A 57,671-nucleotide genomic window follows, 5' to 3' on the forward strand; every position below is an offset into this window, starting at 1 on the left:
GTCCCGTCGTGGCCGCACTTGATCACCGGCCGGATGCAGTTGACGACCCGTCGCTCCATCTCCGCCGCGGGCCAGGCGTTGAAGAAGTCCCCGTGCATCGTGTAGCCGGGACCGGAGGCCAGCCGGAAGCCGGCCGGGTTGCCGTTGACCGGGTAACGGAGCACCTGGCGCAGCTTCGGCACGTGCACCGGGTGGGTGGAGGGGCAGCCCTGGTTGACCGGGTACGCCATGTGGCTCTTGTGGTCGGGTGAGTCCAGGTCACGGCCGTTCCAACACTGCGGGAAGTCGAGGTACGACTCCATCATGGTGCCGGCCGGACAGTTGACGAAGTCCTTGCCCGGTGGGATGTGCCCGGCGTGCAGGCAGGACCAGCGGGCGATGCTGTCGTCGCCACCGGTGGCGCGGGCGTTGCCGGCGACGATCTTCAGGCCGAGCGGCATCGGCTGGGTCTGCGCGACGACGTCGCTGCGTACGCCCTCACCCAGGTAGTAGAACGTCACCCCGGTCGGCTCCACCGGCACGTTGTTGTTGTACAGCGTCGGCACCCAGTACGACGACAGGTCGATGTGCGGGTTGCAGTTGCTCGACGCGTTGGCCAGGCTCGTGTAGTCCGAATTGGCGTTGGTCGAGGTGTTGCCGAAGAAGCTGTGCATGTGTGACGCGCCGGCCAGGCCGGGGTAGATGATCGGGTCGTCCGGCAGCCGGTGGCTGAACGGGCAGTCGGCGAGGAACTCGGCGACCCGGACGATCGGACCGCCCGGCGGTGGCGGTGGCGGGGCACCGCCGTCGTCGCCGAAGACCTGGAACTCCCAGAGCGACACCCCGTACGCGGTGGCGCGCTTGGTCGCGTGCAGTCGTACGTAGCGGCCGTTACCGGAGACGGTGATGCTCTTGCTGCCGCCGGTCCCGTTCACCGTGGTGTGGATGGTGGTCCAGTTGACGGCGTCGTTCGAGGTCTGGATGCGGAAGTCGCTGGCGTACGCCGCCTCCCAGTTCAGCGCCACCCGGCTGATCGCGCGGGCCGAGCCGAGGTCGACCTGGATCCACTGTGGGTCGCTGAACGCGCTGGACCAGCGGCTGCCGGTGTTGCCGTCGACGGCGGCGGCGGCGGTGAAGCCACCCTCGGCCGACGACGCGGTGGCCGGGCGGCCCTGGGAGAGCGTGATCTCGGCGGCGGCGGCGGGGCCGACGCCGACCGCGAGGTAGGTGCCGAGCAGGGCGACGAGCGCGGTGGTCAGGGTGGCCAGGCGCAGCCGTCGGCGTGGTGGTCGGGTACGGACTGGTGGTGGTGCGACCGGTTGCATGGGGCTCCTTCGAGGCATGGGGCGGAGAGCGGCGGGGGAGTCGCCACCGGTGCAACGTCCGTGGGTGAGGTTCGGTGGCGTCCGGCTCCACGGTGGAGGCGGCGCCGGAACGGGCGCGGGTCGGGCGCACCGGAACCTGTGTCGGGCGGGTTACGGACGGATGTCGAACTGTGCAGGGAGAGCGCTCTCTGGCACCACTTTGACTCTTCTATCGCCCAGAGTCAATGCTTCGGGACGGTTCCGGAACAGCCTCTTTTCGCGGACGAATCTCCTCGATCGTGATCGATGCCCGCGCGTTCTGCTCGACTGCGTACCCGAGGATGATCGACTGCGGTACGTGAGCTCAGTAGCTTTTCGAGATCATGCGAAGCTGGTGCGATGGACCGGCCGCTCCTGTTCCTCGACGTCGATGGGCCGCTTCTCCCGTTCGGGGCGATCACGCCGGTGTCGGAGGCCGGTGCCCGGTCAACGCGTACGGCCACCAACCCGCTGCTCGCCCGGCTGAATCGAGATCACGGGCGACGGTTGTGGACGCTCCCCTGCGACCTGGTCTGGGCGACGACCTGGATGGGCGACGCGAACGACACGATCGCACCGCTGCTCGGCCTTCCCGACCTGCCGGTGGTCGAGTGGCCGGACTCGGACGAGGAGGACGACAGCCTTCACTGGAAGACCCGGGGTTTGGTCCAGTGGGCGGCTGGGCGTCCGTTCGTCTGGGTCGACGACGAGATCACCAACGCGGATCGCGAATGGGTGTACGCGAACTATGATGGGAAGGCTCTCCTGCATCGCGTCGACCCGCACTGTGGCCTCACCGACCAGGACCTCACTCTTGTCGAACGATGGTTTGCGCGGCTGTGACTGCCCTGGTCGGCACCACGCTTATAAATACTCATCTCTATGTGTGTAGATGGCGTAACCCACCTGGATGGCACCAATGAGGATCCCGGCCAGGGAGCCCGCAGCAGCCATCGTCACCGCCACATCGACACCCCCACCCAGGACGAGCCCCCCGACAGCACCCAGAAGCGCCCACGCGCACGCTCCCACCACGGCGAACAAGACCGAGCGTCGGAGCCGCGCCTTCCGCACCGCACGGTCCCAGGCGTCGATCTGCTCGCCGACCAGCCGGCCCCGCCCGTCGCGTTCCTCGTCCACCGTCACGCCCCTCCCGACGCGCCGCCCTCGGCGAGGAAACGGCGGATGACCCAACCTCAGGAACAGGATCCATCCGCACGGCCGCAGACACCACCCCTGCCGCCACCGCATCTCCTGACCAAGGATGACGGCTCGCTACCGGCTGTCCGGTCTTCCTCTGGTCGTGCCGGACGCCGACCACCGGACGCCGACCGGTTGCCGCGCACCCGACTGGCCGGCAATGAGCCCCAGGATCAGGGGAGATGCCGTCAGTCGGACTCGAAGGCAGCTCGGACCGCTGCGGTGGCCTCGTCCACGGTCGCGCCGAGCCGTCGTACGTTCTCCGCGTACTCGTGGGCGCGTTTGATCAGTGGTTCGGCGCTCATCCGGCGGTGGTGGCGGTCATGCGCCTGGTCGTCTTGCCGGGCCGCGTCGGGAACAGCAGCAGCGCCGCGTAGTAGACGATCGCGGTCACCGCGATCACCCCGGCCGTGGCCAGCCACCCCATGGCCGAAGTGCCGAGGGAATCGAGGCACCCGAGCGCCTCGCCGAGAGCCGAGTGGGAGGCGTACGCGGCACCGGCCAGCGGGACGGCGACGACCAGACCTGTCGCCGCCGTGACTGTTGTCGCCGAACGTCGCCGGTAGTCCTCGGCGGCGGCGGTGGTGGTGTCGACGAGTGGACGCGTCACGATCCGACGCATGACCGCCAGCGCCACCACGACCGCTACCGCGACCGTGGCCAGGATCGGGATGCCGTAGTACCAGCCCGGCCACGGCCCGGCCTGGAGCAGCCCGTCCGCCCCGACACAACTGATGTGTCGGCCGTCGTCGGGTCCGCTGGACATCGTGTCAGGGTTGATCGGGCGGGAGCCGGGCGTGGAGGCTTCGTTCGTGGCTACGAGCATGACCACCAGGGCGCAGAGGAGCCCGAACACGCCGGCTGCCGGCCACGGTGGGACGTAGTCCCGGACCCGGCGGCGTACAAGACTCGCGGTCCGTACACCGTCGGCCAGCGGTAGCGGTGTGGTCCGCTCGCCGAGCAGGATTCCGGTCAGCAGGATCAGGCCGAACGCGAGTGTGGCGATCAGGCGCCCCACCTCGGACGTCCAGGCCAGGGCCGCCGCTACGACGAGCCCCACGATCAGACCGGCGAGATGTGGGAGCCTCGTGCGGAGCATCGCGCCCTCCTCGCTTGTATCAACGCCTACGGTGTCTTCTTCGCCATGATCATCATGGTGGGGGCCCCGCCGGTCGTCGGCGCGTTACGCCGAAGGGATCGGCCGGGGACAGTGGTGATATCCGAACCCGCGCCGAATCCCATCATCCACACCACCACCCGGCTGGCGATCATGGCGACACTGGCCGCCGTCGAGGAGATGGACTTCAGCACCGTCAGGGATGCCGCCGAGGTCAGTGACTCCGTCCTGTCGAAGCAGGCCGCCGCGCTGGAGTCGGCGGGCTACCTCAGCATCAGGAAGGGCCACGTCGGTCGCCGTCCGCGTACCTGGCTGTCGCTCACGCCCGGCGGCCGCACCGCCCTCCGATCACATACAGCCGCTCTCCAACGCATCCTCAGCAGGGCCGAACGCCCGGACGAATGACGCCCCGAAGCACCTGCGAAGATCCGGAATCTTGGAAGCAGAACGTCGCTCCTACGTCGGTGGATTTCCAAGATCTCGAATTCTTGGCCCGCTTGTTGACCGGGGCGGGGTGCCGTGCCACCGCACGAGACACGGCACCCCCTTTCCGAACCCGCGGGCACCCCTCCCGCGGGGGTCCTCAGCCGGACCGGCCGATCCGCTCCGCCGCCGCCCGCCAGGCCGCCTCGGCGCCCGGTGTCGGACGGTACGTCCGCAGCGCCCCGTCGCGGCGGGTCAGCGCCCGCAGCTCGGTCAACCCACCATCCAGTACGCCCAACGCCCGCGCCTGCACCAGTGCGTTGCCGATCGCGGTCGCCTCGACCGGTCCGGCCACCACCGGCAGCCCACAGGCATCGGCGGTGAGTTGGCAGAGCAGTTCGTTGCGGGCACCCCCGCCGACGATGTGCACCACCTCGACATCGCGTCCGGCCAGTTCCCGCGCCTGCCGTACCGCGGCCCGGTGGGCGAGCGCCAGACTGTCCACGATGCACCGCACCAGCGCCGCCGGGTCGGCCGGCGCCGGCTGTCCCAACCGTACGCAGGCCTTCGCCAGCCGGGTCGGCATGTCACCCGGCGGCAGGAACTCGGGGTCGTCGGGGTCGACCACGGCGGCCAGCCCCGGCCGGCGGGCGGCCTCGGCCAGCAGTTCGGGCAACTCCAGCGTCAATCCACCGGCCCGCCAGGTACGCAGCGACTCCTGCAACAGCCAGAGTCCCATCACGTTACGCAGGTAGCGGATCGTGCCGTCGACCCCGGCCTCGTTGCTGAAATTGGCCGCCCGGCTGGCGGGGGAAAGGACCGGTGCGGTCAGCTCCAGCCCGACCAGCGACCAGGTACCGCAGGAGATGAAGGCGAACCGGTCGTGTGCGGCCGGCACCGCGACCACCGCCGAGGCGGTGTCGTGCGATCCGACGGCGGTCACCGGCACCGGCCAGGTCGCGCCGATCGCCGTACCGATCTCCGGCAGCAGGTCCCCGGCGGCGTCGCCGGGGCGGCGCAGCGGGCCGAAGATCCGTGCCGGCAGCCCGGCCTGTGCGATCAGCTCGGTCGACCACTCCCGGGTGCGTACGTCGAGCAGTTGGGTGGTGGAGGCGTTGGTGACCTCGCTGCCCGCCACCCCCGTCAGCCAGTACGAGAGCAGGTCCGGGACGAGCAGCATCCGCTGCGCCGCCGCCAGCGCGGATGTGCCGAGCGCGGCGGTGAGCTGGAACAACGTGTTGAACGGCAGCAGTTGCAGCCCGGTCGTCTGGTAGAGCCGCTGCGCGCCGAGCGCCCCGACCACCCGTTCCGGGACACCGTCGGTGCGCGGGTCGCGGTAGTGCACCGGGTTGCCGAGCAGTGCACCGCCCGCGTCGAGCAGGCCGTAGTCGACCGCCCAGGAGTCGATTCCGATGCTCGCCAGGTCGGGGCGGCGGGCCACCGCGGCCCGCAGCCCCGCCAGCGTCTCGGTGTGCAGCCGCAACGCGTCCCAGTAGAGCGCGTCGGGCAGCCGTACCGGGCCGTTGTCGAACCGGTGCGCCTCGGTCAGGGTGAGCCGTTCCCGGTCCACCTCGGCGAGCATCACCCGTCCGCTGGACGCGCCGAGGTCGACGGCGGCGACCGCCGCCGACCTCGGAGCACTGCCGTTCATCGTGGACAGCCTGTCATCTGACCCATGTCGTCGACTCAGCGCAGGAAGGCCGCGGCCACGCCGGCGTCGACGGGCACGTGCAGTCCGGTGGTGTGCGACAGGTCCCCGCCGGTGAGCGCGAAGACCGCGTTCGCCACGTGCTCCGGCAGCACCTCCCGCTTGAGCAGGGTGCGCTGGGCGTAGTAGGCACCCAACTCCTCCTCGGGTACGCCGTACACGGCCGCCCGCTTGGCACCCCAACCGCCGGCGAAGATGCCCGAACCCCGGACCACGCCGTCCGGGTTGACCCCGTTGACCCGGATCCCGTACGGGCCCAGTTCGGCGGCGAGCAGCCGGACCTGGTGCGCCTGGTCCGCCTTGGCCGAGCCGTACGCGACGTTGTTCGGGCCGGCGAAGACGGCGTTCTTGCTGACGATGTAGACGATGTCGCCGCCGGTGCCCTGGTCGATCAGCAGCTTCGCGGCGGCCCGGGAGACCAGGAACGACCCCTTCGCCATCACGTCGTGCTGCAGGTCCCAGTCGGCCTCGGTGGTTTCCAGCAGCGACTTCGACACCGACAGCCCGGCGTTGTTGACGATCAGGTCGACCCCGCCGAAGGCGAGCGCGGCCTCGGCGAACGCGGCATCGATCGCGGCGGAGTCGGTGACGTCCACGGTCACCGGCACCGCCCGGTCCGCGTTGCCGATCTCGGCCGCGACCGTGGCCGCGGCGGTGGCGTCCCGGTCGGCGACGACCACTGCCGCGCCCTCGGCGCCGAGCCGGCGGGCGATCGCCGCCCCGATCCCGGAACCGCCGCCGGTGACCAGCGCGACCCGGCCGGCGAGCGGCTTCGGTGCCGGCAGCCGGCGCAGCTTCGCCTCTTCGAGCAGCCAGTACTCGATCCGGAACTTCTCCGACTCGTCGATCGGGGCGTACGTCGACACCGCTTCGGCGCCGCGCATCACGTTGACCGCGTTGAGGTAGTACTCGGCGGCGACCCGGGCGGTCTGCTTGTCCTTGCCGAAGCTGAACATGCCGACCCCGGGGACCAGCACGATCGCCGGGTCGGCGCCCCGGATGGCGGGGGAGTCGGCGGTCGCGTACCGGTCGTAGTAGGCCTGGTAGTCCCTGCGGTACGCGTCGTGCAGCTCGCGTAGCCGGGCCACCGCCTCGTCGACCGGTGCGTCCGCCGGCAGGTCCAGCACCAGCGGCCGGACCTTGGTGCGCAGGAAGTGGTCCGGGCAGGAGGTGCCGAGCGCGGCGAGCCGGGGGTGTTCGGCGCGGGCCAGGAAGTCCAGCACCGCCTCGTCGTCGCTGAAGTGCCCGACCTGTCGGACGTCGGTGCTGGCCAGGCCCCGGATCACCGAGGCCAGCGCGGCGGCCTTGGCCCGTCGCCGGTCGGCCGGCAGCGCCTCGTACCCGGGCAGCACCGGGCCGAACGGCTCGGGCCGACCGTGTTCGGCCAGGAACCGCTCGGCGGTCGCGATGATCTCCAGCGAGCGGGCCTCGCACTCCTCGCTGGTGGCGCCCCAGGCGGTGATGCCGTGGCCGCCGAGGATGACGCCGATCGCCTGCGGGTTCTCCTTGGCCAGGGTGGCGATGTCCAGGCCGAGTTGGAAACCGGGGCGGCGCCACGGCACCCAGAGCACGCGGTCGCCGAAGCAGCGGCGGGTGAGTTCCTCCCCGTCGGCGGCGGTGGCGAGCGCGATCCCGGCGTCGGGGTGCAGGTGGTCGACGTGGGCGACGTCGACCAGGCCGTGCATGGCGGTGTCGATCGAGGGTGCGGCCCCGCCCTTGCCGTGCAGGCAGAAGTCGAACGCGGCGACCATCTCGTCCTCGCGTTCGACGCCGGGGTAGACGTCGACGAGGGCCCGGAGCCGGTCCAGCCGCAGCACCGCCAACCCGGCCTCGGTGAGGGTGCCGATGTCGCCACCGGAGCCCTTCACCCACATCAGCTCGACGGGTTTGCCGGTGACCGGGTCGTCGCCGCTGGCCTTGACCGAGACGTTGCCGCCGCCGAAGTTGGTGTTGCGCCGGTCGGCGCCGATCCGGTGACTGCGCCCGAGCAGCGCGGTCACCTCCGGATGCGTACCCATGGCTCTGTTTGGTTTCCCCTCGTGTGTGACGTTGACTGCCATCGTGCCCACTGTGCTCAGGCGCCCCAGCCGGCCTGCTGACCGCCGACCCGAGCGGTGGCGATCTTCTCGGCGTAACCGGAGCGGGCGTACGCGGCCATCGGGTCCGGGTCGAGCCCCTGTTCGGCGCGGATCTCCCGCAGCAGCGGCCGGACATCGGTGTTGTACGCGTCCATAAGCACCGCGTTCGCGCCGAGTACGTCACCGGCGGCCTGCGCGGCGGCGAGCGCCCCGGCGTCGACCAGCAGCGCCTTCGCGGTCGCCTCCTGGACGTTGAGCACGGAGCGGATCTGGCCGGGGATCTTCGGCTCGATGTTGTGGCACTGGTCGAGCATGAAGTTCACGCCGGATTCCACCCGCAGCGCGTCCGCCCGGACGATCTCGTGCATGATCCGGAACAGCTGGAACGGGTCGGCCGCCCCGACCATCAGGTCGTCGTCGGCGTAGAAGCGGGAGTTGAAGTCGAACGCGCCGAGCCGTCCCTCGCGCAGCAGGAAGGCCACGATGAACTCGATGTTCGTGCCGGGGGCGTGGTGCCCAGTGTCGATCACCACCTGGGCCCGTTCGCCGAGCTTCAGGCAGTGCGCGTACGCGGTGCCCCAGTCCGGTACGTCGGTGACGTAGAACGCCGGCTCGAAGAGCTTGTACTCCAGCAGGATCCGCTGGTGCTCGCCGATCCGCTGGTAGGTGGCGGCGAGTGCCTCGGCGAGCCGGTCCTGCCGGGCCCGGATGTCGTCCTGTCCGGGGTAGTTGGTGCCGTCGGAGAACCAGAGCTTGAGGTCGCGGGAACCGGTCGCGTCCATGATGTCCACGCACTCGAGCAGGTGGTCGAGGGCCTTGCGCCGGATCCGGGGGTCGGGGTTGGTGACACTGCCGAGCCGGTAGTCGTCGTCCTGGAAGACGTTCGCGTTGATCGCGCCGATCCGTACCCCGAGGTCGGCGGCGTACGCGGCGAGCTTGGCGTAGTCCTCGACCCGGTCCCACGGGATGTGCAGCGAGACGATCGGCGCGATCCCGGTGTACGCGTGCACCTGCGCCGCGTCGGCGATCTTCTCCTCGGGCGTACGCGGCACGCCGGGCTGGGCGAAGACCTTGAACCGGGTGCCCGAGTTGCCGTACGCCCAGGAGGGCACCTCGATCTGCTGGCCGCGTAGGGCGGCCCGAACCTCCGGCGAGGCTGCGGTGGCGGTCACGATAGCTCCTGTGTGGATGCGGAAGCGCGTTCGGTGGAGTCGAGTGCGTCGAGTTGCGCGTCGAGGTCGAAGATCTCCTCGAGGACGGTGAATCCCTCGTCCGGGCGGCGCCCGTCGAGCCCTTCGAAGAACGGGGCCATCTCCGCCTGCCACCGGGCGTTGACCTCGGTACGTTCCATCGCGGCGAGCGACGCGGCCAGGTCCTCGGTCCGGAAGTGCCCGACGAGCAGCCCGTCGGTGTGCAGGTGGAGCGAGTAGTCGTGCCAACCGGCGGCTCGGAGCGCGGCCAGCATGTCCGGCCAGACGGCGGCGTGCCGCGCGCGGTACTCGGTCAGCCGATCGGGTCTCACCCGTAGGACGAAACAGACTCTCCGCACCGGGCCCCCTTAGTTGTGAACCGTTTCAAAAAACCCGCTCTCAAACTACGAGCGACGGCGCGGGGATGTCAAGGAATGATGCCGGCGGTCAGCTCTGCCGGCGGGTGTACCGGCTCGACTCGCGGACCACCAGCTCCGGCTCGAAGATCACCTGCTGGTGCTGGTGCACGGTCGGGTCGTTCGACTCCTCCAGCATCAGCGCGGCGGCGGTACGCCCCAGACGCTGACGGGGCTGGCGGACCGAGGAGAGTGGCACCGCCGCGGCGGCGGCGAACTCGATGTCGTCGTACCCGACCAGGGCGATCTCCTCGGGCACCCGGACCTGTTGCCGGGTCAGCTCCTGCAGCACCCCGAGGGCGAGCAGGTCGTTGGCGCAGAAGACCGCGGTGGCGCGGGCCGAACGGGGCTGGCCGAGGATCCGGGCGGCGGCGTCCCGACCGGCGGCGACGGTCGGACTGGGGGTGTCGAAGCGGCGCAACTGGTCCTCGTCGAGCCCCGCCTCGCGCAGCGCGCCCAGTGCGCCCGCGTACCGGTCCCGGACCTGTTCCAAGCGCCACGGTCCACCGACAAAAGCGATCTGCCGGTGTCCGGTCTCGACCAGGTGCCGGGCCGCCAGCTCGCCGCCGAGCCGGTCGTCGACCGAGACCGAGCAGACGTCCGGACGGGTCGAGCGCCGGTCCAGCAGGACCACCAGCACGCCCCGGTCCCGGAGCCGGACCAGCCGCTCGTTGGCGTCGTCCACCGGCGTGATCAGCACACCCTGGACCCGTTGCTCCTCCAGCAGGTCCAGGTAGGCGCTCTCGCGTACCGGGTCGCCGTCGCTGTTGCAGAAGATGACCGCCATCCCGGCCGCGCCGGTGGCCTCCTCGACCCCCTTGGCGACGTCGGTGAAGAACGGGTTCGCCACGTCGAGCACGACCAGGCCGAGCGTGCGTCCCCGGCCCCGGCGCAGTTGGCGGGCCGCGTCGTTGGGCACGAAGCCGAGCTCGCTGATCGCGGCGAGCACGCGGGTCCGGGTCGACGTCGCGACGATGTCGGGCCGATTGAGCACGTTGGAAACCGTGCCGACCGACACACCCGCGTGGGTGGCCACGTCGCGGATGCTCACGGCTGGTCCCGCCACCGTCGCCTCCTTCTGTCGTCGCCGCTGCCGCGCGGCGACTGAAACGTGTCAAGAATAGCGGTGCCCGGTCCGGGTCCCCGGGGCCCGCCGGTCGCGCGTCGTCGAGCCGTCCCGGGCCCGCCGGTCCCGCGTGGTCGAATCACCTCGCGCGCACCGTTGCGCGTCGTGGCGCCGACCCTACCGGCAGCAGCGGCCAGACCGCGCCGGGTAGGGTGACGCCGATCGGGGGAAGCGCTTTCCAATTCGTACCGGGTGATCGAACCGAACCAGGTCGATCGACCACGAGAGGCGGACCGATGAGCCACGAAACCACCGCGACCCGGCTGCGCGTACGCGGCGAGACCGTCGCCGAGTACGTACCCGAGCCGGACCTCGACCCGCGCCTGTCTCCCCGGCCGTACCTGCACCCGGTACGCACCCTCGCCGGAGTCACCGTCACCGACATCCTGCCCGAGGACCATCCGCACCACCTCGGCGTCTCGGTCGCGGTGCAGGACGTCAACCGCTTCAACCTCTGGGGCGGCCGCACCTACGTCCGCGACCAGGGCTACACCTGGCTCGAGGACCACGGCCGGATCGTGCCGGAGAGCTGGGGCAGGCAGGCCGACAACGGCTTCGGGCAGCGACTGCGCTGGCTCGACCCGTCCGGGCAGACCCTGGCCACCGAGGACCGGACCGTCTCCGCCGGTGCCATCGCCGGCCGTGACGACGCCTGGCTGCTCGACTTCGCGTACACCGTGACCGCTCCGGCGGACCGGGACGTGACGTTGGGCAGCCCGGCCACCAACGGCCGACCGGACGGCGCCGGCTACGGCGGCTTCTTCTGGCGGGCGGCACCGGGCAACACCCGGGTGCTCACCGCCAGCGCCGAAGGCGAGGAGCAGGTCAACGGGAGCGTCGAGCCGTGGCTGGCGATGGTCGGTCAGCGCACCGACGGTGCCCCGTACACCCTGGTCTTCTCCGGGCTCGGCGAGGGCGACCAGTGGTTCACCCGGGCCGGTGAGTACCCGGGGGTCTGCATCGCGCTGGCCTACCAGCGCACCCTGACCATCCCGGCCGGCGGTCGGATCAGCCGCCGGCACCGGGTCGCCGTCGTGGACGGCGCCCTCACCCGTGACCAGTTGGCCGGACTGAGCTGAGTCGAGCCCGACCCGGCCGGAGCGCGCCCGCACCGAGGAGGCGGGTGGTTCCGGCCGGGTCAGGTTCACGCCGCCGGTACGACGATGGACCGGCGGGAGCGGTCAGCGCTCGTACGCGGGGGAGCGCCCGGCCTCGACGGCACCCGCGGCTGCGCGCCGGTCGGCGGAGCCGGTGGCGGTTCGACGCCGGTCGACGGCGACCGCCGCGAGCGCCGGCAACCCGGGCAGCAGCGGCCAGAGCACCGGCCCCATCGACGCGGTCAGTCCCACCGCGACGAGCGCGAGCAGCAGCAGCCCGGTGCCGGCCGGGTCGGACCGGGTCCGGGCCACCGCCCGGGTGGCCGCGACCGGCCAGCCGGTCCCCGGCCGCCAGGCCACGCAGGCGCGCAGCGCCACCGTGACCAGCAACCCGGTGGCGAGCAGCAGCGCCGGCCCGACCACCCCGGCGCCGGGCAGGCCGGCACCGACCGCCACCGCGTCGAGCGTGAGCACGGCGGTCACCGCGACCGGCACCAGGTACGGCCACCAGCCGCTGCCCGCCGCCGCGCGCCAGGCCCGCAGGTAACCCGGTACGGTGACGCCGGTCCCGTCGTCGGCGCGTTGGCGCAGCACGGTGACCGCCGCCGTGACCGACACGTAGGCGGTCACCAGTGGCAGCGCCGTGACCAGCGTGAGTACGCCGGTTACCAGCACCTCGGAGAGCCAGGCGAGTCCGGCGGCGAACCCGCCACCGGTGGAGGGTCGGCGGCCGGTGCCGTCCGCGGGGTCCGACGATCCGGTGCCGCCCGCTTTCTCGTCCATGGCGGTCATCGGTTCAGCCCTTCAACCCGGAGGTGGCGATCCCCTCGACCAGGTAACGCTGGAAGGCCAGGAAGAAGAGGACGACCGGCACGATGCTCAGCACCGACATGGCGAACATCGGGCCGAACGCCGACTCGCTGGTCTGGTCGATGAAGAGCCGCAACGCCAGCGGCAGTGTGTACGTCTCCGGATCGTTCAGGTAGACCAGTTGGCTGAAGAAGTCGTTCCAGGTCCAGATGAACGTGAAGATCGTCGTGGTGACCAGGGCCGGCTTCAGCAGCGGCAGGATGACGTACCGGAAGGTCAGCACCGGTCCGCAACCGTCGATCTCGGCGGCGTCGTCCAGTTCCCGGGGCAGCCCCCGGATGAACTGCACCATCAGGAAGATGAAGAACGCGTCGGTGGCGAGCAGCTTCGGCAGGATCAGCGGGACGAAGGTGCCGACCAGGTCGAGCTTCTGGAAGATCGTGTACTGCGGGATCAGCACCACGTGGTACGGCAGCATGATGGTGAGCAGGGTGAACGCGAACAGCGGCCCGCGCAGCCTGAACCGCAGCCGGGCGAAGGCGTACGCGGCCAGCGAGCAGGAGATCAGGTTTCCCAGCACCGCGCCGACCGCGACGATCACCGAGTTGCCGAAGAACCGCCACACGCTGATGCCGGCAACCCCGTCCAGTGCCGTGCTGTAGTTCTCCGGCACGAACCGGGTCGGCAGCAGGTCGAGACTGGACAGGATCTCGTCGGTCGGTTTCACCGAGGCGGTGAGCAGCCACGCGATCGGGTAGAGCAGCAGCAGCAGCATAGCGATGATCAGCACGTGCCAGCCCAGGCCGCGCAGCCGGCGGCCGGTGCTGACGGTTGCCGTGTGAGTGGTCATTTGTTCTCCCCGGCGTAGAAGACCCAACGGCGGGAGGTGCCGAAGAAGAGCGCGGTGATCGCGGCGACGGTGAGCAGCAGGATCCAGGCCATCGCCGAGGCGTAGCCCATCCGGAACTGGGAGAAGCCGCGCTCGTAGAGATAGAGCGTGTAGAAGAGGGTGGAGTTGCTCGGTCCGCCCCGACCACCGCTGACGATGAAGGCGGGGGTGAACGCCTGGAACGCGTGGATGGTCTCCAGCACCAGGTTGAACAGGATGATCGGGGAGAGCATCGGCAGGGTCACCGAGCGGAAGGTGCGCCAGCGACCGGAGCCGTCGACCGCCGCGGCGTCGTACAGCTCCTGCGGGACCTGCTTCAGTCCGGCCAGGAAGATCACCATCGGGGCGCCGAACTGCCAGATCGCCAGGATGATCAGCACGTAGATCGCGTAGTCGGGCTCGTTGATCCAGCCGCCGGTGTCCCAGCCGACCTGGCCGGTGAGCGAGTCGACGACGCCGTCGTCGGTGAACAGCGCCCGCCAGGCCAGCGCGATCGCCACCCCGGTGCCGAGCAGCGAGGGGGCGTAGAAGGCCGACCGGTAGAAACCCTGTCCGCGTCGGGCGTTGTTGAGCAGCATCGCCACCGCGAGGGCGGCGGCCAGCTTCAACGGTACGGAGATCAGCACGTACGTCGCGGTCACCTTGGCCGAGGCGAGGAACCGGGGGTCGTCGGTGAAGAGCTTCCGGTAGTTCTCCAGCCCGACCCAGTTCGGGGTGGTGAACAGGTCGTAGTCGGTGAACGAGAGGTAGAGCGAGGCGAGCATCGGGCCCAGGGTGAGCAGCAGCGCACCGAGGACCCAGGGAGAGAGGAAGAGGTACGCGATCCCCGGCCGGTGACGGCGGTAGCGGGGTCGGTTCCGGCCTGATCCGGCCGGGTCGGCGGATCCCGGGGGTGGCCGGCGAAGTGTCTCAGTCGTCATGGCGTGGCTATCCGATCGGCTCGTGACGCCTGCGCCGCCGGGGCGGCGCACTCCCGTGCTGGCGCGCGTGAAACCATTCAATGACGGCGAACGTACCGGCGGTCGGTGGTCCTGTCAACGAAATGGACACGGCCGTGAAACATTTACCGGCCCCTGTGGATCGGCGGAACGGGCTTGTGAAACGTTTCATTTAATGGTACGCGGAGAGCCGCACCAGGTAGGTCCGCCTCAGTCGCCCGGAGCCCAGTCCGGGTCCCGCCCGAACGCGGCCACCAACCGGTCCTGCTCACTGGCATTCTCCGGTACGTGCACCGCCGGCGAGACCAGCCCGCCCTGCCGGTACATCCCCGACCGCTCGGTGAACCACCGGATACACTCGCGGACCGCCTCGGGGTCCAGTTTCGGCTCCACCCCGATCGCCACCGCCAGGTCCCAGCCGTGCACCAGATGCTCGGCGAGCAACTGGCGCAGGTACTCGCTGGCCGGCGTCAGCCCGAACGACAGGTGCACCGTCCGGTCCAGCGCGCCGGCCTCGCTCGCCGCCTGCTCGGCCGCTGCCGCGGCGTCCTGCGCGGCACCGGCCGGATCCGCCCCCAGCAGGTCGCCGGCGAACCGGTCGCCGACCTGTTCGACGGTGGCACCGGAGAGCAGCGGTACGGTCCAGCGGTCCTCGCCGACCACGTGGTTGACCAGTGTCCGTACGTCCCAGTTCGCGCACGGCGTGGGCGTGGGCCACTGGTCGTACCCGACCTGGGCGACCCGGTCGGTGAACTCGCTCAGGCTGCGCCGGTACGTCTGCAGCAGGTCCATGCGCCCGATTCTGCTCTGGTTCGCCCCCGCTGGCCGGGCTTTCCGCCCACCTGCTGTTGGCAGGGCTCCCGGTCACCCGGCGGGCGCCGGTGGCTAGCCCTCCAGTTGCTCGGGGGCCAGGCCGAGTTCGCGGGCGGTGGCGAGCCGCACCCAGTCGGAGAGCTGCCGTCGGGTGATCACCCGATCGTGGACCGCGGACTGCACGGCGAGCCCGTCGATCAGCGCGTTGATCCGCCAGGCGGCACCGGCCGGATCGTCGCAGACGAATACCCCGTCCTCGACACCGGCCGCGATGATGTCGGTGAGGTCTTCCTTCCAGCGCAGGTCGAGCCGGCGGGAGACCTTCTCCAACTCCGGCGTCCGCAGTGACTCGGACCAGCCGTCGATCCACATCCCCCACGACTTCGCCCGACCGCTCGGTGCGTAGAGCTTGAGAATCTTCCGGAGCTTCTCCAACGGTCGGGCCGACGAGCGCATCACCGCGTCGAGTCGGGCCAGATCCTGCTCGGCGGCGTACGCGAACGCCTGTGCGAGCAGCCGTTCCTTCGTGGAGAAGTGGTAGAAGACCAGCGCCTGACTCACCCCGGCGGCCTGGGCCACATCGGCGGTACGGGTGTTGGCCAACCCGCGCTCCTTGATCACCGCACAGGCGGTACGCAGCAGCGCATCTAGGCGGACCTCGGCCGCGCGTCTTGTCACGCGGCTACGTTAACCTATCGATGTGAATACGGTAAGTCACCGACACTGACGGTCTTCGCGCCGTGACCCGGCGTTCGATCGGCAGTCCAGGGACGTACTGGGCCGCAAACATTGATCTACATTGTGCAAAGGTATCGGTGTTCATCGGTGGCTCGTAGTAGGGTCCGGCACATGCCCGAGGGTCAGGCCCCTGTTCCACCAACGGCCAAGGCCGAGCGGGACGATTCCACCCGACCGTCGACGGTGGAGCAAACCACCGGCACCGGGACGGACGAACGTCACCGACCGGTGCGACCGGACAGGCTCGACGCGCCGGCCCTACCCGGCGAACCGACCGACCTCCCGGCGGTCGGCTACGACGACGAGGAACGGCCTGCCCGCGTACTGACCGGACCAGCCGCCACCGTGGTCGCCACAGTGGCGTTCGTCGTCGCACTGCTCGTCCTCGCGCAGGTGTTCCGGCCACTGGCCCAGGGCAGCCAGTTCTATCTGATCATCTTCCTCGCGGGCGTACTCCCGCTGGTCTTCCTCGCCTACCGGTCCGGCCTGCGGTGGCCGGCGCGGCTGCGCCCGCGCGGTGCCGCGCCCACCGACCCGGACCAGCCGGACCAGCCGGACCAGCCGGACCAGCCGGACCAGCCCGCGCCCACCCGGCACGACCGGCCCACCGTCGGCGACTGGCTGCTCGCCGGGCTCGCCCTGCTGGTCTGCCTCTACCCGGTGCTGCCGATCCCGATCGCCGGCGCCGGCGGCGGCTACGACGCCTTCCTCGACCGGCAGGGCCTGCTCGCCCCGACCGACGTGCTGCTCGGCGCGGTGCTGCTGGTCCTGCTGATCGAGGCCTGCCGCCGGACCACCGGCTGGGTGCTGCCCGTCGTCTGCCTGCTCTTCCTCGGCTACGGCTACTACGGCGGCCTGCTGCCGCAGCACTGGGCGGTCGCCCACGCCGGGCTCGACTTCGCCCAGATCGTCGACGCGCTCTACAACTCCGGCAGCGGCTTCTACGGCACCCCGCTCGACGTCGCCGCCACCTACATCGTGCTCTTCACCATCTACGGCGCGGTCCTCGACCTCTCCGGGGCCGGCCGCTTCTTCGTCGACCTCTCGGTCGCCGCGTTCCGCCGCTCCCGCAGCGCCGCCGGCCGCACCGCCGTCGCCGCCGGCTTCCTCCTCGGCACCGTCTCCGGCTCCGGCACCGCCACCGCGGTCAGCGTCGGCGCGGTCAGCTGGCCGATCCTGCGTCGCGCCGGCTACCCGGCCGAACAGGCCGGCGGCATGCTCGCCGCGGCCGGTGTCGGCGCCATCCTCTCCCCGCCCACCCTCGGCGCCGCCGCGTTCATCGTCGCCGAATACCTCGGCGTCTCCTACCTGACCGTGCTCGGCTGGGCGATGATCCCGACCCTGCTCTACTACCTCGGTATCCTGCTCGCGGTCGAGATCGACGCCCGCCGCTTCGGGGTTCGCGCGGTCGAGGTCGTCGCCGGTTCACCGGGCCGGCTGCTGCTCCGCTTCGGCTACCACTTCTCCTCACTGATCATGATCGTGGTGCTGCTCGCGGTCGGGGTCAGCGCCACCCGTTCGGTCGTCTACGCCACCGCGCTCGCGTTCGCGCTCTCCTTCCTCGACCGCCGAGGCTGGCTCACCCCCGGCCGTCTCTTCACCGCGCTGGTCAACGGCGTACGCGGTGTCCTCCCGGTCGCCGCCGTCTGCGGCGCCGCCGGCATCATCACCGCCACCACCACCAAGACCGGTCTCGGCGCCCAGTTCGCCGGACTCCTGGTCCGCGCCGCCGAGACGCTCGCCGACCGGCCCGCGGTCGTGCTCGCGCTCACCGTCGTCTTCGCCGCCGTCGCACTCGCGCTGCTCGGGCTCGCCGTACCGGTGACCGCCTCGTTCATCATCGGCTGGGTCATCATCGGACCGGCGCTGCTCGCGCTCGGCGTACCGGCCCCGGCCGCGGCGATGTTCGTCTTCTACTACTCGGTCCTCTCCGAGGTCACCCCGCCGACCGCGCTCGCCGCCGTCGGAGCCGCCGCGATCACCGGAGGACGGACCGTCGCCACCATGTGGCAGGCGCTGAAGTACGCGTTACCGGCCTTCCTCGCCCCGATCGCCTTCGTGCTCACCGGGCCGGGGGAGTACCTGCTCGGTCGGGGACCGGCGCTCGGTGTGCTCTGGACCGGTCTGGTCGCCTGCGCCGGCATCGCGGCACTCGCCACCGCGACCGGCGGCTGGGTGCTCGGCGTCGGACCGGTGAGCCGGCCGGGGCGGATCCTCGCCGTCCTCGCCGGCCTGCTCCTGCTCTACCTGCACCCGATCTCGATTCTGGCGGGCGGCGGGCTGCTCGCGGTGACCGTCGTCCTGGCCCTCGCCCGCCGCCGCGCCGACCACCAGGCGGCCGACGGCGGAGCGGTCAGGTCAACGGCCCGGTCGACCCTGAGGTCGGACCGGTCACCCCGGAAGAAGGAGAGCTCATGAACCGTGCCACCAAGGCCGTCGCGACCCTCGCGGCGGTCGGTCTCGGCCTGGCCGGCCTGGTCGGTTGCGGCGGCCGGCAGGACGGGGCCAGCACCGACGCTGGCGGCGACGTCAGCTGCGAGGTCGGGGCGGACACCCGGATCGGCATCGCCACCGGCAATGCCACCGGCGTCTACTTCGCGCTCGGCAACGCCTACGCCGAGCAGGTCACCACCGCGACCGACGGCAAGGTCAAGGCGAGCGCGGCGGAGACCGGCGCCTCGGTCCAGAACATCCAGCAGTTGGTCGCCGGGAGCTACGCGGTCGCGTTCTCGCTCGCCGACACGGCGGCCGACGCGGTAGCGGGCAAGGGCAGCTTCGAGGGGCAGGCTCAGCCGGTGCAGGCGCTCTCCCGGATCTACACCAACTACACCCAGGTGGTGGTCCGTACCGGCGCCGGCATCACCTCGGTCGCCGGGATGAAGGGCAAGCGGATCTCCACCGGTTCCCCGAAGTCGGGCACCGAAGTGATCGCCCACCGGCTGCTACAGGCCGCCGGTCTCGACCCGGCATCGGACATCCAGGCCCAGCGGCTCGACCTGACCAAGACCGTCGACGGCATGAAGGACGGCTCGATCGACGCTTTCTTCTGGTCCGGCGGCCTCCCCACCCCCGGCATCACCGACCTGCTCACCACCAGCCGCGACCAGGTCGCCTTTCTCGACATCACCCCGCTGCTGCCCGAGATGAAGAAGGTCAACCCGGTGTACGAGGCGGGCACCATCCCGGCCACGACCTACGGCACCCCCGCCGAGGTACGGACCATCGTGGTGCCGAACCTGCTGCTGGTGAAGAACGACCTCGACGCGAATCTGGTCTGCGTACTGACCAGGGCGCTCTTCGACCGGAAGCCGCAGTTGGAGCAGGCCAACGCGGCGGCCAGGGAGATCAGCCTGGAGACCGCCCGCAACACCGACCCGGTTCCGCTGCACCGGGGCGCGAGCAAGGCGCTGGACGACCTCACCGAGGCGAAGTAGCGACCCCGGGCGGAGTGCGCCGGTACCCGCCCCGGCGCCGGTGCACTCCGTCGCGAGCGAGCGGTGGCGGGAACGCAGACATATCCGGATCGGTCAATGTCCTAGTAGGCTCTTGCTCACCATTCGGGCCGACCGTCGCCGCGCCCAGGAGCCCGGCCGTGGTCGCCGGGTTTGAGGGAGGCCGGAAGATGACCGCCGTACCCGCCCGCCGACGCTGGCTGACCGCCGTCAGCACCGTCGCCATCACCGTTGTCGTCACCGCCGGAACCGGCGCACCGTCGACCGCCGCGCCCCAGCCCGGCGGGGAGATCCACCGGGCCGGCGGCGCGACCGCCGTACCGGACAGCTACATCGTGCTACTGCGTGACCCGGCAGCGTCCGGTCGCATCGCGTTGCGCGCCGACGCCGGCACCGAGGCCACCCGCCTCGCCCGCCGCTACGGCGGCACCCTCGACCGGGTCTACCGCGCCGCGGTGCGCGGCTTCGAGGTACGGCTACCAGCGCCGGCCGCCCACCGCCTCGCCGCTGACCCGGCCGTCGCGCACGTCGAACAGAACCATCTGGTCCCGCTCGCCGCCGGGGTGCAACTCAACCCGCCCTCGTGGGGGCTGGACCGGATCGACCAGCGTCAACTGCCACTGGACCAGCGGTACGCCTACCCGAACACGGCGCCGAACGTGCACGCGTACGTCATCGACACCGGCATCCGGGCCACCCATGTCGACTTCGGCGGCTCCGTCTCCGGCGGGTACGACGCCGTCGACGGGGCGCTGCCGGCAGACGACTGCAACGGTCACGGCACCCACCTCGCCGGCACCGTCGGCGGCCAGTCGTACGGTGTCGCCAAGGACGTACGACTGGTCCCGGTACGGGTGCTCGGCTGCACCGGCAGCGGCAGTTTCGCCCAGGTCATCGCCGGCATCGACTGGACCACCGCGAACGCGGTCAAGCCGGCGGTCGCGAACCTCGCCATCGGCGGCAGCGCCAGCGCGGCGCTCGACGCGGCCGTGACGAACTCGATCAACTCGGGCATCACCTACGCCGTACCGTCGGGTGGCTCGGCCACGAACGCGTGCGCTTTCTCACCCGCCCGGGTGCCGGCGGCCCTGACCGTCGCCGGCACCACGCCGGCCGACGCCCGGGTCAGCTCCGCCAACTACGGCGCCTGCGTGGACATTTTCGCCCCCGGCCAGGGGATCACCTCCACCTGGCACACCGGCAACACCGCCACCGCGACGATCAGCGGCAGCTCGGCCTCCGCGCATGTCGCGGGCTGTGCCGCACTGGTCCTCTCGGCCCACCCCACCTGGACCGCCGCCCAGGTGGCCGCTCACCTGATCACCCAGGCGACACCGGGGATCGTCGCCAACCCCGGTGCCGGCTCGCCCAACCGTCTTCTCTACTGCGGTCCCTGACCCGCTCGGACCACGATCAACGGCCGTCCCTCCCGTCCGGCCGTCCCTCCCACCCGGGCCGGAGGGACGGCCGGACGCGACGATGCTCCTCCGAACGGACCAAACCACATCCACCGTACGTCCGTCCCCCCTGAAACCCAGGTTCCTAGGATGCTTAGCGGGTGTGGCTCCCGTCCGGCCGTCATGGCTGCCGCTATGCCCGCTCACCTGGGACAATCGGAGTACGGAGCTGCGCCGACCCGCCACGGTCACCCCCGATTTGGCACATGTTCGCGGGCTCGGCTAAAGTTCTCATCCGTCACCAGGAAACACCGGAGACAAGCGGACGTAGCGCAGTTGGTAGCGCATCACCTTGCCAAGGTGAGGGTCGCGGGTTCGAGTCCCGTCGTCCGCTCGGAGATGCCGCCACGCACGTCGGGGGCAACCTCGGTGGAGTGGCCGAGAGGCGAGGCAACGGCCTGCAAAGCCGTGTACACGGGTTCAAATCCCGTCTCCACCTCGGCAGTAATGGCGAGGGCGATTGGCGCAGTGGGAGCGCGCTTCCTTGACACGGAAGAGGTCACTGGTTCAAACCCAGTATCGCCCACCAGTAGTACGAGCAGGTCAGCGGCTCGTTACCGGACGTCCGGTAACGAGCCGTTCCCGTTGTGCCCCTTACATTGGGAGCAAACTGGGAGTATATGGTCGTTTTCCTTCGAGGGCCTCCCGTGGCGCTTGTAGCAATTGCCCGCTTCGGCGCTGCCACGGACCCGAGGCGGCCACCGTAGGGGTCAGATGCGGTGCCGGAGCCAGGATGCGACGCGCCTGAGTAGTTCGACGTGGCCAGGCGACTCGTACGACCTGAGGTCGTGACCGAGACCGTCGTAGACCACCCGGCTGGCCCCGACGGTGCGCGCCCAGACGAGCGGGTGGGTGGCGCCGCTCTCCTCGTGGACGTAGAGCGGCTCACTGCCACGGTCGACCAGATCCAGGTTGGTGAAGCGCTCGTCGTAGACCTCGAAGTCGCCGAGTCCATCGACGATCGGATGTTCGAGGCCGCTACGCCGAATTAGGGTCTGGCCGATCGGCGGGTGGAAGGTCCTGTCGTAGTCCCAGACGGCGCCGATCGTGGACCGCCAGATTGGCAGGCGCGGGAAGGCGATTGTCGCACTGTGGGTGGCGAGAAGGTTGCCGCCACGGGCGAGGAAGGCGTCAAGGATGCGAGCAAAGTCGTCATCCTCGGCAATCGGTGTGGAGCGGTTGGCGCTTGCGTTGACTACCAGCAGGCCGACACCGTCGAGGGCGGCGTCGAGTTGACTGACAGACGTCACGGTCGCCACGGAGTTTGCGTCGCCGACGATCTCGGCGATCTTCGCGCTGGTGTCAGCCAGAGGGTGCCACGGGTCGGCGTACGGGCCTTCGCCGGTGAAGATGATGGTTTCGATGGGCTGCGTCATGATCCTCCGATCCTGCTCGGTTGATGCCAAGGTGACTGGCGTGCTGGGGTGCGCGAGCGGACACCCGGGGACCCTCGACCGCTGCGAGCGGGGTCGAGGGGGGTTGGCTCAGGGCCGAGCGGGCTATGATTTCGATGGTTCCCGAAGACCCGAAATGAACGCTAGCATGGTGTCCATGAGAGCCCTGCATCATCCCGACCTCGCCGCAGTCGACCTGGCCACGCTGTTCAGCGCGCTCGCCGACCCGGTCCGCTTGAGCGTCGTACGGCAGTTGGCGCAGTCGGGTGGTGTCGTGTGCGGGAAATTCGAGGCGCTGTCGGAGGTGAGCATGTCAACCCTCTCGCACCATCTGAAGGTCCTGCGTGAGGCCGGTATCCTCCGAGTCACGCCCAACGGGAGTTTCCGCCGTCACGAATTGCGTGCCGACGAGATCAATGACCGGTTCCCCGGGCTGCTTCCTGCGGTCACCGCCAACCTCGGCATCTCCCAGACCGCGGGAGCACTGGCATGACCGACTCCGGACCAGCACCCCAGAGTCCGCACGGCGCGCTTGGTCTGTTCGCCGACGAGGTTCTCACCACGACCCGTGCCGTACGTAAGCGCCTCGACCTGCGGCGCCCCGTGCCGCGCGATGTGGTCGAGGATTGCCTCCGCATCGCCTTGCAGGCGCCTAGTGGTCGGAACAGACAACGTTGGGACTTCGTCTTTGTCGAAGACCCGCAGACCCGGGCATCCGTCGCCGATCTGTGGCGGCGCGGCCTGATGGCCCCGCCACCGGCCTCCGGAGCGGCCCGCCCTGCCTTCAGCCGCATGGACTTCTCCTCGACCCAGTGGAGTCGCATCGCGGGCAGCCTGCAACATCTCGCCGAACATCTTCATGAGGTTCCGTTGCTGCTCATCCCGTGTCTGCGCGTCGAGTCTCGCGCCGAACTCGATAGCGTTCGCGGGCAGGCCGGTGCATGGGGTTCGGTCATACCGGCGTTCTGGAGTTTCATGCTGGCCGCGCGTGAACGCGGGCTCGGCACCGCGTGGACGACGAGCCATCTCAGCTATGAGCGGGAGATGGGGGACCTACTCGGGATCCCTTACGACACCGTCGTGCAGGTAGCCCTCACACCGGTGGCCTACACCCTGGGAACGGACTTCAAGCCCGGTTCCCGTGCCGAACCGGCGGCGTTCGCCCACTGGGACCGTTGGTAGGACGCCGCGTTTGTCGAGCCCGCCTGCTCGAAGGCACGTACGACGTCGTTTTGGCGTCCTGGGTGTAGTGCCCCCAGCCGTCCTGGTGCAGTGGCACTACTGCTCGGACCCTGAGTAGGGCCGCCGCTCGTGCCGCCATTTCTGCGTTCAGGGTGAGCAGCCCGTTGCCGAGGCATGACGATCTTCCGGCCGACGTGCCCGACGGTTTCCCCGAGCTGAAGTGATTCATCGGGTGGCGGCAGACCCGCTCGGCCGGTTCCGATGGTCGACTTTCTTCATTGCCCGGGCCACTCTGCTGCGTTGGCACCGCGCTCTGTTCGCCCAGAAGTTGCTTTATTTGAAACGATGGCCAGGGTGTCCGCGAGTGCGGGCAAAGATTTGTGCCTTGGTGTTGCGCCTAGCCGGGCACAATTCGACCTGGGGCATCACCGAGTGCAGGGCGAACTCCCGGGCTCGGTTACGGGGGCGCGCCCAGGAAGGTCGGCGTGACGATTCATGTCTTCGTATCCGTTCGGGCAGCGGGCGGGCGAGGGCGGACCGGATCGCGCGGTGCGGCCGAGACAGTCGCGGCCGGCTCCGGGCCTGTCGGTGGCGCAGCGCAGCCGCATGCCGCAGCGCGAGGACCAGCAACGCTGCGGTCGCCGGGATCGACACCCTGCTTCGTTGAACAGATGGGTCATGGCCAGGTAGAGCAACGCCGACCGTACGGGTGATCGTCAGCCCGAGCCGAGAATTCCCAGCTCACAGCCTGTGCGACGGGTCTTCGTGCGGTACGGGGCTCTGATGGGTACCCAACACCCGCGATCCCGCCCGGCACGATGAACCCACGCGAGCCCCACGCCGGCCCACCGGTCGCGGCGCCGAGGCACCTCCGGCAACCCGGGGCCCGTCGGCCTTCCCGGTCCGCCGGCAGCATCTACGCAGGTCAACCTCCACTGTGTCCGACGCGACGGGGATGGCCGGACGAAGGGGATATCAAACTTGACCAAGGTAGTGATACTTTGTGTCAGCGCCGGGCATACTCACGGCTAGCAGGGAGGGGTGTAATCCCGTCACTGACGCCGTGAGCTCGGCTTGCCGTGGAATATCCGGGCTTTGTCCACGGCAATGATGTCACCGATCAGAAAACCGGCCCGGTGGCTTCCTTCGGTGCCCATGCCGGCCCAGCATAGGACAAAGGAAATCCTACAATCATGACCGGAAATATCCGGCCGCATTCCGATGCGCCGACGTTGTCCTTACTGATGACGCTGGCAATCTGCTCGGCGCTCCTCGTGGAGGGCATGAGTTCGTCGAGCATCAACGTGCAGGTCGGCGCCATTCGCGACGACATGGGGCTCACCGGCACACAGCTCCAACTCGTCGCCGGTTCGTTCCTGGTCGCCTACGCCGCGTTCCTGCCGGTGGCCGGGCGCCTGGTCGACATCCGTGACAAGCGCCGCGTGTTCCAGGCCGGGATTCTGCTGTTCAGCCTCGGCTGCGTCGTGTGCGCCGCCGCGGCCGGCAGCTGGACGCTCGTCCTCGGCCGGGTGATCCAGGGCGCGGGAGCGGCGCTGAGCACTCCGGCGGCCCTCGCGCTGATCACCACCGGCCTGTCGCCCGGGCCGAAGCGGAACCGGGCGATCGGCATCTTCAGCGCGATGGGTTCGGTCGGTTTCTCGTTGGGCCTGGTGGTGCCCGGCCTGGTCGTCGCGGACCTCGGCTGGCGTCTCAGCTTCCTGCTCTACCTCCCGCTCACCATCGTGGTGCTGCTGGTGACCCTGCGGCTGGCGCCGGCCGACGTCGACGCCGAGGGCAAGGCCGACATCGCCGGCGCGTTCTCCCTCACCGTCGCGCTGATGCTGCTGGTGAGCGCGGTGGGTGGCGTCGGCACCACCGCTCCGATGTGGATCGCGCTCCAGCTTGCCGGTGCCACCGCCTGCGCCCTCTTCTACCGGCACCGCACCACCCGCACCGGTCGCCTCATCCCGGTCGACGTGCTCCGTTCCCGCCGGGTGATCGCCTACTGCCTGGCGCTGGCCGCGGTCTTCGCTGGCATCGTCACCTCGATGTACCTGATCAGCCTGTCCCTGCAGACCGACCGGGGCTACGACGCGTTCGACGCCGGGCTGGCGCTGGTGCCACAGAGCATCGCCAACGCGGCTGCCGCGGCCCTCGGCGCCCGCCTGGTCACCCGGATCGGCGCGGCACGGGTGCTGTTGGCCGGCATGGTCTTGATCACCGGTGGCCTCGCCTACCTCGGGTTGGTCGGAATGGACCGTTCCTACGCCACCGGCATCCTCACGGCGATCGTGGTAATCGGCGTTGGCGTCGCCATGTGCTACCCCGCCGCCTCGATCGGCGCGGTGGACGACGTCGCTGCCGTTCATCGCGGCGTGGCCTCCGGTCTTCTTGTCATGTGCCAGAACATCGGTGGCGCGCTTGGGCTCGCCCTGGCCACCGCCACCGAGGTAGTACCCGCACCAGGACAGGCGACCGACACTGCGTTGGGCATGTTCGTCTCCGCAGCCTTCCTGGTGATCGGCGGCCTGGCGGCGTTCGTCGTCAGCCGCCGCCGCCCTGCTCCATCTCGCCCGTCCCCTCGTCCCCACAGCGGTGACGCGGAGCTAGCACGTCTCACGGAGGACCCAAGATGACCTACGACTCGCCGGCCCCTCAGCTCGTCATGTTCACCGGAGGGCGGGACAGCACTCTCGCGGCGTCCAGCCTGATGCTCCAGGGCATCCCGGTGCACCTGTTCACTGCCAACAGCGGCTGCTCGCTGCGCCGTGAGGCGCTGGGCCTGCGTGTTCAGGAACTGCGGGCCCGCTTCGGCGACCTGGTGGTGACGCACGTGGTGCAGGACATCAGCGGGGCGTTCCGTTCGATCGCCATCGAGTCGATCGAGGAGGACATTCTCAAGTACGAGAAGAACCTGGTCCTGCTCGGCGAGAAGATCGCCATCCACGCGCACGTCATCGATTACTGTCTGCGCAACGGCATCACGCTGGTGAACGACGGCATCGCCGCCTACCAGCAGGAGTTCCCAGAGCAGCGGATGGTCGCCCGGGCGTACTTCGACAAGTTCATCGCCGAGTACGGCCTGGAGTACCGCAGCCCGATCTACGAGTTCGCCACCTCGGAGCACGACGTCAAGTACCGGTTGCTCCAGCTCGGCCTCTCCACCAAGTCGTTGGAGGGAGTCTCGATCTTCGCGGACAGCTTCACCACCCCGTCGGACGAGACGATCCTGGCGTACCTGATGGCCAAGGAGGAGCTCTCGCGCGACATCATCGGTTTCCTGACCGGACGCAGCCTCCTCATGCCCGGCGCGGACGAGCGCGAGCCGGTGGCCGCGTGAGCAACACCATCGTGAAGGTCGCCGCGGTCGTTCTCCGCGGTGGCCTTCTCCTGGTGGTTCGCAAACGCGGCACCCCGATTTTCATCTCGCCGGGCGGCAAACCGGAGCCGGGCGAGACCGATGCGGAGGCCCTCGCTCGCGAACTGCGTGAGGAGACCGGGCTCACTCTGCGCGCCGCCGAGCCGTGGGGCGAGTACACCGCCGGCTCGGCGCTGGAGACCGCGACGGACGTGCGTATTCGGGTCTATCTTGCTGAGGCCGATGGCACCGCCCGGCCTGCGGAGGAGATCGACGAGGTCGCCTGGATCGACGCCGATTACGCTGCGGACGGCGTACGTCTCGGATCGGTCTTCGGTGAGCAGGTGGTGCCGCGACTGCTCGCCGAGGGGCTGCTGCGGTCGCGTCACCGGCCGGAACCGGCCGGTGACCTTGTTCTGGTCGCCGATCTCGACGGCACCCTGGCCTTCGAGAACCGGCCGCCCGGCCCAGCGGTGTCCGCGGCGCTGAACGAGATCGCGGCGCGCGACGACATCCGGCTCGTGCTCGCCACCTCGCGGGCACCGCGCGGGGTCCGCGCACTGGTCGGTCCACTTGCCGACCGCGCGGAGCTGCTCTGCTGCAACGGCGGGGTCCATGTCGCCGGCGGCACCGTGCAGCGGCGGATCCAGCTGCCCGCCGACCGGCTCCGCGCGCTCGTGGCCCACCTCGACCGCGCGGGCATCGGTTACTGGGTGGATTTCGGCGACCGGTTCCAGGTCCGCGGGGGCGGGTTCCCGTGGATGAGCTACCCGGACCGGATCGACCTGACGGCCGGTGAGGAGCCCGAATGGCACGGAGCGATCAAGCTGGCCGTCGACAGCGCCGGTAACGAGACGCTGCTGAACGGGTTGCGTGATCTGGCCGGTCCCGGGCTGGAGTTGTTCCCGCACGCCGGCGGGGTCCTCGACGTGACGTCGACCGGCGCCACCAAGGAACTTGCGCTGTCGGTGATCCTGCCGGCTGTGCACGGGCCGGTGGTTGCCTTCGGTAACGACGCGAACGATCAGATCCTGCTCGCCGAGGCGGATCGGGGCGTCGTAGTGGGTGACGGCCTGCCCGGCCTGGAGTACGCCGGTCACATCAGCCGGGTGGCCGCCGAGGACACGAGCGTCGCCGCCATGTTGCTTGCGGCGGTCGCCCGGGCACGGGTTCCGGTAGGCCCGTCATGAGCACGCTGGATGCCGCCGCGCTGCATCCAGCGCTCCAGGAGAAGGACGGCGACCGGCACTACTTCGCGGCGGCGGCCCGGCTGCGCCGTACGGCGACGGAGACGCTTGTCCGGGATCTCGGCGCCGACCGGTTCATCGGGTACCTCACCCACAACACCACCGCAGGCCTGCTCGCCGTGTGGTGGGCCGCCACCCGGGCGGGACACCGGATCGGCAGCCGGGGCCTCCGGTCGCAGCACTACGCGCCGTACGCCGCCGTCCTGCCAGCCGACGATCCGGAGGCGACGTGGGAGTTCCGTACCCATGTGTCGCCGGTGACGGGCGCGGTCGACCCGCTGGGTGGCGGCGCCGGCCGGACCGTCCTCGTCGACGCCGCCCAGTCACTCGGCACCTGCCTGACCTCATCCCTGCTGGTCGCGGCGGATGTTGTCGTGGCGCCGACGCACAAGCACCTCGGCCTGTGCGTCGGCGCCGGCATCGTGCTCGTGCGACGGGAGGTTCCCCGGCTGGAACCGGTCCATGCCGCCCTCGCCGTCGCGGAGAGCGGAGCGCAGTCGCTCGACCAACTGCGCCGGCTGACAGCCGCGCTCACCGCCGCGGACGGGCGGGTGTTCAATCGCGTCCGGTTCGAGATGGACGACGGCCTGCGCTCGTGGTGCGCCGGGCACGGCCTGCGTCCGCTCGGCACTGCCGGGGGTGTGCCGTTCGTCTGCGTGACCACGATCGACGGCAGCCCGCTTACCGAACGGATGTCACTGCGCGGCTGGCGGCACATGGCCGACGCGAACGCGGCCCGGTTCTCCCATCACGTCCCTGGGCGGGCGGGCGACGCTCCGGTGGATCACACCGCTGCGTTCCGCCGAGCAGTCGAGCAGGCTCTGCTCTGACGGCAGTGGCGAGAGCCTATCATGCGTAATTTATGCATGTCAATCTGTTTTAGTGGTAGTCGGGTATCCGTCGATTCGATCCCGGGAGCTATTTCAATCGCACTCATGCCGCATTGCGCAGCTTCCCATACGGGATCCGTTGCCGGTTTGCAATGATCTATGTCGCTCATCACATAGGCAAATTCCTGTCAATGTCAGTAAGCTCCGGATGCGCGGATAAGTCCTGCTCAATGCCTTGTTGACACTCCCTCTGGTCGACCCCATACTAGGCACCAGTGAATCCACTCCACGGTGGATTCGACGATTCATGGCAGGAGGTGAAAACAATGAAGGTCAAGGTTGCCGAGAAGCAGGAGACCGTCCGCACCACCACTCCGTACGTTGCCAGCTAAGGCAAATTGAATGGGGGGCCCGCGATGCGTGGTCCCCCATTCTAGCCTGGGAAAAGGTTCCCGAATATCAGGAGATCCGACATGACCTTTACTCATTCCCGCGTGCGCCGCAGTTTCTTCGCGGCATTGAACGAGGCTCATGGCCACCTGGATTCGGAGAATCCCGGTGGCGCGCTGTTCCTCGCGGTCACCTCCCCGGACGGCAGCGGCAAGCTCGACACGGTGCGCGCCTGGCGCGACTCGGAGCCGGACCGCCGGCCCGGACACCTGATCCTGACCGCGGACGGCAACCGGCTGACGCACGGATATCTGGCCGGCCTGCAACCACTGGTCGATCACGCGATCGCCACCGCCGAGACGAACCACCCCGACCTGGTGTCCGCCGCCGAGCAGTCGCTCAAGCGCATCTTCCCGCACCGGCAGTCACCGGCGTTCCGGATGCCCAAGGACCTCACCGGCGTGGCGAGCCGGGACGAGCGGACCCGCTTCTACTACCACGATTACCAGGGCAAGCTGCTCAACGGCGTCTACGAATTCCTCGACAGCTATCTGGCCACCACTGGGCAGACCTGCACGCTGATCATCGACAACGCCGACCAGCTGTCACCGACCGTGACGCAATTCCTGGACATCATGGCCCAGCGCCGTACCCTGGGCCGGCATCTGAAAATCGTGCTGCTGGTCAACGGCGATCTCGACGTCGGCTTGGCCGAGCACAGCGTTCAGGTCTCGCTTCCGGCGCTCTCACGTCCCGAGGCGCGCGAACTCATCGAGTCCTGGGGATTCGAGTCGCCCGCGCCGAAGCAGCTCGACAACCTGTGGCGGCTGTCGCAGGGCCGTCCGGCTCGCCTGTCGGCGCTGCTGCGCTGCGCCGAGGTCAAGGTGTCGCTGCCCGGCTACCTGACCTTCGAGACCCACATCGACCTGTACCTGAGCGTGCTCGGCGAACGCCGCCGGTACGACCTGCTCCAGGAGTACGTCCGGGGCCACTGCGCCGACGACGACTCGATCGCGCGGCGCAACTACGAGACCTACGACGAGGGTGCCCGCGAGCGGATGCACCGGGAGGTCATCGCCGAGCTGGCCGACCAGCAGCAGGAGGTCCTGCACCCGGTCCACCACCTCAGCCTGCGGGACGCCTCTGACCAGGTGGTCGCCCTCGCACCGCTGTCGATCTCGTTGCAGGAGATCGGCCTCTACAACACCTGGTTCGATCTGTTCTCCCGGTTCTGGGCGAACTCGCAGCTGCGCACATTGCCCGGCGGGGGACAGACGCACAACCTGGTCTATCTCCGCATGGCGTTCGTGCTGTACTCACTCGGCCTGGCGCATGTGTCGATCTCCTACCTGGACACGTTCTACCAGCACTTCCCGCACAGCCTGTACACCCCGACCGTGCTCTATTCACAGAGCATGGCGCATGGCCGGTACCAGTCGCCCCCGGATCTCGTCACGGCCGAGCGTTTCGCTCTGCTGAACCTCGAGAAGATCAGTACCGAATTCCGCGACCACCCGAAGTACGAGTACATCAAGGTGTTCGCGGAGAACGCACTGGCGTACATTCGGGCGCGGCAGAAGCGCATGGACGAGGCACTCAAACTGTGCACCGACGGCATGGACCGGATGCACGAGATCTACGGCGACGACCGGTTCGCGCTGCACCAGTCGATCCTGGTCTACAACACCGCCCAGATCCACGAGATGCTCAAGGACTACACCAAGGCGTACGAGGTGTATCAGCAGACCATCGCGCTCGACCCAAACTACGGGGAATACGCGAACGATCTCGCCAACATGCTCCAGCGCACCGACCGGTTCGATGAGGCCCTCGAGTACTACGAGCGGGCCATCGCCCTGTGCCCGCCGTACTACGAGGCACACCTCAACCGCGCGCAGATGTACGTGCGCATGGGTGACTCGGCCGCTGCGGAGGCCGATTTCCGGCGGGTCGTGGAGCTGAATCCCGGCGAGGCGCGCGCCCATCTGGGACTTGGCATCCTCCAGCTGAAGCAGGGCCGGTTCGCCGAAGCCCAGCAGAGCCTGGACGCGGCCGTCTACCACGACCCCCGCAACGCTCTCGCCTGGACCAACCGTGGCCTGACCCTGCTGGAGCTCGGGCGTGCCCAGGAGGCGGAGGAAAGCCTGCGCACGGCGCTCACCCACAACGGCAAGCTCACCGAGGCATGGAACAACCTGGCACACGTGCTGCACACCGGTGGGCGAAAAGCGGAGTCTCTCGAGTGCCTCGACGCCGCCGTGCGTCTCTCCGACGACCCGGACTACGTCTACAACCGGGCGTTGCTGCGCCACGAACTCGGTGACACGGCCGGCGCTCTGGCCGACGTCGAACTCGCCGCGCAACGCGGCGCGGACGCCGCCGAGGTCGCCGACCTGCGCGAGCAGGTGGCCAAGACGCCGGGCACCGCGGCGATCTGATGCACGCCGAGGTCCTGCCCACCGCGCCGGGGAGAGTACGCCCGCTTCGGATGTTGTTGTCGGCATACGCGGTCAGCCAGTTCGGCAACTGGCTGTTCCGCACCGGAGTGGTCTACTTCGCCTACAACCAGAGCCACGGTTCCGCGGCGCTACTCACCACCGCGATCGCTCTGGTGTATCTGCCGGTCCTCGTGGGTTCGCGGATACTGGCCCCGCTCGCCGACCGGTGGGACACCCGGCGCACGCTGATCGGGCTGGACGTCCTGCGCGCCCTGTCGCTGTGCATCCTGCTCGCCACCACCCTCGCCGGGGGCACCATTACCACCGGGGCGACCATCACCGCGATGGCCGTGCTGAGCCTGCTGACGCCGCTGTTCACCGCATCGCAGACGGCCTACCTGCGGCAGACCCTGCCGACCGACGGGATGCCCGCAGCGCTCGCCGCGGTGTCCCGGATCGACTGGATCATGTTCATCCTGGGCACCGCTTCGGCGCCCTTGATGTTGCAGATCAGCAACCTGCCGACACTGATCACGCTGGACATCGTGACCTTCGTGGTGTCCGCGCTACTGCTCGTACGGCTGCCGCCGGCGCCGGTCCACCCGGCCGGCGCCGGCTCGCCGGACGACGCGACCACGGGCACGGGTCGCGCCCGGCTCGCCACCAGCAGCAGGTGGCTGCTGGCTGCCGTCTTCGCGCTCAACGCCGGGGCGGGGGTCATCAACCTCTATCCGAACGTGGTCGCGCGGAACTACCTCGGCGGCGGCGCCACCTGGCTCAGCGTGATCAACCTGGCGAACGGCGTCGGGGCGGTGATCGGCGCCACGCTCGCCGGGCGGGTGAGCCGCAGTCACGGGCTGCGCCCGGGAATCCTCGCCGCGGTGGCCGTGGCGGTGTCGCTGGTGGGCATGACCTTCGTGACGACCGCCTGGATCGCGGTGCTCGCGAGCTCCACCATGCTGCTCGCGGGCCAGGTGTTCGCGGTGGTGTTCCAGGCGAGGATCCTGGCCGACGAACCGGTCGAACGGGCGGGCCGGGCGTCCGGCCTGTTCACCCTGGGCACCTTCGCCGGCGTGACGGTAAGCGTGCTGCTGTTCCTGGGCCTCACCGCGGTCGGCCCGCCGCACCGCTCGTTCACCGTGCTCCTGCTGCTGGGCGCCGGCACGGCCCTGATCTCGGCACTGATCGGCCAGGTCGCGTCCCGCCGGTTCGGCACAGGGGTGCCGGTGACCACGGCCGTCCCCGCACGGCCTGAACCGGCGCCGGCCGGCAGCGACGCGGAGGCGGAGGCGGAACCGCGGGCCGGGCTGGTCCGGGCCGCCGGGCGCACCTTCGCCACCGGAGTCACCGTCGTCTCCACCGTCAAAAGCCTGGTCCCGCACGCCGCCACGGTGAACTCGTTCGTCACCGTCTCCCTCGACCCGGCGCTCGTGTCGATCTGCGTCGACCGCACCGCGCGGCTGCACACGTTCCTCGAGGCCGACTCGCCGTTGGGCATCACCATCCTGTCGGCCGCGCAGCGGAACACCGCGGTGCACTTCGCAGACCGGAACCGTGCGTTGGGGCAGGCCCAGTTCGACGGGCATGCCTGGCGGCAGGGCAAGGAGACCGGCGCGCCGCTGCTGGAGGAGGGGCATGCCTGGCTCGAGTGCCGGGTCGAGCGGCTCATCACCGCCGGTGACCACTCCATTGTGCTGGCCCGGGTGCTCTCCTTCGCCATCGCCGAGCCGGACGACGGGCACGGTCCGCTGGTCTTCGCCGGAGGCCGCTTCCGGTCGCTGCCCGATCACCGGTCCGAACCAGGCGGAACGACGTGACCGGGTGTCACCACTACCGGCGAATTCCCCAGGAGTGAGTGTTGACCAGGAAATACCCCCCGGCCCACCGGGATGACCGGATCGATCTGCTGCATGGGTACAAGGTGGCGGATCCGTACCGCTGGCTGGAGGACGCCCAGAGCGAGCAGAGCCGTTCCTGGCTGGTTGCCCAGGATCAGCTCTGCGAGGAGGTGCTGAGCCGGCTACCGGGACGGGCGGCGGTGCGCCGCCGAATCACCACGCTGCTGGGAACCGGTACGGTCAGCGCTCCGGTCTGGCGGGGAGAGCACCGGTTCTTCATCCGCCGGATGCCCGATGCCGAACGCCCCGTGCTGCTGACCGTGGATCCGTCCGGGGCGGAGCGGGTGCTCCTCGATCCGTTGCTCCTCGATCCGTCCGGCCTCACCGTCCTCGAATCGTGGTACGTGGCCCCATTGGGTGACCGGCTCGCGTACAAGACCTCCCGGGGCGGCGACGAGGAATCGTTCCTGTACGTGGTGGACGTCGCCACCGGCACGGCTCTGGAAGGCCCGATCGGCGGGGTACGGCACGGCGCCCTCGCCTGGCTGCCGGACGGCACCGCCTACTACTACGTCCGCCGGCGGCCCGGGGACACGTCCCGCCGGGTGCACCTGCACCGGGTGGGCACGGATCCGGACCGGGACGACGTCGTGGTGTTCGGCGACGGAATGCCCGACACCACCGATTACGGGATCCTGGTCAGCGTCGACGGCCACTGGCTGAGCCTCGGCGCGTCACAGGGCACCGAGAACCGCAGCGACGTGTGGCTGGGTGACCTCACCGTGGCCGGCCCGGAGGCACCACAGCTGCGTCCCGTTCAGGTGGGTGTCGACGCGGACACCGGGGTGTACATGTGGCGCGACGGCCGGGCGTACCTGTTCACCGACCGGGACGCACCCCGCTCGCGGCTCTGTGTCGCCTCCCCGGCGGACCTGCGCTACGAGGCGTGGCGAGACCTGGTGTCCGAAGATCCCGAGGCGGTGCTCACCGACTTCGCCATCCTGGACGGTCCGGAACTCGACCGGCCGCTGCTCGTGGTGGGCTGGACGCGGCACGCCGTCAACGAGATCACCGTGCACGATCTGGAAACCGGTGAGCGGCTGGGCACCGTCCCGACGCCCGGCACCGGATCGATCGGCGGCCTCTTCGAACGGCCTGAGGGTGGCCACGAGGTGTGGTTCTCGTACACCGACGGCACCTCACCGGGCGCGATCCTGCGGTACGACGCCCGCGATGGCAGCACCGGCCTGTGGGCGACCGCCCCCGGTGCGGTGCCCGTGCCGCGGGTACTCAGCTCGCAAGTGAGCTACCGATCAGCCGACGGCACGACGGTCCGCATGCTGATCGTCGAGCCGCTGGACCGTACCGGCCCCCGGCCGACCGTGCTGTTCGGCTACGGCGGCTTCGGCTCGTCGCAGGTTCCGGCGTACGACCCGTCGATCCTGGCCTGGGTGGAGGCTGGCGGCGTCTACGTCGTGACGAACCTCCGGGGCGGTGGGGAAGAGGGGGAGGACTGGCACCGGGCCGGAATGCGCGAGAACAAGCAGCGGGTGTTCGACGATTTCCACGCCGCCGCGCAGGCCCTGATCGACGGTGGCTGGACCACCCCGGCCCAGCTCGGGGCGTACGGCGGGTCCAACGGCGGGCTGCTCGTCGGGGGCGCGCTGGTGCAGCGGCCGGACCTGTACCGCGCGGTGGTGTGTGAGGCGCCGTTGCTCGACATGGTCCGGTACGAGACGGTGGGGATGGGCGGCCTCTGGGTATCCGAGTACGGTTCCGCTCAACACCCCGAGGAACTGGGCTGGCTGCTCGGTTACTCCCCGTACCACCAGGTCCGTGAGGGCACTCCGTATCCCGCCGTGCTGTTCACCGTCTCCGCCAACGATGTTCGCGTCGACCCGATGCACGCCCGCAAGATGTGCGCCGCGCTGCAGTTCGCCACCGCCGGCGAGGGGCTGATCCTGTTGCGCAGTGAACCAGAAGCGGGCCACAAGGGCCGTTCGACGACGCGGATGGCCGCGCTCGCCGCGGACACACTCGCCTTCCTCGCCTGGCACACCGGATTGGAGCTACATTGACCAGCGACATCGTGGTGATAGTCGACGCCTACTCGAGCGCCCGCGACCTTGCCCCGATCTTCCGGGAGCGTGGTTTCCGCTGCGTGCACGTCCGCAGCGTTGCGAATCCGCATCCGGTCTACGGGCGCAGTTTCCAGGCGGGTGACTTCATCGCCGACATCGTGCACGACGGTGACGTTGCCGCCACTGCCGCGGCCGTGGAGCGGCACGCGCCCGCCTGCCTGATCCCGGGCACCGAGAGCGGTGTCGAGCTCGCCGACATCCTCAGTGAGCGGCTCGGGCTGCGCAGCAACGGCACCGCGCTGGGCAGCGCCCGCCGCGACAAGTACCGCATGCTCGAGACGGTTCGGGCGGCCGGTGTGCCCACCGCCGGGCAGATGCTGGTTTCCGACCTGGACACGCTCCTCGACTGGTACGCCGGATTCGGTGGCCGAGTGGTGCTGAAGCCGGTTCGCAGTGCGGGCAACGACGGCATCCATTTCTGTGCCGACGCTGACGACCTCAAGTCCGCCTTCAGCGCGCTACTCGGCACCGACAGCGCGCTGGGAGCCCGCAACAACGCGGTCCTGGCCCAGGAGTACCTGGTCGGGGGCGAGTACATCGTCAACACGGTCAGTCTCGACGGCAACCATCGCGTCACCGACATCTGGAAAATGCACCACATCACCGCCAACGGTGTGCGCGATCTGGGTGGCAGCGCCCAGTTGCTGCCCCGGCACGGGCTCGAGCAGGACCCGCTGGCCGACTACACGTTCCGGGTGCTCGACGCGCTCGGGCTGCGCCACGGGCCGGCGCACACCGAGCTGAAGCTGACCCCCCAGGGGCCACGGCTGATCGAGACGGCCGCGCGTGCCTGCGGGGCGGACCTGCACATCCCGGTGAAGGCCGCGATCGGCGTGAGCCAACTGGACTGGACCGTTGACGTGTACACCGGCGCCGTCGACCTCCACTCGGCGGCCACCAGCGAGTATTCGCTGATCCGGCATGCCGGGCTGGTCAACATGGTGGCGCCGGCGTCGGGCACCCTTCTCGATTACCCAAAAATGGAGCAGTTGCGCGGGCTGGACAGTTTCCACACGTTGGCGTTGAACGTCCAGCCCGGTGGGCAGATCCATCGTTCCGTGGACGACTGGACCTACCCGATGCGCGTCTACCTGGTGCACGAGCAGGAGAGCACGGTCATGCACGACATCCTGACCGCCCGGTACCTCGACGGTGACGGCTTCTACCAGGTGGAGCCGTCAGAGCCGGCAGTCTGACACGGTCGCGGGCCGGGACAGGACCAGCGCCAGCCCTCCCGAAACGTCTCGCGACAGTCCGCATCGGACGCAGGGGGCGAGGCACGCGTACCCGTATCACAGCGAGGCGAGCCCGGGAGCATCGTCGTCGTTGAATCTGGAACAGGGCCCGGGAAAACTGCCGCGTACGCCCATCGGGCTCCTGGGTTTCTTGCTGGCGCCCGGATTCGTGCCGGTGCTCGTTGACGCCCGAGGCTCCCGGGACCGGCCGTGCGGGCCCGCAGCCCTCATAGCGCCTGTTCCGTCGCCTCACCCCTCTGTCAGTCCATTGTGGATGTAGGGGCGGCGGCGGTCCGCGTGTCGCGTCGCCTACCCGGCCTCGAATGCGGCACGTCGATCCGGGCGCCGGAGGGCGGCTGCGGGGGGCGTGCAGGACGTCGCGGCAATCGCCCGGTTCGCCCGCTTTATCGTGGCTCATGTTTTCGCCAACGTGACCATGAACCCTCCGCCCACTGGCACGCCACGACGTGCTGCCGCAACAATCCGCTGGAGACCGGCCGGGCAGACCTGTCGACAGTGGACAGGGATGTGGCCGCCAGTTGCGGAGGAGGTGATCCCATGAAGAAGTACGTCAAGCCGACCGCCAAGAAGGTGAACTTCGGCACCATCCTGTCGGTTACGCCGTAACGCAAGCCTCGGTCGGGGCGCCGCCGCGCACGTGCGGCGGCGCCCCGGCCGAGACCGTCAACTAGCACACCGAGCATGTGAGGTACTGATGTGCGGCCTGGCCGGTATCGCCAAGACTGACGGCACTCCGCTGACCGAGGACGCGGACGATCTTCTGCACCGGATGGCGCACGCTGTCGCGCACCGCGGCCCTGACGAGCAGGAGCTGCTTCGTACCGGACCGGTGGGGCTGGCGTTCACTCGGTTGTCCCTCGTCGACCCGGTTGCCGGGAGCCAGCCGCTGTGGAGCCCGGACGAGCAGGTCGTTCTCATCGCCAACGGCGAGATCTACAACCACCGTGAGCTTGCCGCCGGGCTGCCCGGCGTCCGTTTCAAGACTGGCTCCGACTGCGAGGTGCTTGTCCATCTCTACCAGCGGGACGGGCTGCGGTTCCTCGACAACGTCCGTGGCATGTTCGCGATCGTTCTATGGGACCGGGCTCGGGACCTGCTGATCTTCGCTCGCGACCGGTTCGGCGTGAAGCCGCTGTTCTATCACCGCAACCGTGAACGTGTCGTCTTCGGTTCCGAGATGAAGGCACTGTTCCAGGACCGTACGTGCCCACGTGAACTGGACTGGGCGGGAGCCCTCGCCGACCCGGCGCTGCACGGCGCACCGTTCTTCGTGGACGGGCCGCCCAACACCTGGTTCCGCGGCATCGAACTCGTCCCCGCCGGCAGCATCGTCAGCATCAGCTTGCGCGACGGAACGAGCAGCAGCCACCAGTACTGGACGTTCCCTTCGTTCACCGAGAACACGGACATGTCCGAAGCCGAGTTCATCGCGGCCTACCGGGAAGTGTTCACCGCCTCGGTGCGGGAGACCGAGGTCTCGGACGTCGAGCTCGGACTCTTCCTCAGCGGCGGCATCGACTCGGTCGCGGTCGCAGCGCTCAGCACAGTGCGCCCGCGCACGTTCACGGCGATGAACGGCAGCACGATCGCCAACGGTGACGCCGAGTACGGGCACCGGGCGGCCGCAGCGTTGGGGCTGGAGAACCACCAGGTCGTCTTCGCCACCGATGAGGTGCCCACCGCAGAGCAGTGGAAGCAGCTGGTGTGGCTGCTCGAAACGCCGCAGTGCGGCCCCGAGATCTACTACAAGCGCGAGCTCTACCGCTACGTGAAGGGCACGTTCCCGGAAATCAAAGGAATGCTGCTGGGTGGGGGCAGCGACGAGTTCAACGGCGGATACTCCGTCTCCATGGCCGGTGAGGGCTCCTGGGAGGACTTCCAGGCCAACCTGCGCCACATCTCGCTGCGGTCCTACGGTGCCGGACGACCGGGGCTGAGCGCATGGTGGGAACAGTCCGACCTGTCGCTGGTGCGCGGTGACGTCCTACTGGACGGCGCGACGGCCGTCGACCCGTACGAGCACTTCTTTCGTTGGAAGTACCGTGACGTCCAGCAGTACAACTGCTGGCACGAGGATCGGACGGCTGCCGGCAGCGGCATCGAGTCCCGGGTCCCGTTCCTCGACCACCGGCTCATAGAGCTGGTCGCACACGTCCCCCGTGCGATGCGGGAACGTCTCACCTGGAACAAGCGCATCCTGCGCGAAGCGATGCGCCCGGTTGTCCCGGCGGAGTTCGTCGAGCGTCCCAAGGTCGCCTTCTTCTACGGCGACGGGGTGCGCCACACCCAGCTGGCGTTCACACGCATGCTGGCCGGCGGCGGCGACGCGCTCCTGGAGGAAGCACTCAGCGGTCCCGGGGCGCGGATGTTCGTCGACATCGACAACGCTCGAGCCACACTGCGCCGACTCGAGGCCGACCCCGGCAACGGGCATGTGGAGTTCCTCCTTCGCGTGGTGAACCTCGGGTTGCTGGAGCAGATGGCCGCCTGCCCGCCCAGCGCACCCGTCGACGCGGCGGCGGCCGCGATCCCTGTCCGGCTCCCCGTTACCGACTGGGCGGCGGACACGCCGAGGATCGACGCTGAGGTGCTGCGCCGGGTGGACATCGATCTCACCACGGTGCTGGCCGTCGCAGACCCGGTACTGCTGCTGACGTCGCCGCACGACCCCCAGACGTGCTTCGTCACCGTCAACGGATCAATCGAGTACGTTGTCGATGCGGAGGACGCCCCCGACTGGTGCCGGCTGCTGCTGGCGGTCGACGGAACACGCACCGTGGCATCGCTGCTCGACGAGATCGGCTGCGGAGTGGACGCGGTGCGCGACCCCCTCACCGAGGCGTTGGAGCTGGGTGTCCTCACCGTCGTCAAGGAGCCGACCAGCAACCGCGACGCGGCTTCATCCGCGGCGGCGAGCTGAACGTGGCCGGGGCGGTCGACACCGACGAGCAGCGCTTCCGGGGCCCGTTCCCGCGAACCTTCGACTGGGCACGCTGGCCGCTGTCTCCTCGGCGGCTTGCGGCCGCGATTTGCATGTTGGCATTCGCCAGCGCGCTGTTCCGGCAGGGTGGCGCCGCAGTCGCGACGGCCACCCTGGTGATCGTCGAGACGGGGTTGCTCAGCCTGCCGTGGCGACTGCCTCGGCTCGACCGGTCGGCCAGGAGCTTCTGGGCCGAGACGTTGTGCGGGCTGATCGCGCCCGGCGGGGCGTTGATCGTACTCATGCTCACGAATCACGACCTGGCCACCCGGTTGCCGGACTGGTGGTGGTTCGGGGTCGCGGTCGTCGTGGGGGCGGCCTTGTTGGCGGTCAGTGGCATCAACGTGCTCGCGATCCGCTCGGGGCTCCTGGCTTTCCTGATGGGCCCGACACCGAAGGCGCAGGGCCGGGCGCGCGCGTTCTACACGGCCGTGGGACCCCTGGGCGAGGAGGCGTTGTTCCGGGGGGTCGCGCTGACTGCGGCGCCCGTGGCGGTGACTCCGATCGGCCTGCTCGCCGCGGTGGCGTTTGTCGCCCGGCACCATGTCCCACCGGGTGACAACGGCCGGGGCACCGCCCGATCCACGATCACTGAGATTACGGCCGCGGTACTTCTGCTGGCCCTCACTGTCCTGTCCCAGTCCCTGTTACCGGCGCTGCTCGCCCACGTCATCAACAACGTGCCCGGCGTGATCATCGAGCTGCAGCGAGAAGATACCGGAGATCCACACACCGTATGAGCGACCTCTCTACGAACCTTGGTGAACTCACCGCGCGCGGCCTCGTTCCGGCGGACTGCCGGGCTGCCTTCGTCGTGGGTTCCTTTGCCCGTGGCTGGGCCAACGCGTCCAGTGACGTGGATATGTACCTGGTCTGCGACCAGGCCTGGCGCAGTGCGACCAACGGCGTCGAGTACCTGCCGCTCGAGCCTGCCGAGGTTGCCACGGAGGTCGTGCACGTCGGCGGCCAACGGTGGGAGCTGAAGTACTGGCTCGAGGCGCAGGTCGACCAGATGATCGACAAGGTGTCCTGGGCAAGCTTCGAGACCGGGTTGCCCACGGGGCAGATCCTGACCACCTGGGAGGAGGAGTTCGTCGAGCGGATGCTGACCTGTCGTCCCCTCACCGGGGAGGATTGGGTGCTGCGACAGCGCGCCAAGATCACCTCTTCGGCGTTCCGTGCGTTTGTCGTCGCCGACTGCCTCTCCAACGCCGACGACTGCCTCGAAGATGTCATGGGTCAGCTCGCCAGCGGTGACGTCGAGAGCGCACTCCTCTCGGTACGACTGGGGTTCGGGCACGCCGTCGACGCACTGCTCGCCTCGCAAGGTGAGTACGGGCGCGCCCCCAAGTGGCGGGCGCGCCGGGTCCGCGAGGTCAACCCGCCGTTGCTGCCCTTCGAGCGGTACTGGGCGGTCGAGACCATGCGGGCGTTCGACCCGGCAGAGCCGCGCCAGTGGATACAGGAGATCGCCGACCTGTGCAAGTCCCTCTCGATGGAAGTGGAGATCTGAGATGACGCCCGACACCGTCCCCAGCCTCAAGCTGGACACGCGTTGGCGAAGCTTCCGTGGCAAGGTCTTCATCGCTCGGGGCGATCAAGCATTCGAGCTCTCCGAGGTGGCGGCGTTCGTTTACAAGCGCATCGACGGCAACCGCTCGATTCGCCAGATCGGGGAGGAGCTTGCGGGCGAGTACGACATCCCGGTGGACGAGGCGGTGTCCGACATCGTCGAACTGCTCACCGACCTGGCGTCAGCCGGTGTGATCGACGTGAAGAGCGCCTGAACGATGCTCACCGCAACTGCCACCTTCTATCGTTTGTGGACCGTGACCAGGCGCGCGTACCCCTGGACGTACTTCACGTCGACGGTGCTGTCAGGCTCGCTGATCGTCGCCCTGGCGTATCTGGCGTTCCGCGCCGTGGGGCCGGAGGGCGTGAGTTCGCGGTTCACTAGTTTGGCCCGATCCGTCGACTACGTGGGTTACGTGGCGGTGGGCGCGGTGACGTACACCTTCGCTGTTCGGATGATCCTGTGGACCGCCAAGGCGCTGATCACGGAAGAGCGCGAAGGGACGTTTGTGGCACTGGTGGTCACACCGGCCCGGCGGATGCCGTACCTGCTGGGTTTTGTCATGTTCGCCGTCCTCAGCACGCTTGCCGAGGCCGGCGCCATTGCGGGGGTGGCAGCCCTGCTCGGTGTGCAGCTCGTGGCGCCGGACCCGTTGGGCCTCACGCTGGGGCTCACCACGTTCATCGTGGCCCTGTTCGCGATATCGATGCTGCTGGGAGCGGTGATGCTCGTCGTGGCCGAGGCGCACATCTCGCAGAACACGGTGTTCCTCACGATGGGGCTGGTGTGTGGGTTCACGTTCCCCCGGGAGTACCTGCCCACTGCGGCCCAGTGGTTCGCCGAGGCGGTGCCGGTCACCGCAGCCCTGGACGTGCTCAGGGCGGCTCTCTCGGGCGGGTTTGAGATGTCCCAGGCAGGCCCCCGGTTGCTCGCGACGCTGTGCGTCAGCGCCGCGTACCTCGTCGCCGGCCTGTGGCTGCTACCCCGTGCGGAGCGGCGCACGGTTGAGAGGACATTCTGAGATGGAACACGGGATCATCGCTCGCGACCTGGGCAAGACGTTCACCGTTCGCACCGGGCTGTTCGGGCGGCGCGTGGAAAAGACAGCCGTGCACGGGCTGTCACTGGAGGTTCCGCCCGGCCGGGTCACCGGCCTGCTCGGCCTGAACGGCGCCGGCAAGACGACCACGATCAAGATGATGTCTACGTTGCTGCGGCCGACCTCGGGCACCGTCCGGGTGGACGGGCTCGACACCGTGGCCGACGCGCGCGCGGTAAGGCGCCGGATCAACCTCATCGCCGGTGGCGAACGTATGGTCTACGCGCAGATGACCGGCCGCGAGAACCTCCACTACTTCGCCCGTCTCTACGGCCTGCCCGGTGCTCTCCGGCGCCGCCGCGCCCAGGAGCTGCTGGATGTCGTCGGGCTCTCCGAGGCCGGGGACACCCTGGTCGAGCGGTACTCCCGTGGCATGGCCCAGCGGTTGTCGATCGCGCGTGGCCTGGTGAACGACCCCGACTACCTGCTACTGGACGAGCCCACGCTGGGGCTGGACGCACCCATCGCGCGCGAGCTGCGCCAGCTCGTCGCGAACCTGGTACGGGGTGGGAAGGGCGTGCTGCTGACGTCGCACTACCTCGCTGAGGTGGAAGAGCTGTGCGAGCACGTCTACGTAATCTCAGCGGGGCGCCACCTGACCGAGGGCAGCCCGGCCGAACTGACGGCAACAGCCGGCTGTCACCGGACGGTGCGGGTCACCGTGCGGGACGCCTCGGCGGCGGTGGCGGCGACCGTCGCGGAGTTCGCGGGGCGGCTCGGCACCCGAGCGGAGGAGACGGTCGATGCGGACGGGGCGCTCGTCGTGTCGATGGCGCATCCCGACGAGATCGCCGGCCCGCTGGTCACCGCCATCGTGGCGGCCGGCGGGACGATCACCGACCTCACCGTCACGAACCCGTCGCTGGAGGATGCGATCGTCACGCTGACGGACGGGGCTCCTCGACCGGAGGTGGCCGTATCGTGAGGGATGCGCTGCAGATCTTCGCGGCCGAGACGCTCAAACAGCGCCGTCGGATGAGTGGCAGCAAGGTCATCTTCTTTTCGATGCTCTTGTGGCCGTTGCTGGAGCTACTGACGCTCTACTACACGGTCCTGCCCGTGGTCGGTGGCGGGGCCATCGCACGACGGTGGCCGGCCGCGGCGGACCCACAGAGCATGTTGGCATTCCTGGCGACAGGCTCCGTAGGGTTTTCCTTCTACTTCGCCCTCGTCCAGTCAGCGTGGCACTTCTCGTTCGAACGGCAGGCCGGCACCTTGGAACTGCTGTTCCTGTCACCGGCACGCCGACTGTCCCTCGTAGTGGCCAACGGGGTGGGGGGACTCATCCAGAACGTGTGGCTGTTCGTCTGCCTCAGCGTCGCGGTGCTGGCGCTCACCGACGCCGTGCACGTCGCCCATCCCGCCATGTTCCTGGTGGCCTTCCTGGCGTTGTTCGTCCCGTCGTTGGGCTGGGGCGCGCTCCTCAACGGCCTCCTGATCTTCTCGCGGGACTCCGCGTTCCTGTTCACGATCCTCGGTGAACCAATGGCGTTCAGCGGCGGCGCCCGGCTGCCGCTGTGGATGCTGCCCGGGTGGATCGCCACGGTGGGCACGGTCCTTCCCCTGAGTGGCAGCCTGGTGGTGGTACGCGGGGCGATCCTGGACGGCAAGCCGTTCGACGACCTGGCCTGGCCACTCGTCGGCCTCGGGGTGAGCACCGTCGTGATGCTGCTCCTCGCCTCTCTGGTGCTGCACCTCGGTGAACGCCGGGCGCAGCGCACCGGCCAGCTGAGGCTCTTCTGATCCCGGTGCTAACGATGGGAACACCAGCATGTGTGGAATAGCCGGCCTGTTCGTCGGGTGCACGGCAATGGCACTGTGCCCGAGGGCGCTTCTCGGGCAGCCCGCGCTGAACCAGGACTCCGAATTGACCGGCCCCTCGAACGACGACTATCGCAGTCCTTTCCGGAACTGGGACGAGCGCTCTGCGGTGCGGGCCCGCCCACGCCGTACGCTCAGCCCGGACGACGACAGCTCGCTCTACTTCTCACCCGATCTGGTACCGGTCGCGGCCCACGACCTCGTTCGTCACCTCCGGCCGGAGTTGTTCGAGCAGGTACTCACCCAGCACCTCTACCGTTACCTGGCCTTCACGGAGAAGCTGGAGACCCTCGTCGTCAACGGAACCGTACTGGCCATCGCCAGCGGGTCAGTCGGTGTGCCGCTCCCCGACGAAATGCGGTTGGACGCCTACCGGATCTACTGCGACGAGGCCTACCACGCGCTGTTCTCCGTCGATCTGATGCGCCAGGTCGTCGCACGTACCGGCACCCAGCCCGTGCTCCCCGATCAGCCGTACTTCCTGCGCCGACTGCAAGAGATCCAGGCGGCGTTGCCCAGTCCGATGCGTCCGCTCGCCGAACTGCTGTTCGTCACCATCTCCGAGACGCTGATCTCCGCGACAATGGGCGAGGTGCCCATGGACCCCACCGTCGCTCCGGCAGTCCGGGACGCCATCCGCGACCATGCCGTGGACGAAGGCCGCCACCACGCCTACTTCGCAATTTTCTTACGCCACCTGTGGGGGGCACTCGACTCGGCGGGGCGGCGGGAGGCGGCGCTCCTCGCCCCCCGGCTCATCGACGCCTTCCTCAGGCCGGACCAGCCGGCGATCCGCTCCGAGCTCCAGTCCTACGGGCTGACTCGGGACGACGCCGAGCAGGTCGTCTCGGAGGTGTACGGCGAGAACACCGTCCGCACCCAGGTCGCCGCGATGGCGCAGCGCACAGTGCAGTACTTCGCCGCCCTGGAGGTGTTCGCGGCGCCCGAGGTGGCCGACGAGTTCCACCGATACGGCCTACAGCCGGCCGCCCAGTGAGCCCTCGGGCGGCGCGGGTTGGGCGACCCTGGTCAGCTCGCGAGAGAGCAGGAAGCCCGCGTGCAGCCGGCTGCGAGCACCGAGATCCTTCATGAGGTCGGCAATGTGCCGCTGACAGGACCGCAGCGACAGCCCCACCCGCTCGGCGATCCGCTTGTCACTCTCGCCCTCCACAAGAAGCATCACGATGGCTCGCCGCACTTCCGAGCTCACTGCCGTCACCTGGCCGCTGTCGTACCTCAACGGGAACTCATCGGCGGCCGCCCATGTGCGGACAAAGGATTCGACGGCGAACTCCACGACACTCGGCTCGTGCACCAGCACAATTCCCGGTTGCCGGTCGCTTCGCGGAAACACGGCCGTCGACGCGTCCGCCACGAGCATGCGTGCGCATCCAACCGGCGTCGTACGCACGCGTACCCCCAGCGCGGCCGCCTCCTCCACGGCCGCGATCACCCCCTGGTTGAACTGGCTGGTGTGTTGCAGGAGCACCCGAATCCGAACCCGTCGGCGCACCAACTCCCGGGCGTGGGACATTGCCGCGACGACAACGTCTCCGCCGAAGTTGCGGCCCGGCTGCGAGACGAGCACGTCCTCCTGTGCGTTTGCCACCAGCTCGGCGATGACCGTCCGGGTCACCTCCGGATCGACGAGCTGCTCGATGTCATGCCGCCCACCGGCGCGGCCGACGCCTTCCTCGTACGCCGGAACCAGCGCGTCCAGGTCCGCCTGGATCTGCTCGATGCGCTGCTGGGCCGCCTGCATCTCCCTCAGCATCGGACCGAGCACCTGCAACTTGGCGGACTTGGGCGGCACGGCCACCAGTTGACGGGTGTCGTCGGAGCCGGCGCGGAGCAGCCCGAGCCGCTTGAGGAGACGAAGCGCCTTATCCGTGTCTTCGTTGTCGAGTCCGAGTTCGTGGTGCGTGCGCTCGGGCGAGATCGAGCGCTGGGCCACCGCCCAGGCGTAAGCGCGGCTCGCCGCCTCGGTGAGCCGCGGGATGTCGTCGGCGTCTGCGGTGTCGACCATGCTTTCTTCTGTCCCCCCGTGTTTGCGAGCGAGGCGATACGTCGCAGCATGAACCGGACAGCGCACAGCTGCCCGACAGGCGTGCTGCAGCCACCGACCAGGACAGGCTCTCGAACTGGTTTGGGCCCGGAAACGCCAGCGGTGAGGGCGCGAGGCTTCCACTCCCCGAGCGACTGATCCGCTCGGTCGTCCTCGAGCGCATGCCGTACCGGAGCGGCCGTAGGCCAGCCGTTTCGACGTGCCGCGCGACAATGATCGCGTCACGGCACCACATGCTGGACCTGGTCCCCACGCATCAGGGTCCCCCCGCCGCGTCGAGGGCCTGGCCGAAACCGCTGTCTGGAAGGTAGCGGCTGATGGCCATCTGTCGCCCCGGCGCCGGTACGGCCAGATGGAGTCGGCGCGACGGGGGAGAGCTCTCCGTCCACAATGGGCTGCGGGTCGAAAGTCCCGGTGCCCCGGGCGGCCGCGTCATGCATTCGCCCAGACTGTCGGCGGCCATGCCCAGATCCGGCGCGGTGGCGGAACCGGAGTCGAAGAGGACGGCGAGTGTGGGGCGCATGAGGGTACTTTCCTGGGTGTGGGGCCACGACCGGGTTCGCCGCGTCGGCGCGTCCGGTGTCCCGGATAGTAATATCACGATGTGACGGTGCGTGGGGGCTTGTGCCCTGATCGGCGCCGACCGTCGAGTTGGTTGATGCCACTCAGCCCTTCGGTACCGAAACCTTGACCACAACCGCGGGTGTCGGGCGCGTTGACCGGGGAGAGGACGGCGACCAGCGGCAACGGTCGGGATCCACGTACAGCAGCTTCGCGGTCGTGTGCCCAGGGTTTGAAGGCTCTGTGGCAGGTGTGTTGGTACGTAGCTGACCGGCACGGCGTGACCCCGCCGACGACAAGCCGCGCTGGCCGACTAGGTTGAATGGCCGTACATCGGGGGTGGCGATGATCGATGGCGTGGGACTGCCCGTCGGCTTCTTCCCTCCGCACGGGGAGGTTCCATGGTAGACACCGTTGAGGTCGCTGTAGTGGGGGCCGGCATGTTCGGCTCTGCGGCCGCGAAGTATCTGAGCAGGGCGGGCTTCGAGGTTCTCGTGATCGGTCCGGCGGAGCCGGCGCCCGGCGCAGCGTCGGACAGGTACGCGTTCGGTGCCCACTTCGACGCGGCCCGGATCACCCGGCGCCTGGGCTGGGACGAGGTCTGGGGGGCCACGGATTCGCGGTCGCAGGAACGCTTCCGGTCCATTGAGGACGAGTCCGGTGTTCCGTTTTTCCACGACTGCGGATCGCTGATCCTGATGGCGAAGTCGATCGGGCACCGGACGGACGCAATAGTCCATCAGAGTGCGGCCAAGCACATCAACGTGGACCGTCTGACCGCCGACGAGCTACGTGATCACCTGCCCGACCTGGGGTTACCCCCGCTTGAGGGAGGTGTCGAGGGGCTGTTGGAACGGCGCGACGCGGGTTATCTCAACCCGCGCCGCTTGGTGCAGGCGCAGTTGACGCTGGCGGCGCGGGCCGGGGGCCGGCTTCGGCGGGCGGCCGTCGTAGGGATGCGCAAGGACACGGCCACAGGAATGTGGCATCTCGACGTGCGGGGGGACGGCGGACCCGGCGTGGTGAGAGCGAGGAAGGTCGTCGTGGCGACGGGTGCGTTCACCAATCACAACGGCGCCCTTCCTCCCGGGCGACGCCTCGCCCTGCGCGCCTTCAGTGAGCCGAACCTGTTGTTCGAGGTGACAGGCGAGCTGCTGGAGCGGCTTCGGCGGCTGCCCACCATCGTCACCGTCGATCCGGTTGACAACGGTGACGCGAACCTGACGCTGTATCTCCTGCCGCCGGTGCGCTACCCCGACGGCCGGTGGTACCTGCGGGTAGGACCGGGAATGCAGCCGATGGTCCATGAGCTGCACACCGTGGAGGACATGGTCGCCTGGTACGCAGGACAGCGCGTCACGTCCGAGCAGCACAAGATCCTGTCCGCCATGATGCACATGCTCGTCCCGAGCCTGGAGCCGGTCTCGGTGCGCCAAGCGTGTTGCATCATCGAGAAAACACCATCGCGGTACCCGTACATCGGGCACCTTGACGGTGACGAGAGCATCACGGTAGCTGTCGGCGGCAACGGCCATGGTGCCCGGGGATCGGACGAGATCGGTCGGCTGGCGGCCAATCTGGTGATCGGCAAGCCCTGGGACTTCCCTATTCCGCAGGACGTTTTCAAGCCCCTCTTGGAGCACCCCCACGAAGGAGAAGGGCGCCCCGACTTTCTCAGACCGCCCTTCGGGCTCTGCTGACCACACCCGCGAGGTGGCCGGCGTGACGGCCTTTCGCGGAAGGTCGGTGGCGGCGGGCAGAATCTGTCGCTTCCCATACATCCGGGTGGGGGTGCCGTAGCGGCGAGATCGCCGTGACACGAACCGCTACGGCGCCAGCAACTGGCCCTCGCCGGCCACCCAGCCGACGCCGCCGTCGAAGTGGAGCGTCCGGTCCACCCCGGTGAGGTCGTACTCCACGTACTCGCTGGCCACGAGAAGCGCGTCCCAGCTCGTCGGTTCCACACCGATGGCTGACAGGTCGGCGCTGAACTGCGACCACGGAAGGAACCGCTCGCGCCGCTGCCAGGCTGGCAGACTGTCCCTCAGCCGGGCGGCCGCCGTGGCCACTGCCCGGTCGCGACTATCCACGGGGATACGGGCGAGCAGCCGCTCCATTGCGTGTCCGACGTCGATGTCGTGGCGTGGCGCGCGTCGGTACAAGGCGCTGACCTGTTCCTCGATGTAAGGCTGCACACCTCGGTCCACGACGTCGGCGATGGCGATGTACAGCTCCAGGAGCCGATCCGGCACCATGATCGCGGTTTCCCGCAGCAGGTCGATCGGCTCGTCCGAGCAGTGCACCGCGCAGACGATGCGATTCGTCGCGCCCAGTGTTGTTCGCAAACTGTCCGCACTACGCCGCGCAGGATTGGAAGGGCCCTTCAGCTGGGTCAGTCGCACACTCGCCGGTCGCACACCGTCCGGGGCGTGGTCGGCGAGGACCACGAGCAGGGATTCTGCCTTCGCGCAATACAGGTCACACAGCTCACGACTGTCAGGCGTGGCCATGTCGAACTGGTAGCGCCAGATCTCGCCGGTCATCTCCGGCGACATGAGGAACGGGGTGGCCGATATCGGCACGAAACCGTGGTCGCGGACGAAATCGAGGCACATGCCGACCCTCCGTTCGGCGATCACGTCCGCTTGGATCACCAGTAGCGCCATCCGTTGCAGCTTCGCCTCGAAGGCTGGGCCAAGCGCCCGAGCTGCCGCGTCGACGCCCATAGCCAGGTAGGGTTCCTGCTGGTAGAGCCGCAGCTTCTCCGCATCGGCGGTCAATGCCCGCCACATCTCCAGCACTCGGGCCGCTGAACCGGCGGAGTGGGTCACGTGGAACTCCTCGCGTGTCTTGCGGACTCCAGCACAGGGACGAGGTCGAGCCCCGCTCGCGGCACGCGAAGGCGTGAGCCTGACACATCAGTGGATCCCGGCTGCGGCAGGAACGACGCCACAGTGGGACCGCCCAACACCTCGTACCTCGCTCGACGTCGTCTTCTCGAATATTTGGGCTGCGCTGGTACACGATGTCAGGTCCGTTGCGCGGCTGCCTCCAGCGGCGGTGCCGGTACCGTGGAAGCGGCCTCGCTGACGGTGTTTCCGGCGGTCATGGTTGGTAGGTTTCAGAGGCCGGAAAGCGGTCGCTGAAGGTGATGACGAAGGCATCCAACGCGGATTTCCAGCGCATCGTTCATCGGGTCCTGGCTGCGCCGCTGGGGGTCCAGGAACCAGGTACAGACACTTCAACGCGACCCGCCTGGTTGGGGCAGTGGGCACGCGCCTTCACATCCCGCCGGTAGCGGGCGTTGAGGGACCCGATCGCGTTGGTCGAGCAGATGACCTCGGGTATCTCCAGGTCGTAGTCGAGCAACGGGATGGACCCGGGCCCAGGCGTTGTCCCACAACCAGATCACCGCCGGATAGCGGTCGCCCCACTTGTCGGCAGCCCTGACGGGTCGGCCCCCAGATCAGTAGCGGCGAGGAGTTCCGAGGGCAGCTCAATCGGATACCTGCCGGTAAGGCATGCATCGCAAAAACCCTTGCGGGGCGGAGCCATGGAACCGCGGAGCCCGTCCAAGCTGAGGTACGACAGAGAATCAGCGCCCAGGTATTCGCGAATGTCGTCCACCGAGAGATTTGCGGCAATCAGCTTCGACCGGTCAGCGGTGTCCATGCCGAAAAAGCAGGGCCAACGGTACGGCGGGGACAGGATCCGCAGGTGCACCTCGGCCGCACCGGCCTTGCGTACCATCCGGACCGTCTCGCGGAGCGTGGTCGCACGCACGATGGAATCGTCGATAACGACGAGCCGTTTGCCTTCCACCACGCGCTTGATCGGGTTCAGCTTGATCCGGACGGCGGCCTCGCGCAACTCCTGGCTGGGGGCGATGAAAGTACGCCCGATGTAACGGTTCTTGACGAATCCGTCCCCGTAAGGAATGCCCGACTGCCGGGCGTACCCCTGGGCGCCCGGAATGCTGGAATCCGGAATGGGAACCACCAGGTCGGCGTCCGCCGGAGCCTCCCGGGCGAGCTGCTCGCCCATCCGCTGGCGGGCGAGTTGGATGCTCTCGCCCCTCAGTTCGCCGTCAGGACGCGCGAAGTAGACAAACTCAAAAATGCAGAGGCGAGGGTCGATTCGCTCGTCCGCGAAGGGCCACTCCGAGTAGACGCCGTCGCCATCGATGAAAATCACCTCGCCCGGCGCCACCTCACGGACGACTGTTGCGCCGATGACGTCGAGGGCCGGGGTCTCCGAGGCGAGGACCCATCCGTCGTCGAGCCGACCGAGGAACAGCGGCCGGAAGCCGTTCGGATCCCGTACCCCGATGAGTCGGTCGCCGGCGAGCATCACGAACGAGAAGGCGCCGCGCAACTGGGGCAAGGTCGTCAGCAGCGCCTTCTCGAAGGCATGGGGGTCGGAGTCGGTCGCGACGTGCGCCGCGAGCTCCCGCGCGAGAAGCTCGGCGACCACGTCGCTGTCACTACCCACGTCCTCCGCCGTCATGTTGGTGAGTTCGAGCAGCTCCCTCGTGTTGATGAGGTTGCCGTTGTGCGCCAGCGCGAACTGCGTCAGCCGGCTGCCTCGGAAGACCGGCTGGGCGTTCCGCCAGGTGCTGGATCCGGTCGTCGAATAGCGCGTGTGTCCAATCGCCACATGCCCGGTCAGGGCCGCCAGGCGGTGCTCGTTGAAGATGGCCGGGACGAGACCCATGCCCTTGTCCACGCACATCTGAACACCGTCGGTGACGGCGATGCCCGCCGATTCCTGCCCGCGGTGCTGCAGTGCGTACAGCGCCAGGTAGGTCAAGTGCGACGTGGGGAGACCCGGCCCCCAGATACCGAATACGCCGCAAGCTTCGCCAATGGAGTCGGTCTCATCGGCTTCGGGGAGGGAGGACGCCACGGCATGACTATACCCTGGGGTGCCCGTCGACCTGCCGAAGGCGGCGCGGACGGCCCTCGTACGGCGCGGTCGCCCGGGCGTCGTCCAGGCACCCCGCCGGACCGCCGCGAGCGTCTCGGCGACACCGGGCGCGGCACCGGCACCGGCGTTCGAGTAGCCGGGACGGTGCGTCACGGAGCGAATTCGGGTCCGATATCGACCGTCCCACCAGGAGAGACGCGATCTTGGTGCCTGGCGGCGGCGGAGGGCGGTCACGAGGAGGTCCCGCCCGACGTACCCGAGGCCGTCCACCGCATGGTGAACGCCTTGTTTTTCTGCCCGCAGGTCGGCGCCCGACCGTGTCGGACCCCTCCGGGGCACCGCGGCGGGTGTGCGCCAGCGTCAGCCGCGCCGATGTCAACTGCCTCGGGTCCGAAGGTTCCGGCATGGATCTCCAGGCTCCGCTCGCCGGAAGGTGGACCGGAGCCGCCGCCCACCGATCTTCGCGCGCCGGACTGGACGGGTTCGGACCTCAGCCGCATCGATCTGGCGCGGGACTCCCGCGTCGACGGATGTGACTGTGTGGAATGCAACAGCGGCACGGCGCGGTCTTGTGCCGGCATCCCGGCGGTTGATACCTGTATGCACTGTGGACATCCGCAGCCTGCCGTGGGAATCCGCCGACGCGCGGCGCGATGGGCCGGAGCGGGCGGCAGTCTTGTCCCTGTTCTGCCTGCCCCACGCGGGCGGGTCCGGGGCGACCTACGGGGGCTGGCGCGGGTTGTTGGGTCCGCGCTTCCAGCCGGTGGCCGTTGAGTTCCCGGGCCGGGGACGGCGGATGCGTGAAGCGCCGTACACGTCGGCGGCCGACCTGGTCGAGTGGCTGCTCGCTGAGCACCTGGAGCAGATGCGGGCTGGACCGTTCGCGGTCTTCGGACACAGCATGGGCGGACTGCTCGCCTTCCAGCTGACCTACGAGCTCGTCCGTCGTGGTCTGCCCCGGCCCCGCCGGTTGTTCATCTCGGCCGCCCTGCCGCCGACGTGCCTGCGTCGGGGATCGCTGTACACGCTCCCCGACGACCAGCTCGTGCGGGCCCTGCACCGGCTCAACGGCACCTCGGCCGAGGTGCTCGCGCACCCTGAGCTGATCGACCTCATGCTTCCGGTGGTCCGGGCCGACCTGCGCATCGCGGAGACCTGGTGCTTCCGGCCGACGGTGGCGCTGGACGTTCCGGTCTCGCTCCTGGGCGGTCGCTGGGATCCGCTCGTGCCGCCGGACACGTTGGACAACTGGCGCATCCACCTGAGCGGCGAGGTGGTCGCCCGGATCTACCCCGGCGACCACTTCTACTTCCGCCCCGACGCCGCGCCGCTGCTGACGGACCTGCGGGAGGACCTGCGGAAGGGCCTGCCCGGAGCCCCACCGTGACGCGCTGAAGCTGCCCACGCCTGCCCGGTGCGACCGCAGATTCACCGGTCTCGAGCGGCGGCGGCCGTAACGAACGGGGCCGACGCCATGGCTTTCGGCGGTATACCTTTCCACGGCTGACAGTCGACTTCGGAGTGAAAGAAGGCCGCACGCCAGATGCGCGACCACGAGCAGATCCCGGCGTCCTTCGAGCAGGAGCGTGCCTACGTCGTCGATCGGCTGACCCGAGGCACCACCGTGGCCGTGCATCGCGCGTGGACACTGTCCGCCGCGCCCACTGTGGAACGACTGCGCGCCGCGCTCGACCGGCTGACGGCGCGGCACGAGATCCTGCGTACCAGCGTTTCCCACTCCGCGGGCGGACTCGTTCAGGTGGTCCACGCGGCAGCCGAACCGGACTTCACCGTCGTCGACCAATCTCTGTCGGACGCCGCGGACAACCAGCCGCCGACGCAGCTTGCCATGTCCTTCGTCGCCCGGCCGTTCCGCCTCGACACCGCGCCGCTGTGGCGGACGCTCCTGGTCCGGACCGGCGCAGACCAGCACGTCCTCGTAGTGTGCGCGCATCCCACCGTGGCCGACGCCGAGACGCTCACCCTCATCCTCGGTGAGCTACTCGACCTCTGCCAGGGCCCGCCCGGGGAGGGCGCGGCCGCCGAGCTCCCCGGCCAGTACCGGGAGTACGTCGCATGGCAGGGCTCGCTCGACGACGCTTCGCTGGCCCGGCAGGAGGCGTACTGGCTGGACGTCCTGCGGGGCGAACCGCAGGCGGCCGAGTTGCCGATCTTTCGGTCCCGGCCACCGGTTCCGGCCGGTCGCGGTGCACTGCACCGGCGTCCGCTGCCGGCCGACGTCGTCGCGCGGGCGGAGCGCCTCGCAGAGCGCACGGGGTGTTCTCTGCCCACGGTACTGGCAGCGGGTTTCGCGGCGCTGCTGTACCGGTACGGCGCCACCACCGAGGTGACCTTCGGCTATGTCCTACGGGGCCGGCGACGAGATTTCGCCTCGGCCCTGCTGGGGCCGGTCGGCAATCTGGCACCGATACGGCTGGCGGTGACCACACAGTCCTCCTTCGAGGACGTGCTGCGCCTCACCGCGGGTCGCCTGGCCCTGGCCGAGGCGAACCAGGACCACCCGTTCCAGCGACTGGGGCGTGGCCGGTCCGGTGGGTCCGCCACCGCGCCGATGTTCCAGCTCCTCTTCGAGTCCGAGCTGGACCTCACACCGGCGCACGAGTTCTCCCGGCCTGGCGACCTGGACGTGGACGACTTCGACGTGCCGCCAGCGTACGTCGGTTACGACGTCCACCTGACCGTTCGCCGTCTGGCTTCCGGCCCGGCACTGGACTGGGTCTTCGACACCGAGCTCTTCGGGTCCGAGCTGATCGACCAGGTGCTGGCACACTTCGTCCAACTGCTGTCGGCCGCGCTGACGGATCCGGCCGCACCGGTCGCCGAGCTTGCCTTCCTGTCGGCCGCCGACCGGGCTGCGATCACGAGCAACTGGAACGTGGCCCGCACGCCGTATCGCAGGTGCGCCGTGCACCGGCTCATCGAGGAGCAGGTCACCCGTACCCCGGCGGCCACCGCCGTCGAGTTCGCCGGCCAGCGACTCAGCTACACCGAGCTCAACCGGCGCGCGAACCAGCTTGCCCGGCACCTGACCGCGCTCGGCGCCGAGGAAGGGGAGATGGTCGGCCTGTGCATGGACAGGTCGGCGGACCTGGTGGTCGCGGTCGTCGCCATCATGAAGGCCGGCTGCGTCGTGGTGCCGCTGGACGCCGCGTACCCGCAGGACCGCCTCCGATTCCTGCTCGAGGACGCGCGCGTCCGTACCGTGGTGACAACGGAGGCGCTGCTGGCCCGGATCCCCGCCATGGTTGAGCGGTTCGGCGACCGGGCCCAGGTTCGCACGGACCAGGATCGGGCCGCTATCGCGGAGCACGCGGCGACAAACCTGGAGGATGCCCCGGCGGCCGACGCCGCCGCCTACTGCATCTACACCTCCGGTTCGACGGGGCGGCCGAAGGGTGCCGTGGTGGAGCACGGGGCACTGGCCAACCTCGTCGCCTGGCACGCCGACACCTGGTTGACCGGTGTCGGCACGCGCACACTGCTCTACTCGCCGATCAGCTTCGACGTGTCGTTCCACGAGATCCTCGCCGGACTGTGCACGGGTGCCACGCTGGTCCAGGTCGACGAGGGCACCAGAGCCAACCCGATGGCACTGCTGGAGTTCGTCCGGCGGGAGCGCGTCGAGAAGTGGTACATGCCCTTCGTCACCTTGCAGCAGATCGCGCAGGCTGCGCAGACGGGCGGCGTGCCGACCGTTCTGAAGGAGCTGATCGTCGGCGGCGAGGTCCTCCGGATCACCGCCGAGATCCGCGATTTCGCCCGCCGGACCGGCTGCGTAATCCGCAACCACTACGGCTCGACCGAGTGCATCGACGTCGCGACACACACCCTGTCCGGGGACCCCGACGGATGGCCGTCGGTGGTTCCGATCGGACGGGCGAACGTACACAACATGAACCTGTACATCCTCGACGGGGCGCGACAGTTGCTGCCCGTCGGGGTGGTGGGCGAAATCTACGCCGAGGGCGACCTTCTCGCCCGTCACTACCACGGTCGACCGGACCTGACGCGAGAACGGTTTCTGCCGAGCCCCTTCGGCGTGCAGGGCGACCGCCTGTACCGGATGGGCGACCTCGGCCGGTACCTGCCCGACGGCACGATCGAGTGCCTCGGCAGAGCTGACAACCAGGTCAAGATCCGGGGCTTCCGGGTGGAGCCGAGCGAGGTCGAAGCTGTCCTGGCCGGTCATCCAGCGGTTGCCGAGTGCGTGGTCGCCGCCAAGGTCTTCAGCCAGGGAAGCGCCCGGCTGACCGCCTACGTGGTCCCGGAGCGGGGGCACGACCCGTCCGGTCTGCCGGATCGGCTGCGCGCGGGCCTGGCCGACCAACTCCCCGACTACATGGTGCCGACGGCCGTCGTCGTACTCGACGCGCTGCCGCTCACGCCCAGTGGCAAGGTCGACGTACGAGGGCTCCCGGACCCGCGTACCGAGACCCGCAGCGCGGCTCCCGAGGCCGCCCGGCTCGAGCGGACGATCTCCCAGATCTGGGCCGAACTGCTGGAACTGCCCACGGTCGACTTACAAAGGACCTTCTTCGAACTCGGCGGAGACTCCGTCCTGCTGGTTCGGGCGCACCAGCGGCTTGCCGAGGAATTCGGCCGACCGCTGCCGGTGGACGCCCTCTTCAGGTACCCGACCGTGGCCGCGCTGGCCGGTTTCCTCGATACCGCTTCCGCCGGCCGTGAGACCACCGCCGAGTCGCCCCCGGTCGCCCCCTCCCATGCCACTGATCGGGACCTCGCCATCATCGGCATGGCCTGTCGGGTACCCGGCGCCGACACCGTCGAGCAGTTCTGGACGAACCTGCGCGACGGGGTGGAGTCCGTCACCACCCTGTCGCCCGGGGAGGTCTTCGCCCTCCAACCGGACCAGACTCGAGACCCGCGCTTTGTCCCGGCGGCGGCCATGATCCCCGATGTCGACCTGTTCGACGCCGACTTCTTCGGCTACAGCCCGGCCGAGGCGGCGGTCATCGACCCGCAACAGCGGCTCTTCCTGGAATACGCCTGGGCGGCCGTCGAAGACGCCGGGATCGACCCAGCGGCCAGCCGGGCCGGCGTGTTCGCGGGCGCCAGCATGAACACCTACCTGATCAACAACGTCCTGCCGGCCACGCTCGGCTCCCGGACGTTCCTCAGCCACCGCCACTTCGACCAGGCGACCGAGCTGCGTATCGAGCAGGGCAACGCCCGCGACCACCTGCCCACCCGGGTGTCGTTCAAGCTCAACCTGCGCGGCCCGAGCGTCAACGTGCAGTCGACCTGCTCCACGTCGCTGGTCGCGGTGCACATGGCCGGTCAGGCGTTGTTGAACGGGGAGTGCGACGTCGCCATCGCCGGCGGTGTCTCCGTCATCATCCCGCAGAACACGGGCTACCTGTGGCAGGACGGCATGATGCTCGCCCCCGACGGCCACTGCCGGGCCTTCGACGCCGACGCCGGCGGCACCGTGTTCGGCAACGGGCTGGGGGTGGTGGTGCTCAAACGCCTCTCCGCGGCGCTCGCCGACGGGGACCACGTCTACGCCGTCATCAAGGGCTCGGCGGTCAACAACGACGGCGCGCTCAAGATGGACTACTCGGGACCGAGCGTGGAGTCCCAGGCGGACGTCGTCGCCCGCGCCCACGCCAGCGCAGGTATCCGCGCCGACGAGATCTCCTACGTGGAGGCGCACGGTACCGGCACGAAGCTCGGCGACCCGGTCGAGATCGCCGGTCTGACGGAGGCGTTCGCCCGCAGCGCGAGCCGCGGCGACACGTACTGCGCGATCGGCTCGG

General features: G+C 69.2%; 45 protein-coding genes, 3 tRNA genes and 1 pseudogene (2 of these 49 only partly in view). 31 read left to right on the forward strand and 18 right to left on the reverse strand.

The window, feature by feature from the left end; translation table 11 throughout:
* Positions 1–1,304, reverse strand: partial view of a DUF1996 domain-containing protein gene (locus BDK92_RS26955; protein WP_121159213.1) — the 5' portion only. 7 nt of this gene lie to the left of the window's left edge; the window shows 1,304 of its 1,311 coding nt (coding positions 1–1,304); it begins with the start codon at positions 1,302–1,304; the stop codon falls past the left edge of the window.
* A gap of 378 nt (positions 1,305–1,682) precedes the next feature.
* Between BDK92_RS26955 and BDK92_RS26960 the strand changes: the two genes are divergently transcribed.
* Positions 1,683–2,165 carry an HAD domain-containing protein gene (locus BDK92_RS26960; RefSeq protein ID WP_121159214.1) on the forward strand — a complete coding sequence of 161 codons (483 nt, stop codon included), beginning with the start codon at positions 1,683–1,685 and terminating at the stop codon, positions 2,163–2,165.
* A 21-nt stretch (positions 2,166–2,186) separates the two neighbouring features.
* Here the strand turns inward: BDK92_RS26960 and BDK92_RS26965 are convergent, their stop codons facing one another.
* Together BDK92_RS26965 and BDK92_RS26970 are read right to left on the reverse strand one after the other, a co-directional pair.
* Complete coding sequence (locus BDK92_RS26965; protein WP_121159215.1) at positions 2,187–2,468, reverse strand: hypothetical protein; 282 nt, start codon at positions 2,466–2,468, stop codon at positions 2,187–2,189.
* A 355-nt stretch (positions 2,469–2,823) separates the two neighbouring features.
* Complete coding sequence (locus BDK92_RS26970; protein WP_147457124.1) at positions 2,824–3,621, reverse strand: hypothetical protein; 798 nt, start codon at positions 3,619–3,621, stop codon at positions 2,824–2,826.
* On the opposite strand from BDK92_RS26970, the gene BDK92_RS26975 reads away from it, so the two are divergent.
* On the forward strand, positions 3,598–4,044 hold the full coding sequence (locus BDK92_RS26975) for a winged helix-turn-helix domain-containing protein (protein WP_246017262.1): 447 nt from the start codon (positions 3,598–3,600) through the stop codon (positions 4,042–4,044). The genes BDK92_RS26970 and BDK92_RS26975 overlap by 24 nt on opposite strands.
* A gap of 178 nt (positions 4,045–4,222) precedes the next feature.
* Here BDK92_RS26975 and BDK92_RS26980 read toward each other — a convergent pair whose 3' ends face one another.
* From BDK92_RS26980 to BDK92_RS27000, 5 genes are all read right to left on the reverse strand, one after another.
* Entirely contained in the window at positions 4,223–5,713 is a 1,491-nt protein-coding gene (locus BDK92_RS26980; protein WP_121159217.1) for a rhamnulokinase, read from the reverse strand.
* 35 nt (positions 5,714–5,748) lie between these two features.
* Positions 5,749–7,788, reverse strand: a complete 2,040-nt coding sequence (locus tag BDK92_RS26985; protein ID WP_121159218.1) for a bifunctional aldolase/short-chain dehydrogenase — start codon at positions 7,786–7,788, stop codon at positions 5,749–5,751.
* A 56-nt stretch (positions 7,789–7,844) separates the two neighbouring features.
* Positions 7,845–9,020 (reverse strand): L-rhamnose isomerase, encoded by a 1,176-nt coding sequence (rhaI, locus tag BDK92_RS26990; RefSeq protein WP_121159219.1) that lies wholly within the window; start codon positions 9,018–9,020, stop codon positions 7,845–7,847.
* Positions 9,017–9,397 (reverse strand): L-rhamnose mutarotase, encoded by a 381-nt coding sequence (locus BDK92_RS26995; protein WP_121159220.1) that lies wholly within the window; start codon positions 9,395–9,397, stop codon positions 9,017–9,019. Before BDK92_RS26995 ends, rhaI begins: the two co-directional genes overlap by 4 nt.
* 88 nt (positions 9,398–9,485) lie before the next feature.
* Positions 9,486–10,520, reverse strand: coding sequence for a LacI family DNA-binding transcriptional regulator (locus BDK92_RS27000; RefSeq protein ID WP_211349378.1), 1,035 nt, complete (start codon positions 10,518–10,520; stop codon positions 9,486–9,488).
* A gap of 296 nt (positions 10,521–10,816) precedes the next feature.
* Here BDK92_RS27000 and BDK92_RS27005 point away from each other — a divergent pair, with 296 nt between their 5' ends.
* Positions 10,817–11,659, forward strand: a complete 843-nt coding sequence (locus tag BDK92_RS27005; protein ID WP_121159221.1) for a DUF6807 domain-containing protein — start codon at positions 10,817–10,819, stop codon at positions 11,657–11,659.
* Between the two features lie 102 nt (positions 11,660–11,761).
* Here the strand turns inward: BDK92_RS27005 and BDK92_RS27010 are convergent, their stop codons facing one another.
* The 5 genes from BDK92_RS27010 to BDK92_RS27030 form a co-directional block, all read right to left on the reverse strand.
* Positions 11,762–12,460, reverse strand: a complete 699-nt coding sequence (locus BDK92_RS27010) for a hypothetical protein (RefSeq protein ID WP_147457125.1) — start codon at positions 12,458–12,460, stop codon at positions 11,762–11,764.
* Positions 12,461–12,473: 13 nt separating this feature from the next.
* Positions 12,474–13,337 (reverse strand): carbohydrate ABC transporter permease, encoded by an 864-nt coding sequence (locus BDK92_RS27015; protein ID WP_121159223.1) that lies wholly within the window; start codon positions 13,335–13,337, stop codon positions 12,474–12,476.
* Positions 13,334–14,296, reverse strand: a complete 963-nt coding sequence (locus BDK92_RS27020; protein WP_121159224.1) for a carbohydrate ABC transporter permease — start codon at positions 14,294–14,296, stop codon at positions 13,334–13,336. The genes BDK92_RS27015 and BDK92_RS27020 overlap by 4 nt, the downstream gene beginning before the upstream one ends.
* A 228-nt stretch (positions 14,297–14,524) precedes the next feature.
* Positions 14,525–15,106 (reverse strand): TIGR03086 family metal-binding protein, encoded by a 582-nt coding sequence (locus BDK92_RS27025; protein WP_121159225.1) that lies wholly within the window; start codon positions 15,104–15,106, stop codon positions 14,525–14,527.
* 93 nt (positions 15,107–15,199) lie between these two features.
* On the reverse strand, positions 15,200–15,805 hold the full coding sequence (locus BDK92_RS27030; RefSeq protein WP_121159226.1) for a TetR/AcrR family transcriptional regulator: 606 nt from the start codon (positions 15,803–15,805) through the stop codon (positions 15,200–15,202).
* Positions 15,806–15,976: 171 nt separating this feature from the next.
* On the opposite strand from BDK92_RS27030, the gene BDK92_RS27035 reads away from it, so the two are divergent.
* The 6 genes from BDK92_RS27035 (at position 15,977) to BDK92_RS27060 (ending at position 21,303) form a co-directional block, all read left to right on the forward strand.
* On the forward strand, positions 15,977–18,283 hold the full coding sequence (locus BDK92_RS27035) for a TRAP transporter permease (protein WP_121159227.1): 2,307 nt from the start codon (positions 15,977–15,979) through the stop codon (positions 18,281–18,283).
* A complete protein-coding gene (locus tag BDK92_RS27040; protein ID WP_121159228.1) occupies positions 18,280–19,299 on the forward strand; it encodes a TAXI family TRAP transporter solute-binding subunit in 1,020 nt (339 codons plus the stop codon). Before BDK92_RS27035 ends, BDK92_RS27040 begins: the two co-directional genes overlap by 4 nt.
* Before the next feature lie 188 nt (positions 19,300–19,487).
* On the forward strand, positions 19,488–20,714 hold the full coding sequence (locus BDK92_RS27045; RefSeq protein WP_121162621.1) for a S8 family peptidase: 1,227 nt from the start codon (positions 19,488–19,490) through the stop codon (positions 20,712–20,714).
* A 321-nt stretch (positions 20,715–21,035) separates the two neighbouring features.
* Positions 21,036–21,108: transfer RNA gene (locus BDK92_RS27050), tRNA-Gly, on the forward strand.
* 34 nt (positions 21,109–21,142) lie between these two features.
* Positions 21,143–21,213, forward strand: a tRNA-Cys gene (locus BDK92_RS27055).
* 15 nt (positions 21,214–21,228) lie between these two features.
* A tRNA-Val gene (locus tag BDK92_RS27060) sits at positions 21,229–21,303 on the forward strand.
* Positions 21,304–21,484: 181 nt separating this feature from the next.
* Here the strand turns inward: BDK92_RS27060 and BDK92_RS27065 are convergent.
* A complete protein-coding gene (locus tag BDK92_RS27065) occupies positions 21,485–22,150 on the reverse strand; it encodes a ThuA domain-containing protein (protein ID WP_121159229.1) in 666 nt (221 codons plus the stop codon).
* Positions 22,151–22,325: 175 nt separating this feature from the next.
* On the opposite strand from BDK92_RS27065, the gene BDK92_RS27070 reads away from it, so the two are divergent.
* From BDK92_RS27070 to BDK92_RS27150, 18 genes are all read left to right on the forward strand, one after another.
* A complete protein-coding gene (locus BDK92_RS27070; protein ID WP_121162622.1) occupies positions 22,326–22,661 on the forward strand; it encodes an ArsR/SmtB family transcription factor in 336 nt (111 codons plus the stop codon).
* Positions 22,658–23,350, forward strand: coding sequence for a nitroreductase family protein (locus BDK92_RS27075; RefSeq protein ID WP_121159230.1), 693 nt, complete (start codon positions 22,658–22,660; stop codon positions 23,348–23,350). The genes BDK92_RS27070 and BDK92_RS27075 overlap by 4 nt, the downstream gene beginning before the upstream one ends.
* A 1,244-nt stretch (positions 23,351–24,594) precedes the next feature.
* On the forward strand, positions 24,595–25,986 hold the full coding sequence (locus BDK92_RS27080) for an MFS transporter (protein WP_170208691.1): 1,392 nt from the start codon (positions 24,595–24,597) through the stop codon (positions 25,984–25,986).
* Entirely contained in the window at positions 25,983–26,690 is a 708-nt protein-coding gene (locus tag BDK92_RS27085) for a hypothetical protein (protein ID WP_211349379.1), read from the forward strand. The genes BDK92_RS27080 and BDK92_RS27085 overlap by 4 nt, the downstream gene beginning before the upstream one ends.
* The gene (locus BDK92_RS27090) at positions 26,687–27,898 is read left to right on the forward strand and encodes an NUDIX domain-containing protein (RefSeq protein WP_121159232.1); all 1,212 of its coding nucleotides are present in this window, start codon (positions 26,687–26,689) and stop codon (positions 27,896–27,898) included. The genes BDK92_RS27085 and BDK92_RS27090 overlap by 4 nt, the downstream gene beginning before the upstream one ends.
* Positions 27,895–28,785 (forward strand): DUF6024 family protein, encoded by an 891-nt coding sequence (locus BDK92_RS27095; protein WP_121159233.1) that lies wholly within the window; start codon positions 27,895–27,897, stop codon positions 28,783–28,785. Before BDK92_RS27090 ends, BDK92_RS27095 begins: the two co-directional genes overlap by 4 nt.
* 473 nt (positions 28,786–29,258) lie before the next feature.
* Positions 29,259–31,613, forward strand: coding sequence for a tetratricopeptide repeat protein (locus BDK92_RS27100; RefSeq protein ID WP_147457126.1), 2,355 nt, complete (start codon positions 29,259–29,261; stop codon positions 31,611–31,613).
* Positions 31,614–31,663: 50 nt separating this feature from the next.
* Positions 31,664–33,430 carry an MFS transporter gene (locus tag BDK92_RS39755; protein ID WP_211349380.1) on the forward strand — a complete coding sequence of 589 codons (1,767 nt, stop codon included), beginning with the start codon at positions 31,664–31,666 and terminating at the stop codon, positions 33,428–33,430.
* Positions 33,431–33,471: 41 nt separating this feature from the next.
* Positions 33,472–35,529 (forward strand): prolyl oligopeptidase family serine peptidase, encoded by a 2,058-nt coding sequence (locus tag BDK92_RS27110; protein ID WP_121162625.1) that lies wholly within the window; start codon positions 33,472–33,474, stop codon positions 35,527–35,529.
* Positions 35,526–36,788 carry an ATP-grasp domain-containing protein gene (locus BDK92_RS27115; RefSeq protein ID WP_211349381.1) on the forward strand — a complete coding sequence of 421 codons (1,263 nt, stop codon included), beginning with the start codon at positions 35,526–35,528 and terminating at the stop codon, positions 36,786–36,788. Before BDK92_RS27110 ends, BDK92_RS27115 begins: the two co-directional genes overlap by 4 nt.
* 754 nt (positions 36,789–37,542) lie before the next feature.
* Positions 37,543–39,768: an asparagine synthase (glutamine-hydrolyzing) gene (gene asnB / locus BDK92_RS27120; protein ID WP_121159236.1), complete on the forward strand. Its 2,226-nt coding sequence runs from the start codon at positions 37,543–37,545 to the stop codon at positions 39,766–39,768.
* Between the two features lie 113 nt (positions 39,769–39,881).
* Positions 39,882–40,568, forward strand: a complete 687-nt coding sequence (locus BDK92_RS27125) for a CPBP family glutamic-type intramembrane protease (protein WP_121162626.1) — start codon at positions 39,882–39,884, stop codon at positions 40,566–40,568.
* Positions 40,565–41,341: a hypothetical protein gene (locus tag BDK92_RS39180; RefSeq protein ID WP_170208692.1), complete on the forward strand. Its 777-nt coding sequence runs from the start codon at positions 40,565–40,567 to the stop codon at positions 41,339–41,341. Before BDK92_RS27125 ends, BDK92_RS39180 begins: the two co-directional genes overlap by 4 nt.
* Position 41,342: 1 nt before the next feature.
* Positions 41,343–41,615 (forward strand): PqqD family protein, encoded by a 273-nt coding sequence (locus tag BDK92_RS39185; protein ID WP_170208693.1) that lies wholly within the window; start codon positions 41,343–41,345, stop codon positions 41,613–41,615.
* A gap of 42 nt (positions 41,616–41,657) precedes the next feature.
* Entirely contained in the window at positions 41,658–42,422 is a 765-nt protein-coding gene (locus BDK92_RS27135; RefSeq protein ID WP_246017264.1) for an ABC transporter permease, read from the forward strand.
* A gap of 1 nt (position 42,423) precedes the next feature.
* Positions 42,424–43,425 carry an ABC transporter ATP-binding protein gene (locus BDK92_RS27140; RefSeq protein ID WP_121159239.1) on the forward strand — a complete coding sequence of 334 codons (1,002 nt, stop codon included), beginning with the start codon at positions 42,424–42,426 and terminating at the stop codon, positions 43,423–43,425.
* The gene (locus BDK92_RS27145; RefSeq protein WP_121159240.1) at positions 43,422–44,243 is read left to right on the forward strand and encodes an ABC transporter permease; all 822 of its coding nucleotides are present in this window, start codon (positions 43,422–43,424) and stop codon (positions 44,241–44,243) included. Before BDK92_RS27140 ends, BDK92_RS27145 begins: the two co-directional genes overlap by 4 nt.
* A gap of 67 nt (positions 44,244–44,310) precedes the next feature.
* The gene (locus tag BDK92_RS27150) at positions 44,311–45,318 is read left to right on the forward strand and encodes a diiron oxygenase (RefSeq protein WP_246017265.1); all 1,008 of its coding nucleotides are present in this window, start codon (positions 44,311–44,313) and stop codon (positions 45,316–45,318) included.
* Here BDK92_RS27150 and BDK92_RS27155 read toward each other — a convergent pair.
* On the reverse strand, positions 45,298–46,347 hold the full coding sequence (locus tag BDK92_RS27155) for a helix-turn-helix domain-containing protein (protein ID WP_121159242.1): 1,050 nt from the start codon (positions 46,345–46,347) through the stop codon (positions 45,298–45,300). The two genes, BDK92_RS27150 and BDK92_RS27155, sit on opposite strands and share 21 nt — an antisense overlap.
* A gap of 1,001 nt (positions 46,348–47,348) precedes the next feature.
* Here BDK92_RS27155 and BDK92_RS27160 point away from each other — a divergent pair.
* Positions 47,349–48,647, forward strand: a complete 1,299-nt coding sequence (locus tag BDK92_RS27160) for an NAD(P)/FAD-dependent oxidoreductase (RefSeq protein ID WP_121159243.1) — start codon at positions 47,349–47,351, stop codon at positions 48,645–48,647.
* A 126-nt stretch (positions 48,648–48,773) separates the two neighbouring features.
* Here BDK92_RS27160 and BDK92_RS27165 read toward each other — a convergent pair whose 3' ends face one another.
* From BDK92_RS27165 to purF, 3 genes and pseudogenes are all read right to left on the reverse strand, one after another.
* Positions 48,774–49,778 (reverse strand): nucleoside-diphosphate kinase, encoded by a 1,005-nt coding sequence (locus tag BDK92_RS27165; protein WP_147457127.1) that lies wholly within the window; start codon positions 49,776–49,778, stop codon positions 48,774–48,776.
* A 274-nt stretch (positions 49,779–50,052) separates the two neighbouring features.
* Positions 50,053–50,383: pseudogene (locus BDK92_RS41255) on the reverse strand (transposase); the annotation flags it as partial.
* Positions 50,356–51,852: an amidophosphoribosyltransferase gene (gene purF / locus BDK92_RS27175; RefSeq protein WP_246017267.1), complete on the reverse strand. Its 1,497-nt coding sequence runs from the start codon at positions 51,850–51,852 to the stop codon at positions 50,356–50,358. The gene purF and the pseudogene BDK92_RS41255, both read right to left, overlap by 28 nt.
* A gap of 19 nt (positions 51,853–51,871) precedes the next feature.
* Here purF and BDK92_RS39760 point away from each other — a divergent pair, with 19 nt between their 5' ends.
* From BDK92_RS39760 to BDK92_RS27185, 3 genes are all read left to right on the forward strand, one after another.
* Complete coding sequence (locus tag BDK92_RS39760) at positions 51,872–52,009, forward strand: hypothetical protein (protein ID WP_211349382.1); 138 nt, start codon at positions 51,872–51,874, stop codon at positions 52,007–52,009.
* A 471-nt stretch (positions 52,010–52,480) separates the two neighbouring features.
* Positions 52,481–53,260 carry a thioesterase II family protein gene (locus BDK92_RS27180; protein ID WP_170208694.1) on the forward strand — a complete coding sequence of 260 codons (780 nt, stop codon included), beginning with the start codon at positions 52,481–52,483 and terminating at the stop codon, positions 53,258–53,260.
* Positions 53,261–53,416: 156 nt separating this feature from the next.
* On the forward strand, positions 53,417–57,671 hold the beginning of the coding sequence (locus tag BDK92_RS27185) for a non-ribosomal peptide synthetase/type I polyketide synthase (protein ID WP_121159246.1). The gene runs 8,354 nt beyond the window's last position; 4,255 of the gene's 12,609 nt are visible here — the first part of the coding sequence; the start codon lies at positions 53,417–53,419; the stop codon falls past the right edge of the window.

It is taken from the genome of Micromonospora pisi (genome assembly GCF_003633685.1).
In the GTDB taxonomy this organism is placed as follows: Bacteria; Actinomycetota; Actinomycetes; order Mycobacteriales; family Micromonosporaceae; genus Micromonospora_G; species Micromonospora_G pisi.

Bases quoted from the DNA above. Each gene is read 5' to 3' on its own strand.
- BDK92_RS26960 (WP_121159214.1), top strand. From the start codon at position 1,683: ATGGACCGGCCGCTCCTGTTCCTCGACGTCGATGGGCCGCTTCTCCCG.
- BDK92_RS26975 (WP_246017262.1), top strand. From the start codon at position 3,598: ATGTGGGAGCCTCGTGCGGAGCATCGCGCCCTCCTCGCTTGTATCAAC.
- BDK92_RS26970 (WP_147457124.1), bottom strand. From the start codon at position 3,621: ATGCTCCGCACGAGGCTCCCACATCTCGCCGGTCTGATCGTGGGGCTC.
- BDK92_RS26980 (WP_121159217.1), bottom strand. From the start codon at position 5,713: ATGAACGGCAGTGCTCCGAGGTCGGCGGCGGTCGCCGCCGTCGACCTC.
- BDK92_RS26985 (WP_121159218.1), bottom strand. From the start codon at position 7,788: ATGGGTACGCATCCGGAGGTGACCGCGCTGCTCGGGCGCAGTCACCGG.
- BDK92_RS27005 (WP_121159221.1), top strand. From the start codon at position 10,817: ATGAGCCACGAAACCACCGCGACCCGGCTGCGCGTACGCGGCGAGACC.
- BDK92_RS27010 (WP_147457125.1), bottom strand. From the start codon at position 12,460: ATGGACGAGAAAGCGGGCGGCACCGGATCGTCGGACCCCGCGGACGGC.
- BDK92_RS27015 (WP_121159223.1), bottom strand. From the start codon at position 13,337: ATGACCACTCACACGGCAACCGTCAGCACCGGCCGCCGGCTGCGCGGC.
- BDK92_RS27020 (WP_121159224.1), bottom strand. From the start codon at position 14,296: ATGACGACTGAGACACTTCGCCGGCCACCCCCGGGATCCGCCGACCCG.
- BDK92_RS27025 (WP_121159225.1), bottom strand. From the start codon at position 15,106: ATGGACCTGCTGCAGACGTACCGGCGCAGCCTGAGCGAGTTCACCGAC.
- BDK92_RS27035 (WP_121159227.1), top strand. From the start codon at position 15,977: ATGCCCGAGGGTCAGGCCCCTGTTCCACCAACGGCCAAGGCCGAGCGG.
- BDK92_RS27040 (WP_121159228.1), top strand. From the start codon at position 18,280: ATGAACCGTGCCACCAAGGCCGTCGCGACCCTCGCGGCGGTCGGTCTC.
- BDK92_RS27045 (WP_121162621.1), top strand. From the start codon at position 19,488: ATGACCGCCGTACCCGCCCGCCGACGCTGGCTGACCGCCGTCAGCACC.
- BDK92_RS27065 (WP_121159229.1), bottom strand. From the start codon at position 22,150: ATGACGCAGCCCATCGAAACCATCATCTTCACCGGCGAAGGCCCGTAC.
- BDK92_RS27070 (WP_121162622.1), top strand. From the start codon at position 22,326: ATGAGAGCCCTGCATCATCCCGACCTCGCCGCAGTCGACCTGGCCACG.
- BDK92_RS27075 (WP_121159230.1), top strand. From the start codon at position 22,658: ATGACCGACTCCGGACCAGCACCCCAGAGTCCGCACGGCGCGCTTGGT.
- BDK92_RS27080 (WP_170208691.1), top strand. From the start codon at position 24,595: ATGACGCTGGCAATCTGCTCGGCGCTCCTCGTGGAGGGCATGAGTTCG.
- BDK92_RS27085 (WP_211349379.1), top strand. From the start codon at position 25,983: ATGACCTACGACTCGCCGGCCCCTCAGCTCGTCATGTTCACCGGAGGG.
- BDK92_RS27095 (WP_121159233.1), top strand. From the start codon at position 27,895: ATGAGCACGCTGGATGCCGCCGCGCTGCATCCAGCGCTCCAGGAGAAG.
- BDK92_RS27100 (WP_147457126.1), top strand. From the start codon at position 29,259: ATGACCTTTACTCATTCCCGCGTGCGCCGCAGTTTCTTCGCGGCATTG.
- BDK92_RS39755 (WP_211349380.1), top strand. From the start codon at position 31,664: ATGTTGTTGTCGGCATACGCGGTCAGCCAGTTCGGCAACTGGCTGTTC.
- asnB (WP_121159236.1), top strand. From the start codon at position 37,543: ATGTGCGGCCTGGCCGGTATCGCCAAGACTGACGGCACTCCGCTGACC.
- BDK92_RS27125 (WP_121162626.1), top strand. From the start codon at position 39,882: ATGTTGGCATTCGCCAGCGCGCTGTTCCGGCAGGGTGGCGCCGCAGTC.
- BDK92_RS39180 (WP_170208692.1), top strand. From the start codon at position 40,565: ATGAGCGACCTCTCTACGAACCTTGGTGAACTCACCGCGCGCGGCCTC.
- BDK92_RS39185 (WP_170208693.1), top strand. From the start codon at position 41,343: ATGACGCCCGACACCGTCCCCAGCCTCAAGCTGGACACGCGTTGGCGA.
- BDK92_RS27140 (WP_121159239.1), top strand. From the start codon at position 42,424: ATGGAACACGGGATCATCGCTCGCGACCTGGGCAAGACGTTCACCGTT.
- BDK92_RS27150 (WP_246017265.1), top strand. From the start codon at position 44,311: ATGGCACTGTGCCCGAGGGCGCTTCTCGGGCAGCCCGCGCTGAACCAG.
- BDK92_RS27155 (WP_121159242.1), bottom strand. From the start codon at position 46,347: ATGGTCGACACCGCAGACGCCGACGACATCCCGCGGCTCACCGAGGCG.
- BDK92_RS27160 (WP_121159243.1), top strand. From the start codon at position 47,349: ATGGTAGACACCGTTGAGGTCGCTGTAGTGGGGGCCGGCATGTTCGGC.